This window comes from Streptococcus sp. 2018162, from assembly GCF_019754175.1.
GTDB classification, from domain to species: Bacteria; Bacillota; Bacilli; order Lactobacillales; family Streptococcaceae; genus Streptococcus; species Streptococcus hashimotonensis.
In genome coordinates this window covers 57,672-115,342 of record NZ_JAIJZP010000005.1, presented here as the reverse complement: position 1 = coordinate 115,342, position 57,671 = coordinate 57,672, and the positions used below count along the sequence as shown (strand labels likewise).

Genomic DNA, 57,671 nt, shown 5'->3' with positions numbered 1-57,671 from the left:
AGACAATGAGTCAACAGTATTTGCGAAGCCACAGATACCGAAGCCCATGTTTGCACGAAGGTGAGTTGGCAAGAATGCCATTTGAACTGCTTCATAGTTGTACTTGTCAGTCATGTAGTGGATGATGTTCATAGCATCTACATAAGTGTCAGTCAACCAGTCAAGGGCTTTTTCAAAGTTGGCAATAACTTGATCGTAGTCAAAGATTTCAGAAGTATTTGGTTCAACACCATCGAACACTTTATAATCTTTGTGAACATCGTCGTAGCCGTTGTTCCAGCTTGAAAGAAGAGCTTTAAGAACGTTAACACGAGCACCGAAGTACTGAATGTTGTGGCGTTGGTCTTCGCTTTCTGGATCAAGTGGAGATACACAGCAAGAGATACATGACATTTCACCATAACCATCTTTCGCCATTGTTGTCACACCTTCGTATTGGATAGAAGAGTGTTTGTGGCTCATTGCCATACAGTAGCGACGGAATGAATATGGAAGTTGGTCTGACCAAAGAACTGTCAAGTTTGGTTCTGGAGAGTTACCGATGTTGTCAAGTGTGTTCAAGAAACGGTAGTCCATCTTAGTAACACGGTGACGACCGTCGTTACCCATACCTGCCATAGAGGTTGTCAAGAATGTTGGGTCACCAGAGTAGATTTCGTCGAAGGCTTTTGTACGAGCGAATTTCACTGTACGAAGTTTCAATACGAAGTCGTCAACAAATTCTTGGATTTCAGATTCAGTAAATGTACCACGAGCCAAGTCACGTTCTGCATAGATGTCAAGAACGATCGGTACACGACCAAGAGAAGTTGCTGCACCGTTGATAACACGACATACTGCCATGAAGGCGATATTTGTCCATTGGATAGCTTCTTTGGTGTTCATCGCAGGTTTGCGAACATCAACACCGTATAAGTCACCTAAGCGTACAACTTGTTGCAATGCTTGGTATTGAAGGTTGATTTCTTCACGAAGACGGATTGATTCTTCATCGATTTCAGTAATCGCATTCCAGTCAGCTACTTTTTCTTCCATCAAGTAGTCTGCACCGTAAAGTGCCAAACGAGCGTACATACCGATGATACGACCACGTGAGTATGCATCTGGAAGACCAGAAACGTGGTGTGAGTGACGAGCACGGCGGATGTCAGCTGTGTAGGCACGGAAGATACCGTCGTTTACAGTTGTAGCGTGTTTTGTATAGATTTCATGAAGGAGTGGGTCTGGAGTATAGCCGTTTTCGATAAGAGTTGTTTCAGCCATACGAATACCACCACGTGGCATGAAATTGAGTTTGAAGAGCTCATCGTTTTGGATACCGAAGATGAGTTCGTTTTCTTTATCGATGAAACCTGCTGGAATATCAGCGATAGAAGTAGCACGATCTACGTCCATTGGGAAGCGAGTGTCTTCGTAGCCAGCTTTTGTTTCTTCGATGATTTTTTTGATATGAAGTGAACGCTCAGTTGGGCCTGCGAGGAAGCTTTCATCTCCATCGTATGGAGTGTAGTTGGCTTGAACGAAGCGTGTTACACTTGCCTTATCTTGCCAATCTGTACCTTTAAAGCCTTCCCAGGCTTGGGCGAAAATGTCTTCAGCAACATTTTTTGTTTTAACTTTTGTTGACATGAGGGTTCTCCTTTTATGCTTTTGGGTATCGACTTTGTATCAATACCAACATGTCATCATTATACCATTTGAAAACACTTTCTACAAGACAAAAATACTTGAAAATAAATGAAAAACCTTTCAAGGAATATGAAAAAACTTGAAAGACAGAGTTGGTATTTTCAAAGTGAATTTCTGCTTGTATTTGTAATAAGGTGATAAGCTGTCGTTTATTGTATTGGTAAGATGGCTAGTTCAACGAATCTAAAGGCTGAAACTTCCTAAGAAATGCGGTATAATATAGCGAGTTAAACTTGAAAACAGGAAGAGGCAATCATGTTAATTTTTCCCTTAATCAATGATTTATCTAGAAAAATTATTCATGTAGATATGGATGCTTTTTTTGCTGCCATTGAGGTCAGGGATAATCCTGCTTTGAAGGGCAAACCTGTTATCATTGGGGCTGACCCAAGACTATCTGGCGGTAGAGGAGTGGTGTCTACCTGTAATTATGAGGCGCGTGCCTTTGGTATTCACTCGGCTATGTCCTCAAAAGAAGCTTATGAACGTTGTCCTCAGGCGATTTTCATTTCTGGCAATTATGAAAAATACCAGGAAGTTGGGCGACAGGTTCGAGAAATTTTTCATCGCTATACTGATTTGGTGGAGCCCATGTCTATCGATGAGGCTTACTTGGATGTAACAGAAAATAAGTTGGGCATCAGCTCTGCGGTTAAGATTGCCAAGCTTATCCAATACGATATTTGGAATGAATTGCATCTGACAGCTTCCGCAGGTGTTTCCTATAATAAATTTTTGGCAAAAATTGCCTCTGATATGGAAAAACCGCACGGTTTGACCTTGATTCTACCTGAAGATGCTGTTGGTATTCTCGCCTCCCTGCCTGTTGAAAAATTTCACGGTGTGGGGAAGAAGACGGTGGAACGCCTGCATGAGATGGGGGTCTACACGGGGCAAGATTTGCTAGATGTACCAGAAATGGTTTTGATAGATAGATTTGGGCGTTTTGGCTTCGACCTTTATCGGAAAGCGAGGGGCATTTCTAATTCGCCCGTTAAAGTGGACCGTGTTCGTAAGTCAATTGGAAAGGAAAGAACCTATCGCAAACTTCTTTATCGGGAGGAGGATGTCCTGAAAGAGCTAATCAGTCTCTGCCAACGGGTCGCAGCTAGTTTGAAGCGAAATGGAAAAAAGGGGCGAACAATTGTTTTAAAGGTACGTTATGGTGACTTTTCTACCTTGACGAAACGTCATAGTTTAGAGGTGTATACGGACCAGACGGAAACGATTGAGAAAGAGGTTCGTCAACTAATTGAAGAAATTGGGAAGATTGAAAAAGGGATTCGTTTGCTGGGTGTGACCGTGACCAATTTTCAAACTTGAGTTCTGTTTCAGTCTATGATAGACTGAAAAAAAGGAGAAGAGATGCAAATTTCAAGTAGATTTACCATTGCCAGCCATATCTTGGTTCTCTTGGCTCTGGAAGGAGAAAAAGAAAAACAGACCAGTACTAGCATTGCAGGCAGTGTCGGGGTTAATCCTGTCATTATAAGAAATATTTTGTCCCAACTCAAGGAGGTTGGTCTGGTAGAAGTAGCGCGTGGTGTTGGAGGTGCTCGCTTGGCACAGGTTCCAGACCAGATTACACTTTTGCACGTCTATCAGGCTGTGGAGTTGTTTGGAGAAAAAGGTCAATTATTCGCTTTTCATGAGCAACCCAATCCAAACTGTCAGGTAGGCCGCAATATTCATCCCCTGCTAGATAGTCGTTTGGAAAATGCTCAGTCGGCTTTGGAAAATGAACTTGCACAGACGACTATTGCTGATTTACTGGCGGAACTATAATTACATTTAATGAAAAGATCATCAGTTTGATGATTTTTTTAATTTTTGAATTGTAACGATTGACATTACAACAAAAATGATTTATACTCATGTTGTAAACGTAATCATTACAACAAAAGCAAGTGAGGTATCAATATGAAAATAGCTATTATTGCAGCGAATGGTCAAGCAGGTCAAACCATTGCAAAGGAAGCAGTAGAACGTGGTCATCAGGTGACGGCTATTGTCCGTTCTGAAAACAAGAGCGTAGCCCAAGAAGTGATCCAAAAGGATGCTTTTGCTCTTACCAAGGAAGACTTGGCAGGCTTTGATGTAGTAGTCAATGCTTTTGGTGCTTGGACACCAGAAACCTTGCCGGGTCACGCTCGTCTTGCGGAGCATCTAGCGACCATCCTTGCTGGTAGTCCAACTCGTCTTTTAGTAGTTGGTGGTGCAGGCAGTCTTTATTTAGACGAGAGCCAGACAGCTATGCTGAAAGATACACCAGATTTCCCTGCGGAATATCTGCCAATCGCTGAGGCTATGGGTGCTGGTCTAGACCTCTATCGTCAGGCGACAGCTATCAACTGGACCTATATCAGCCCTGCAGCCGATTTTGATGCGGAAGGCTCAAAAACAGGTGCCTACACTATTGCTGGCGAGGTTTTCCAAGTCAATACCCAAGGTGAAAGCTATATTAGTTATGCTGACTATGCTGTGGCTTTGGTTGACATTGCTGAAAAAGGTGGTTACCAGCAGGAACGAATTTCCGTATTTGCATAAAAAAAAATTAAATGGTCTAAAAGATAGTTTCCGTCGAGGAATTATCTTTTTATTTTTTTGTTTGTATATAGTATAATAATATAAAAATAAAAAGGAGACCGATATGATTCACTTGATTTGTCCCAATCCAGCTCTGGACCGTACGCTACTTGTTGAAAAAATTGAAAAGAATATTCCCCTGAGACCGACGGAAGTGAGGGATTATCCTGGTGGAAAAAGCTTCAACGTGGCCTATGCCCTCCGTGAAAACGGTGTGACAGACTACATCATTCATACTATTTTGGGTGGTCAGATTGGTCGCTATATTCAGGAGCTTAATGCTGATGGTGGAAGTACCCTGCGCGTGGTTGAAAATAGCCAGAATACTCGGACGTGTAATATCTATGTTGAAACCAGTACAGGCGATGTAGTACTATTTTATGAAAAAGGTTTTGAACTAACAGAGGATTTGCTCAACCAATTCACTCAGCAGATTGAAAATAGCCTGCAAGCTGGCGACATCCTAGTCTTTTCAGGCAGTCTGATGAAGGGGATGCCGGATGACTATATTCAGCAGTTTATTGAAAAATACCCAGAGGTGCTGACCATAGTGGACACCAGTGGACCAGCTCTACGTGCGGCTTATCAAGCTAGACCAGCCCTTATCAAAATCAATAATGAAGAGCTGAAAGATATTTATCCAGAGCTGGATGAAGAAAGCCCTGAAGCTATTTTAGGCATCCTGAAAGATGTAACCCCTCATGAGAACATCATCATTACCATGGGAGGTAAGGGTAGTCTGGCAAAAATAGGTCAGCGGTTCTTCCGAATTCAGTCACCTAAGAAAGAAACACGCAATCCTATTGCGGCAGGGGATTTCTACCTGGGCTTGCTAGTCAAGGGAATCAGTCAAGGTCAAGCCCCAGAAATCTTTTTGAAAGAAGCGGCAGCCTTTGCGACAGCGAATTGCCTCAACTATTTCCCAGAAGTCCAATCCGAGCAGTTTGCAGAAATTTTGGTGAAGGTAGTTTTCGAAGAGGTGTAATTATATTCTATTGGATTTTGGCTAATACTTTTTGAAATTCAAAAGCTACGCTCACTGTCTCGATTTGATGAGTGGGATGGGAAGGAATCTAGTTAAGTAAAAAAGCGAACAGAATCCCTGTTGGGCACAGAATTCTGTTCGCTTTTAATAATGTTACTTGAACTCTACTATTCTACCTTATCCAAGGTTACATATACATGAGGTTCTGATACCAGGTCGTAAACAGCTTCTACAGATGGGTCGAGGGGATTTCCCCACATAATGACTTTGTATTGTCCATCCTCTAGGATAAATCCAGGTGCAATTCTTCCACCTAGTCCAGTCACTCCTGGGAGGAGGGCAGAACCTTTGCCTTCAGCTCCACGGATAAGGTAGTGGTTTGGGCTATACTCTACTAGGTCGGTCACTCGAGCTGTGTAGGTGTGAATGAGATAGTCGCCTTCCTCATCTTCACTTTGACGAAAATCTTCGTAAGTCGTAAAGGTACCGTCTGCGCTGATAGTGACCTCAACATAACGGGCTTGTTGGCTGCTTCCTTGCCATTTTCCAACTAGACCATCTGGAATAGTGGTAGCAGGTAGGGTAAGGAGCTGAGTGTGTGTTGTTTCGGTACTTAGGATGCTCTCTTCGGCTTGAGAGCTCTGAGTTTCCTGGGTTTGCTGTTCTTGTTGTACTTCTTGACTAGCCTCTACTGATGAACTGGTTTCGGTTGTCGTTTCTTGGGAACTAGCAGGCTGGGAGGAGCTAGTTTGCTTGGTACTTGATTGACTAGTTTTGCTTGTAGCTGTCTCTGATTTACTTTCTTGCGTTTTTGATGTGCAAGCTGTTAAGAGACAGGTTACAGAAAGCAACAATACTGAGTAGTTGAATATCTTTTTCATTTGACTGACCTCCGTTTATACATTCCATTTATAAATAGAGTATAGCAAATAAAACCAAGTCTGTCAACATAGTTTTGTAATATTTGTAATATTTTTGTAACAAAAGAAATCTTTTTGTTACTTAATCTTGAAAAATTCCTCTATGTCTGCCTGCTCAATACCAATCATGGGGTCGATGGTTAGCAGGTTGTCCACTGTCAAAATGTATTCTGTGGGTTGTCCACTTGTTTTTTCTGGTTGGTCTTGGTCAAGAAGGGAGAGTTGTTGGCAGTTTCCTGTGATTGGCTCTGTTTGTTCTAGCCTATCTGACTGGGCAGGTGGCTGGGTTTGTTTGGCTGTGGCTGTTTTGCTTTCGTTGTTTTCAGTCAGGCTTTCCTTGCTGTCCTGCTCTGCCATTTCCCCTTGGAAACGTGGGACCAGATAGGTTTTGCGGAGGGTTCCGGCGTTTTTGACGGCGTAGTCGAAGGCGGAGATTTCGCCTAGGAGGATGAGCTTGCTCTTGGAGCGGGTGATGGCGGTGTAGACCAGATTGCGCTGGAGCATGCGGTGGCTTGTGCGGGTGATGGGGAGGATGACGACCTGAAACTCACTACCTTGGGACTTGTGGATGGACATGGCGTAGGCCAGGGTAATCTTGTACCATTCATTGCGGGGATAGGTAACCTCGCTACCGTCGAAGTTGATGGTAATCTCGTCCTGCTTTGAGTCGGTGTACTTGGCAGGCAGGAGGTCGGTGATGTAGCCCAAATCACCATTGAAGACATTGGCCTCGGCATCGTTGACCAGATGGATAACCCGGTCACCTTGGCGGAAGGCTTGCTCGTTGTGGAGAAATTCCAGCTCTCCATCTTCTAGGGGATTGAGCAGGGCCTGGGTCATGGTGTTGAGCTGGTCAATGCCTGCGGCACCGCGGTACATGGGTGCGAGGATTTGGACCTCGTTTGCAGGGATGCCTGACTTGATAGCTGCACCGACAATGCGTTTAATCAGGGCTGGAATTTGTTCGTTTTGCGCTTCAAAATAGGAGCGGTCAGCCTTTTTCTCACGGAAATCGCTCGGCAGAGCTCCTTGGCGAATCTGGCTGGCTAGGGTAACAATAGTCGAATCATCGGATTGACGGTAGATGCGTTCCAGAGTGATGCTGGGTAGCTTGTCAATTTTTAAGAGATCTGCTAGAACCTGACCGGGACTGACAGAAGGTAATTGCTCCGCATCGCCGACAATCAGAACTTGGGTCTGGGAGGAGATGTTCTGGAAGAGCTGGTTTGCCAACCAAGTATCTACCATAGAAAACTCATCCACGATGATAAAGTCGGCATCCAAATAATCATCACGGTAGGATTCTTCCTGTCCTTCTACCAGACCGAGATGGCGGTGGATGGTGGCAGAAGGCAGGCCTGTCAACTCATTCATCCGTCTGGCTGCTCGTCCAGTTGGAGCGGCTAGGAGGACAGGGCATTCTTCTCGGTTGCGAGTCAGGTCAATCTTATGCAAGATGGCATAGACCGCGATAATACCGTTGATAACCGTAGTTTTTCCTGTCCCTGGTCCGCCTGTCAGAATGAAAAGCGGATTGGTAATAGCTTGGACGATGGCTTCTTTTTGAATGTCATCGTAGGTCAGGGAAGACATACTTTCCAGCTCTGCTATGGCAGCCTCAACGTCTGCGCGTGGAAAGGGCTTGAAACCATTTTTCCCCATCAGGCGGGTTAGGTTTTTATGTATACCGTGTTCGGCAAAGTAGAGGCTGTTGTCAAAAATCTTTGTGCCTTCTTGCTGTACCTTGTCGTCTGCAATCAATCCCGTCAATTCTTTGGCAACTGCGGCAGGGTCCAGCTCTGTATGGCGGGATTTTTCCAGCAGTTCAAGGGTTGCTTCCAGCAAATCTCTAGCCTCCACATAGGTATCGCCTGTTTCCATGGAGCGATGAATGAGACTAAAGAGCATACCAGCCCGAAAGCGTTGGGGGGAATCGCTGGCAATTCCCAAGTTTTCCGCAATCCTATCGGCAATGGTGAAGCCGAGGCCCTGGACATCTTCGACCAGTTGATAGGGATTTTCTTCAATAATCTGAAGTGTTTTTTCCTTATACTGGTCTTGGATTTGAAAGGCCAATTTATTGGGAATGCCATACTCGGCTAGTTTTGCCAAAATCAGCTCGGTGCCATAATTGAGGCGGAGTTTCTCCACAAATGCCTGCATATTCTTGCTGGATAGGCCTGTGATTTGGGTTAGTTTTTCAGGTTCAGCTAAAATCTTATCAATGGTATCCTCGCCATAGAGCTCAACGATTTTTTCAGCTGTTTTACGTCCAATTCCCTTGAAATGCTCGCTGGAGAAATACTTGACCAGACCAGCTGAGGTAGGCTTGCTGCGTTCGTAACGCGAAATTTGCAGCTGCTGACCATACTTGGGATGGGTGACCAGATTGCCATAGAAACGATAGTCTTCTCCTTCAATGACATCGGCAATCGTTCCGGTCACAATAATTTCGTAGTCATCATAGTCTGCGTCTGTCTCCTCGATTTCAAGGAGAAGGATTTTATAAAAATTACTAGGATTTTCAAAAATAATCCGGTCAATAGTACCGGTAAAATAAACTTCATTCATAGAAAATAGTTCCTAAAATAGTGAAAAAAGAAGTTTGGAACGGATTGCTCCAAACTTGTTTGTATTAATCAACAGTCCCAATACGATTGAAAGGCCACATGCGAAAGACAACTTCTCCTTTGATGTTTTCACGGGAAAATGTTCCTACACTACGACTATCTAGTGAGACAAGGCGGTCATCTCCCATCAGGTAGTATTGTCCTTCTGGGACTGTCACGGTAAAGTCTACGTAACCATTGGCATCTTGTGTGAAAGCTTCAGCAGATTGGGCCACAGCTTGGAATTGTTTGTTGTAAGAATAGACTTCTTGAAGTTTATCTTTCTGGAATGCAGCGAGATATTCATCTAAGTAAGGCTCGTTCACTTTTTGGTCGTTAACATAGAGGACATCGTTTTCATAGCGAATGGTGTCACCTGGCATACCAATCACACGTTTGACAATCAGTTTTTCCTTGCCATCGCTGTCTGTTTCGCTGGCTACAACAATATCAAAGCGGTCGATAGAGGTCGTTTTTAGCATGATGAGTTTTTCTTGGTGTTGAAGCGTTGGGTCCATGGAATGGCCATCGACAGATACAGGATCCCAGATAAAGTAACGACTGGCAAAAAAAGCTGCCATAAACAGTAAAAAGATGCCCCATTCAGCTAAGAAGGCGACTAGTGGTGAGCGTTTTGTTTTTTGGATTGCTCCCATATTTTTTCCTCATTTCAATAATTTTTGTGCTTTTTGCGTATTGGCAAAGTGGAGTTTGGCAGTTTGGTTGAGACCAGCCATGCCATATTGTTTTAAGATGCTTGCTGCGACTTGGTCGGATTTACTGCCCGCACCAGACGGTAGATTCATCCCAACTAGTTGACCAAGCTGGACAAGATTTTCTAAAAACATAGCTCTAGCAATAATAGAAGATACTGCCACAGCCAGATACTTGCCCTCAGCCTTTTCTTCTAGAGTGACGGGGTTGGCAAATTGATTGGCTTCCTTCTTCAAGTACTTTTGATAGTTTTGACTAGAAGTGAAGGCGTCAATGACAATCTTCTCAGGCTGGACACCCTTCTGTAAGAGTAGGAAAATAGCCTGATTGTGTAGGGCGACCTTGACAGACACCGCATTGTAGCCTTGCTCGATGACTTCGTTGTATTTTTTCGGTGACAATAGCAGAGCTTGGTGGGGGATTTTCTCTTTTAAGAGAGGGGCGATTTGGCAGATTTTTTGGTCTGTCATTTTCTTGGAATCATCCACACCAAGCGACTTGAGAAAGGCATGGTCTTCTGGGCGGACAAAACTAGCAACGACTGCCAAACCTCCAAAATAAGACCCGTTTCCAACCTCATCTGTACCAATCATGGGCAGGTTTTGACCAGGTATGGTTGTCTGTCCAGACTTTTCTGGCTCATAGCCCCAGAGCCCTGCTTCCTGCTCTGCCATTTCCCCCTGAAAAACGACTTTTCCAGAAGTGTAGATGGACAGGCTGGCACCGGTCAGTTTGAAAAATGCTTCTATGTAAGGATTTTTGCTGGTCTGCCGATAGCGGTCATAGTGAGCCATCATGGCTTGTTTTTGCTGGGCAGATGCCTTTAGTACAACGGTATTCATGTTCTTATTGTAACACAAATGCTAGTTAGAGTGTGCAGAAAAGGGTGGAATTTACTATAATGGTAGAAGAAAGTGAGGTACACTATGGAAGTGCAAATGAAGTATAAATGGGCGACTCTGGGAACAGGTGTCATTGCCAACGAATTGGTTCAGGCCTTGCAGGCTATGGGTGGAAATCTTTATTCGGTAGCTAACCGTACCTATGACAAGGGTGTGGAATTTGCGCAAAAATATGGCATCGAGAAAGTTTATCGAGAAATCGATGAAGTCTTTGAGGATCCTGAAGTAGACATTATCTACATTTCTACGCCTCACAATACCCATATCAATTATTTGAGAAAGGCTTTGAAGGCTGGAAAGCATGTCCTCTGTGAAAAGTCTATTACGCTTAATTCAGAAGAATTAGCAGAAGCCATTCAACTGGCAGAAGAAAATCAGGTTATCCTGGCAGAAGCCATGACCATTTTCCATATGCCAATCTATCGTCAGTTGAGCCAAGTGGTTGCCAGTGGCAAGCTTGGTGCTTTGAAGATGATTCAGATGAACTTTGGTAGCTACAAGGAATACGATATGACCAACCGCTTTTTCAATAAAAACTTGGCAGGCGGTGCCCTCTTGGATATTGGTGTCTACGCTCTGTCCTTTGTCCGTTGGTTTATGACGGAAAAGCCAAGCCAGGTTTTGTCCCAGGTTAAATTGGCTCCAACTGGTGTGGACGAGCAGGTAGGGATTTTGCTCAGCAATGATGCAGGAGAAATGGCGACCATCGCACTGACCCTCCATGCCAAACAGCCAAAACGTGGAACGATTGCCTACGATAAAGGCTACATCGAGCTTTACGAGTATCCTCGTGGTCAGAAGGCAGTCATTACCTACACAGAAGATGGTAGTCAAGAAGTAATCGAAGCGGGCGAGACAGCCAAGGCCCTTTCTTATGAAGTTGCGGATATGGAAAAAGCTGTCGCAGGCATCGAAAACACCATGCACCTAGCCTACACCCAAGATGTCATGGAGATCATGACCCAACTCCGTAAAGAATGGGGCTTGGTTTATCCTGAAGAAATGTAGGGATTTGACTAATCCGAAAATAGAAATGAGAGTGAGTTAGTAGCCAATTATTGGATTACTGCCTTACTCTTATTTTTTTACTTATACTCTTCGAAAATCCAGACGTTGTTGACTTGATTTGGTAAACGTTCGTTCTATCTGCATCTGCGTCGCCGAATCTGTTTTTGGTTTTCATTGAGTATTATCTAAATAATATGACAGTCAGATGACATTTATATTGATTGTGTGACAGAAAAGTCCTAAGATTACATAGTGGAGACAGTTTATTTAAAAGAGCGGTTGAAGGCTTGTTTTTCAGATTTAATTTAGATAAGATAGAACCATCTCAAAAATAAAGAAGGAATAAGATTATGAAACGTAAGAGAACAAATAAACCACAACATATGCGTCGCAAGAGAAAAACACCCATTATGAAAAACAATAAGAAGATGTTATACACATCTTCATTGGCTCTTTCCCTCTTTAGTACAGGGATGATTTCGACAAATGTTTTAGCCCTCGAATGGGCTCCACGTACTGTTTCTGAAATTAGCCCAGAAATTGTCCAAGAAGAAGGAAAGATGACCTATACTGTTCAGTATGGGGATACCTTATCAGCCATCGCGTCAGCTATGAATATTGATATGGACTTGCTGGCGAAAATGAATCAAATTGCAGATGTCAACTTGATTTTCCCTGATACGGTACTGACGACGACTGTTGACCAAAACAATCAAGTGACTCAGGTTGAGATTGAAGCTCCTGTTCAGGGAAACACAAATGAGACCGTTCAGGCAACTGTTGACCTAACAACCAATCAAGTAACGGTTGAGGATACGGTTATTCCGTTGGATCAAATTTCATCAGTTACTGACTCAGCACCCGTAGAGGAAGTTGTAGAACAGCCTGTAGAAGAAGTTGTAGAGCAGCCTGTAGTAGAAGCGCCTGTAGAGGAAGTTGTAGAGCAGCCTGTAGAGGAAGTTGTAGAGCAACCTGTAGTAGAAGCGCCTGTAGAGGAAGTTGTAGAGCAACCTGTAGTAGAAGCGCCTGTAGAGGAAGTTGTAGAACAGCCTGTAGTAGAAGCACCTGTAGAAGAAGTTGTAGAACAGCCTGTAGTAGAAGCACCTGTAGAGGAAGTTGTAGAGCAGCCTGTAGTAGAAGCACCTGTAGAGGAAGTTGTAGAACAGCCTGTAGTTGAAACTCCACAAGTGACAGCCCTATCAACCACTACAACAAGTACAAGTGCTTATGATGTTGGTTTGCAACCTCAGGTAGCAGCCTTCCGCGCAGAAGTGGCAAATGCCTTTGGTATTACCTCATTCTCTGGTTACCGTGCAGGTGATTCAGGAGACCATGGTAAAGGTCTGGCAATTGACTTTATGGTGCCTGAGAGCTCAGCTCTAGGAGATCAAGTGGCAGCTTATGCAGTTGCAAACTTAGCTTCTAAAAATATCAACTACATCATTTGGAAACAGCGTTTCTATGCGCCGTATGACAGTATCTATGGTCCAGCCTATACATGGAACCTGATGCCAGACCGTGGTAGCGTTACAGAAAACCATTACGATCATGTGCATGTATCTTTTAATTAGACTTACAAAAATAACCGTTTCAGCCTTATCTGAAACGGTTATTTCTTTATATGTAGTAATATAGTCGAATGAATTAACTTTCAAACAAGTCACTTTCGTAGAGTACGGCAAGCCGAAAGTGACGACAAAGTTAATTCAAATGACTATAAAAGAAGAAACAGCCATCTCCCCCCAGATAGCTGTTTCGTGCGCAAATCACAGTATAAAATATATTCCTAAAAGAAACCTTAAACCAAGAACTTGCCTTCACAAGTAACATACTGAGCTGTGAAGGTAGGTTCTAATTTTAGGAAAATTAAAATTGACATGTAGAGTGTTGTTTTCGGATGCTTTATCGTTTATTTAACTTGAATCGCCAATGCTTGGTAAGGTTTGAGAATGATTTTTTTGCCTAACTTGCTGTCAGGATAGTTGCTGATGAGGACTTGACCGTGGGCGTAGTCGTCTGCCAGGTCTAGTTCAACCTCTTCTGCGAAGAAATTGTTGAGGACTAGTAGTTTTTCACCGTTCAGCAAGCGTTCAAAGGCATAGACTTTCTGGCTATCCTTGTAGGCTGCCTTGTAATCCCCTTCTGAGATGAGGGGGAGTTCTTTTCGGAGTCGAATCAACCCTTGATAGAAGGTAAAGATTGGGCCTGTTTTTTCATTTTCAACGTTAATCGTTTGGTAGGATTTGCCAGCCTTTAGCCAAGGAGTTCCTGTTGAGAAGCCTGCATTGTCAGAAGCGTCCCATTGCATCGGGGTGCGGGAATTGTCACGGGACTTGGCCTGGATAATCTTGAAGGCCTGCTCAGGTGTGTGACCTTGGTCCAAGAGCATCTGGTAGGCATTGATAGACTCGACGTCCACGTAGTCGTCCATGCTGTCGTAGTCGGGGTCAATCATGCCGATTTCCTCGCCCATGTAGATGTAAGGGGTGCCGCGTGATAGGTGGATAGAAGCGGCCAACATGGTTGCTCCTTCCTTGCGGAAATTCTCTACATCAACAAAGCGGTTGAGGGCACGAGGCTGGTCGTGGTTGTTGTAAAACAGGGCATTCCAGCCGTTTCCGACTGACATCTCTTCGCCCCAAGTGTGGAAGAGGCGTTTGAGTTCCTCAAAGTCAAAGTCCATAATGGTCCATTTTTGCCCGTCCCTGTAGTCCACTTTCAAGTGATGGAAGTTGAAGGCCATGGACAATTCTTCCCGCTCAGGAGCTGTGTAGAGAATGCAATTTTCAATGGTGGTGGCAGACATTTCCCCAACGGTCATGAAGCCTTTTTCTGCTCCAAAAGTAGCATTGTTCATCATCTTGAGGTAGTCGTGGGTGATTGGCCGGTCGGTGTAGGCTGGCTTGCCGTCGTTGACTGGGCAATCTTCAAGGACTTCATCCTTGCCAATCAGGTTGATAACGTCGAAGCGGAAGCCCTTGACACCCTTGTCTTTCCAGAAGTTGACCACCTTGAAGAGTTCGTCGCGAACATGAGGATTTCGCCAATTGAGGTCGGCTTGGGTCACATCAAAGAGGTGGAGGTAATATTTCCCGGTGTCGCCAAAAGGTGCCCAAGCATTGCCACCAAACTTGGAAACCCAGTCAGTTGGCTGGTCACGCAGGATAAAGAAATCCTGGTAGTACTTGTCGCCAGCGAGGGCTTTTTGGAACCATTCGTGGTCTGTCGAGCAATGGTTAAGAACCATGTCCAACATGAATTCGATGCCCAATTCTTTGCCGACAGCCACCATTTCTTCAAAGTCAGCCATGGTGCCAAAATCATGATTGACGGCTGTATAGTCGGAAATGTCATAGCCGTTGTCCCGTTGAGGACTTGGGTAGAAAGGGTTGAGCCAAATCATATCAATGCCTAGCTCTTTTAGATATGGAAGTTTTTCAATAATCCCACGCAGGTCGCCGACACCATTTCCAGTTGTATCCTTGTAAGATTTTGGGTAGATTTGATAAACAACCTTTCGTTTGTCTATTGTCATTTTGCTCTCTCTTTCTTAATTTTTTCCTTCTTGCATAAGCAATGATAGGGAGTGGGAAAGAACTCGACTAAGTCAAAAAGAGTTCGTCAACAAGTCTTTATTTCTAGTTGTTGAGCTGAAACAGTCTATCCCCAGACTGTTTCACTCCCACCCCCGCATAGCTCCAAAGGTTCGGGGAACCTTTGGAGGTTGGAGATGAAGCGAACTTTGTTCGCAACAGTCGTGATGGTCAGATTTGGAGTGTGAAACACGAACAAATCTGCCAATCAACCACTGCGCTGAGATGTTGACACGAACACTGAGAAGTGGGCCAGGGCTTTTTGCCCAGCCTCCTAGAACATTAATTCTTTGTAACTGTCAGAATAGCTTCGCCTTGCGAGATGGCACGAGGAAGATTTCCGATAACTTGAGTGTCAAAGTCAGTTTGGTTGGTCACGATAACTGGTGTTTCAGCAATAAGACCGGCAGCCTTAATGACATCGATGTCAAAGCTAATCAATTTATCACCAGCTTTTACCTTGTCACCTTGTTTGACATGGGCTGTGAAGCCTTTGCCTTCCAATCCAACAGTATCTATACCAATGTGCATAAGGAGCTCAACTCCGTTTGTAGCAGTGATACCAACAGCATGGTTAGTTGGGAAGAGGACAGATACTTCACCATCGACTGGAGCAACCAAGATACCTTCGCTTGGATCAATAAGGACACCCTGTCCCATGACACCTGAAGCAAATACAGGGTCAGTAGCTTGTGACAATTCTTTGGCTTGACCAGTAAGTGGGCTAATCAATTCGATAGCAGCGCCAGTTTCAACAACTGCTTCAGCTGGGGCTACAACTTCTTCAACAGTTTCTTCTTTTTTTGAAAATGCACCTGTACGTTTGAAAACAGCTGTCAAAATCATTGGGACAACAATCGCAACAATCATTGTCATAAAGAATGCACCCCAGTATTCAGCCTTAATAGACAAGATACCTGGAAGACCACCGATACCGATAGAAGCAGCTTGGATATTGAAGGTTACAGAGAGTAAGCCTGCGATACTTGAACCAATCATAGCAGCTACGAATGGGTAAATGTATTTTACGTTGACACCAAAGAGAGCTGGTTCAGTAACACCTAGGTAGGCAGAAATAGTTGCAGGAAGTGAAATCTGAGCTTCTTTCTCATTGTGACGGTTCATGAGGAAGTAGGCAAATACTGCAGAACCTTGAGCGATGTTAGAAAGAGCAATCATTGGCCAGAGACCAGTTCCACCAGCATCCGCAATCAATTGTGTATCGATGGCGTTTGTCATGTGGTGAAGACCAGTGATGACGAATGGTGCATAGAGGGCACCGAATACCGCACCGAAGAGCCATTTCAATGGGCCAGTCAAACCTGCCAATACGATAGTTGACAACCATTGACCGATTGTCCAACCGATAGGACCAAGGACAGTGTGAGCCAGGATAATAGCTGGAAGAAGTGATAGGAATGGTACGAAGATCATTGAGACCACTTCTGGAACAACCTTACGCCAGAAGATTTCCAGATAAGAAAGTGCCAAACCTGCAAGGAGGGCAGGGATAACTTGCGCTTGATAACCGATACGGGCAATACTAAATGCACCGAAGTTCCAAGACCAGTCGCTGGCAATGGTTGCTGCATCTGTACCAGGTACAGCATAAGCGTTGAGCAACTGAGGAGAAACCAAACAGATACCAAGGACGATACCAAGGATTTGTGAAGTTCCCATTTTACGAGATACAGACCAAGTGATACCTACTGGCAAGAAGTGGAAGATGGCTTCACCTGGCAACCAGAGGAAGTGATTGACACCATTCCAGAAAGGAGAAACCTGAACGATGGTGTTCCATACAGGGTTACCGTCAGCGTCAAAGACCAACTGCCCGTCTTTCATGGCTTGTCCCAACCACTCCATCTGAACGCCTTCCAAGACGTTACGGAAACCAAGAATCAAACCGCCGACGATAAGGGCAGGGATGATTGGAGTGAAGATTTCCGCCAGCATAGTCATAACACGTTGGATGGCATTTTGGTTACTTTTAGCGGCTGACTTAGCAGCTTCTTTTGATACGCCTTCGATACCAGACACAGCTGTAAAGTCATTGTAGAAGATTGGTACATCGTTACCGATGATGACCTGGAACTGACCAGCGTTGGTGAAGGTTCCTTTTACTGCTGGAATGTCTTCGATGACTTTTACGTTTGCTTTTTTCTCATCTGCAAGAACAAAGCGCATGCGTGTTGCACAGTGTGTTACTGCATTGACATTCTCTTTTCCGCCAATAGCTTCTAGGAGCTGTTTGGCTTCTTTTTCAAATTTTCCCATATATTTTTCCTTCTAGACGGCTTATGGAATCCGTCACCCTATATTTTTTAGACATCTCCCAAAAGTATGTCTTTTCTGAAATTTGTACGGACAAATTTCCTTTGTGTAGTTATTGTATCCGATTTCAAAAAATAATGCAAGCGTTTTTGCTTAGTTTTTTTTAATTTTGAAATGAATTTTGTTATAATGTTGATAGTTGTATGCTATTTGACAGATGAATTTGCGAGGAAATGATGAAAAAATACCAAGAAATTTATAATGACTTAAAAGAAAAAATACGGACAAATGTTTATCCGGCAGAAAGCTCCCTACCGACAGAACAGCAGCTTCAGGAAATCTATGGTGTTAGTCGTGATACGGTTCGTAAGGCGTTGGCGATTTTGACTGAGGGAGGTTTGATTCAAAAAGTGCAAGGGCGTGGTTCAATGGTCCTTAAGCAAGAAATTCTCAATTTCCCAGTTTCAGGGTTAACTTCCTATCAGGAATTGACAAATGTTCTCCAGCTTTCTACCAAGACAGATGTTGTCAGCTTAGATATGATTACCGTTAATAGTAGCCTTTCGCATTTGACAGGCTTTGAGCCGTATAGCAAGGTGTGGAAAGTTGTCCGTACACGTTCGATTGACGGTAAGGTCTCTGTTGTGGATACAGATTATCTTGCTGTCGATGTCGTGCCAGAGTTGACAACTGCTATTGCTGAAAAATCCATTTACGAATACCTGGAAAATAAGTTAGGCCTTGATATTGCTTATGCACAAAAAGAGATTACGGTAGAGCCGACCAGTCGAGAAGAGCGCGATCTAATGCAATCGAAGGATGATTATTTGGTCTTGATTAAATCTCGTGTCTATCTCGGTGATACCCAGCAATTCCAATATACAGAAAGCAAGCATAAAATTGATAAATTCCGCTTTGTAGATTTTGCTCGTAGAAAGCATTCTTTATAGGAGAGATTAGCCAAATCAAGTTTTTTACGCTATAATAGATAGAAGAAGAGGTAAGATATGGCAAACTTAAATCGATATAAATTTACATTTGGCGAGAAGCAATTAACCTTGACAACTGAGCATGATAATTTATTCATGGAAGAGATTGAGCGTATTGCACAGGAAAAATACCAAGCTATCAAAGAAAAGATGCCGACGGCGGACTCTGAAACCCTCGCGCTTTTGTTGGCAATCAATGCTCTATCCGTTCAACTAACACGCGAGATGGCATTTGAACAAAAGGAACAAGAACTTGCAAGCGTCAAAGAAAAGGTCTTGAAAAAGAATGTGACCTTGATTGACTTAGATGAGCTTGAGGACAAGGTATGATTTCATTAGCAATTATTCTCATTTTGGCATGGAGTTTCTACATTGGCTACAGTCGTGGTCTAGTTCTACAGGCGTTTTATAGCATGGGAAGTATTATTGCTCTGGTGGTTGCGACGGCTACTTATAAAAAATTGGCATCCTTCCTTTATCTCTGGGTGCCATTTGCCAATGCGACTCAGGGGAGCTCCAACTATTATTTTGATGAGAAATATCTCTTTGACCTAGATATGGTATTTTATGCGGGATTGGCCTTTCTTTTGATATACGTCTTGGTTTACGCCATTGTGCGTTTCATAGGAATATTTGTCCATCTATTAGAGGCTTTTAATCCTGATACAAAAACGACCAATCTCATAAGCGGTACCTTGGCTGTCTTGGTGACTTTTATTTCTCTTCAGATTGTGATGGTCTTGCTATCAACTATTCCGTTAGCGATGATTCAAGATAAATTGCACAGTAGTTTTCTTGCCAACATCATGATTCAGTACACACCATTCACTAGTAGCTTTTTAAAATCTCTCTGGTTGAGTAATATAGCAGGGTAAGGGAGACCTTATCCTTTTTATCGTCATTTATACTCTTCGAAAATCAAAATAGGACGTTGTTGATTTACTGAGAGAAAAGATCCAGTGGATCTTTTCAGCCTGTTCCCTTGAAATATAAAAGGAACAGAGTTCAATCTGCATCAGAGCGAAACGAACTACGTTCGCCTATTTCCAACCTCTAAAGGTTCCCCAAGCCTTTGGAGCAAGTCTGATTCTGATTTTCATTGAGTATTAGTTGACTGTTATACCTTTAATGTAAGAGACTGTGAAAGACTATATTTTTATCTTATTATTGTTTTGACAATGAGATAAAGCTAAGGAAAAGACTAAGTAGGAACATATGAATAATAAAATTATTGAAACCCTTGAATTTCACAAGGTAAGACAAAAAATTGAGCCCTATCTCTTGACGGAACAGGGCTTTGAAGAATTACGACAGTTGGAGCCCATGGTGGAAGTCCACCGTATCCAACAGGCCTTCGACGAGTTGACAGATATAGCGCAGATTTTTGTGGAAAATCCCTATTTCAGTCTGTCAGCTACTAGCGACATCGGTCCAGCCATGCGTCGTTTGGAATTGGATACAGACCTCAATATCGCTGAACTATTAGCTGTTAAAAAGGTCTTGGAAGTTTCTAAATCTCTCTTGGATTTTTATAGTAATCTGGAAAATGTCAGTCTTAGCCAGCTGAATAAACTCTTTGAGAAGATTGAGCTTTTTCCACATTTACAAGGCTCCCTACAGTCCATCAATGATGCTGGTTTTGTAGAGGATTTTGCCTCTGAAAAACTAGCCCGTATTCGAAGAAAAATCCGTGAAGCTGAAGACCAAGTTCGTCAGGTCATGCAGGATATTTTGAAGAACAAGAGTGATATGCTGTCCGATAGCATTTTGGCAAGCCGTAATGGGCGAAATGTCCTTCCTGTCAAGAATACCTATCGCAATAAGATTGCAGGGGTTGTCCATGACATTTCTGCTTCTGGCTCGACTGTGTATATTGAACCGCGGGCAGTGGTGACCCTGAACGAAGAAATCAGTCACCTCCGAGCAGAAGAACGCCACGAGCTCAACCGTATCTTGCAGGAATTGTCGGATATGCTCCGTCCGCATAGTGGCGTGATTCGTAACAATGCCTGGCTTATCGGACATATTGATTTCGTCCGTGCTAAGCATCTCTTTGCGCGTGATCATCAAGCAGTTGTACCCAAACTATCTGAGAAGCAGGATATTGCCCTTCTCAACGTTCGACATCCGCTCATTGCTGAGCCTGTACCAAATGACCTGTATTTCGGTAGTCAGTTGACGGCTATCGTGATAACAGGTCCCAACACAGGTGGTAAGACCATCATGCTTAAGACCTTGGGATTGACCCATCTGATGGCTCAGTCTGGTTTGCCTATCTTGGCAGACAAGGGCAGTCGGGTAGCTATCTTCAAAGAAATTTTTGCGGATATTGGGGATGAACAGTCGATTGAGCAGAGTTTATCAACCTTCTCCAGTCACATGACCCACACGGTACAGATTTTAGCGGAGGCAGATCAAGATTCCCTCATTCTCTTTGACGAGTTGGGAGCGGGGACAGATCCGCAGGAGGGTGCGTCTTTGGCAATGGCTATTTTGGATGACCTTCGTCTGCGGGGGATCAAGACCATGGCAACCACCCACTACCCTGAGCTCAAGGCCTACGGGATAGAAACCTCTGGTATTGAAAATGCCAGCATGGAATTTGATAGCAATAGCCTGCGTCCGACCTATAAGTTTATGCAGGGTGTTCCTGGTCGCTCCAATGCCTTTGAAATTGCCCGCCGTCTTGGTCTATCTGATATTATTATCCAGTCAGCCCAATCTTGGACGGATACAGATAGCGATGTGAACCGCATTATCGAGAAATTGGAAAGCCAGACGGTTGAAAGTCGTCAGCGTCTGGATAAGATTCGTGATGTGGAGCAAGAAAATTACAAGATGAACCGAGCCCTTCGTAAGCTCTATGACGAGCTCAATCGTGAGCGGGAAAATGAGCTCAACAAGGCACGTTTGGAGGCCAAGGAAATTGTCGATATGGCATTGGCAGAAAGCGAGGATATTCTCAAAAATCTTCATGCTGCAGCCAGTCTTAAGCCCCACCAGATTATCGAAGCCAAGGCAGAGCTGAAAAAGTTGGCGCCTGAAGTGGTGGATTTGTCTAAGAACAAAGTCTTGAAAAAAGCCAAAATTCAGCGGGAAGCCAAGGTGGGCGATGACATTATCGTTACAGCTTATGGACAACGCGGCACCCTGACCAATCAGCTTAAAGATGGACGTTGGGAAGCTCAGGTTGGCTTGATTAAGATGACCTTGGCCAAAGATGAGTTTGACTTAGTCAAGGCGGAAAAGACAGAGCAGCCTAAGAAACGCCAGGTTCACACAGTCAAACGTGCCAATGTACGAGGACCAAAAGCCCGCTTAGATCTCCGTGGCAAACGCTACGAAGAGGCTATGATGGAGCTGGATGAATTTATCGACCAGGCCCTGCTCAATAATCTGGCACAAGTCGACATTGTTCACGGTATTGGTACAGGGGTTATCCGAGAAGGGGTGACAAAGTATCTTCGCCGTAACAAGCAGGTCAAGGAGTTCGGCTACGCCCCACAAAATGCAGGTGGCTCAGGCTGTACCATTGTGACGTTTAAATAGTAATCAACCGATGGGAGATTCTTATGATTATCAGAAAATATCAAACCAGTGATGAAAAAGGTTGGGTTTATTGTAAGGCACTCAGCTACCTCTTCTCTCCATTCTTTGATGATAGAGAGACAGAGAAGCCCGAACTAATGACAGACGTTTATGATTATCGTGTGGAATGGGTGGCTGAAATGGACGGGCAAATCGTTGGTCTAATTGACATCGATATTTACACGGAAGAGTGCAGCCAGTCTTATATTTACGCACCAAGTAAGCGAACAGCTTATTTTACTAACCTAGCAGTCCACCCTGATTTTCAAGGGCAGGGCATTGCACAAGCGCTTTTTGAACAGGCAGAGAATGAATTGAGAGAGCAAGGTGTAGAGAAACTAGCTATCTTTACCAGAGAGGACGATGCTGCTAACCATTTGTATCAGAAATGGGGTGGTGAGGTTGTCTGTTCGGATTATCTAGTGGTCGGAGCGCCACAAGATGTTCCAACCTTCCGCTTTGGAATTGATTTAGAGCGAGGTAGATTGTCCTTTTCAGATATGGAAGGTCAGCCAGTTCCCTACTATTTGAGAGAAGGTGTTTATGTAGTCAGTGAAGAAGCTGGCTTGGATCTCTTTGACATAGAAGATGTCTACCAAGAATTAACCTATGTGGTAGATTTAACAGAAAAAAGTTGAAACATTTTCAACTTTTTTCTTTTTTTTTGTAAATAAATCAGGTACGTGAGTTCCCCCTCGTTTCCCTGCGGTCTAGTTTGGCTTGACCAATACGTTTTTCCAAGTCACTATTTTCTCGACACATCTATCTCCCTCCTTTTTCCCGTAGCACCTACTCCGTCACCTTGTCTCATTGTTACAATTGGATTTGATAAGCAAAACAATTTTTCATTTCTCGCTTGTATCGTTGCGGACAAGTTTGGCTTTACCCATTTGTTTTTACAACTGAAATTTTTATAGATAGGTTTAACTCATTTCTCTTCCGTAGCACCACATCGACAACCATGTCCCATTGCTACAACTGGATTTGACAGGAAAAACAGTCACCCAGTTCCCCCTCGTCTCCCTGCGGTCTAGTTTAGAATGACCAACATATTTTCAAATCACAATTGTCTAAGCATGTCTATCTCATATCTCATCCCGTAGCAAAAATTCGCTTTCTGTTTTTTTTTGGTGTAGAATGATAGTAGAAAAACAGAAACGGAGAAAATTATGGTTCAAGTTATTACAGATGCAAACTTTGAAGTTGAAACACAAGAAGGCGTAGTCCTTGTTGACTTTTGGGCACCATGGTGTGGTCCTTGTCGTATGCAAGCACCAATTTTGGAGCAATTGGCAGATGAAGTGGACGAAGATGAATTGCGTATTTACAAGATGGATGTTGATGAAAATCCAAACACAGCTCGTCAGTTTGGAATCATGTCTATCCCAACACTTTTGTTCAAAAAAGATGGACAGGTTGTGAAACAAGTTGCTGGTGTCCACACGAAAGATCAAATCAAAGCTATCTTGGCAGAGATTGGTTAATTGAAAATGTAAACAAGTAGTGAGTTCAGATTCGCTACTTGTTTTTTTCACAACTGAAAGTATGTTCAAAAATCAGATTGTGAAGGTTGGCACAAGATGTTATAATAACCTTATCATTGTCATTTTAGAAAGGTTAGATATGTCAACTATTAGTTACAAACCATTAAATCTTTATCGTCAGTTTAAAACAGCAGCTCAAGAGTTTCCAAATGTTGCCATTTATTTTGACCAACCCTACGCATCCTTCCCTGAATTAGGATTGGAAAATACCTATCAAACAGTTTTTGAGGCCATTCAAAGAAGAGCTGCCCAATTTGCAGCAGCAGGTATTGGCTATGGGGACAAGGTGGTTCTGTATAAGAGCCCAGCTTTTGACACCTATTTGTTAGCAGTAGCGGTAACGGCATTGGGTGCTGTTCCTATTATGATTTCCTACCATTTGCCATCTTCGAATTTAGATGTGTTTGCGGAGCGATTGGAAAAGTCTTTCATTGTCTACGACCAGGAAACGGAAGAACGCGTAGCAGGAATGACTCGAACTGACCTGGTTACAAAGGTATTCTTACCCCAAGTCCTAGTGCAAGAAGCAGTTGCTTTTGAAGAAAATCTCCTGCCAGAAGATGTCATTCAATACATGACCCATACTTCAGGAACGACAGGTGTTCCAAAACTAATCTGCCACACAGCACAGACCATGGGCTGGCGAGTAGCATGGCAACAGACTATTTTTGACAAGATGACGGAGAGAGGCTTGCTGGCCTTCCATATCTCCCCTGTTCATTCACGCTATAATATCGGCGTGTCGTCGGCGATTGGGCTAGGATTCCCCCTCTACCCGCTTTCTTCTGCAAGAAAAGATGATGTTGAACGGGCGCTTGCTCGTCATCGTCCAAGTGCTCTGGAAACCCATCCTAACAACTTTGTCCAATGGGCAAGATTGACCAAGGAAAAACCAGAGGTCTTTAGTAGCATTCGTTATTACCATTCAACCTTTGATGCTATCAATATTGGTACGCTTCGCGCCTTCTTGGAGGCTTCTAAAGAGCAACATCCAGTCTTTATGCAGGTTTATGGTCAAAGTGAATGTGGTCCAATGATTTTACGTTACCATCATTTGGAAAATCTAGGAACAGTTAGCGGACGAGATATGGGGATTGGTCTGGAAGGTTACACAGAAGCACGCATCACAGATGCCAAAGGGAATCCTCTCCCAGCTGGAGAAAACGGACATATCCAGTTCCTGTCAAAAGGACGTGCTGTGACCTACTATAAAGAAGATGCCCGCTTCCAAGAAAATGTGTACGGTGCTTGGTGGGATAGTGGTGACTACGGCTGCATGACTCCAGAGGGTACACTTCTTCTAAAAGACCGTCAGGTTGACCTCATTGAGCACATCGACAGCAATCTAGCCTTGGAAGATTTATTGCTGGATAAATTGGACTTTTTATCAGAAGTCGTGATTATCCGCGATGTCAATGGTGCACCGCAGCCGATTATTGCTCTGGCAGAAGATGCTGAGATGAACTGGGAAGCTTGGTGGGCAATGGTTGCAGACCTACCACTATTGAAAGAGCCTATCTTGATGGCTTATGACGACATTCCACGAACTGCGACCATGAAGGTTCAACGCCTCAAAATGGAAGCAGAAATGAAAGAAAAAAATCTGTAAGGGTGACGAAACCACGCTTGCAGATAAGAAGGAGTTCACATGAAAGAAATTTATCTAGCAGGCGGTTGTTTCTGGGGAATGGAAGGCTACTTTTCCCAGATCGATGGTATTCTCGACACCAGCGTTGGCTATGCCAATGGACAGGTGGAGACGACCAATTATCAACTCCTCAAACAAACAGACCACGCAGAAACACTCTATCTAGCCTATGATGAGACTCGTATCCATTTGCGGGAAATTCTCCTCTACTATTTCCGCGTCATTGATCCCTTCTCTGTCAATCAGCAGGGGCCTGACAAGGGGCGCCAGTATCGGACGGGTATCTATTACACAGATGAGGCTGATTTGCCGACCATCGAGCAGGTCATGACGGAGCAGTCCCAGCTCTTTGGCGGACGCCCCCTAGCCGTTGAAGTGGAGCCACTCGCGCATTACATCCCCGCCGAAGACTACCATCAGGATTATCTCAAGAAAAATCCCCAAGGGTACTGCCATATCGATCTTGGGCAGGCAAAAATCCCTCTGATTGATATTGCAGACTACCAAAAGCCAGACCAGCAAGTCTTAAAAGACAGCTTGACCGACCTCCAGTATCAAGTCACTCAAGAAGCTGCGACGGAAAGACCTTTTGAAAATGAGTTTTGGAATAGTGACCAAGCTGGCATCTACGTCGATATTACGACTGGTGAGCCCCTCTTTCTCTCGACAGACAAATTCGATTCAGGCTGCGGCTGGCCCTCCTTTACCAAACCAATCAGCAAGGAAGTTGCGACTTATTTCCAAGATCTTTCCCACGGCATGAACCGCATCGAAGTCCGCAGTCGGGCTGGTCATGCTCATTTAGGCCATGTCTTTGACGATGGTCCGAGAGACAAAGGCGGTCTCCGTTACTGTATCAACTCAGCAGCCCTTCGCTTCATACCGAGAGAGGAAATGGAAGAAGCAGGATATGGCCTGTTTTTGGAGTTGCTTAAATAAATTTATGAGCGCAGAAAGTCTATTCGCAAAGAATAGGCTTTTTGTGTATTAAAATTGTATGTTCAGAAAGATGATTTTGATATAATAATCTGTATAGAGATTTTTCTTAAGGGACATATATGGAAAGGTTATGAAAATGATTCTTAGTAAACGTTTTAAAAATAGAAGAAAGGAACTTGGCTTTACTCAAAAGGAACTTGCAGAGGGAATTTGTGAGCAGAGTTTGATTAGTCGAGTTGAAAAATTAGGAGTTGCTCCTACATCGGATATATTATTTGCCTTATCACAACGCTTACAGGTGTCTATGGACTATTTTTTTGATGAAAGTGTATCAGATAAAGCGCCTGATATTACGGTATTTAAACGATTGGTGGACAAAGCTTTGTTCACTCGTTCCTATGATCAACTGGCTTATCTTGTAGAGGCAGAGAAGCAGAAAGAAGCTGTTCATTCGCAGGAAAGCAGTGAATATTTAACTTATCTGGCTTGTATAGTGGACTTCCATCATTATCATAAGGAAGATACTGCAATTGTACGTATGGAAGAACTTAGTCATCGAATCAGTAAGACATCTAGTTTTTATCTTGAGGTATACAATAGCTTGGTTAATTTTTATGCCTTGACTTCTCGAGACGAGGCTTTAGACAGTTTGTATGAGGGGATTTCAGAAAAGCTTAGCCACTTGGATATATCAAACACAGAGAGTTTTCATAAGTATATCAAGATTCGCTACAATCACGCTCACTATCTTTTTAAAAGGAAGAGGCAGTCACAGGCAATTGATGAATTGACAGACCTAATTGAAATATTGCGAGCTAAGAAGAGTTGTTATCTTTTGGCAGATACGCTTTGTTTAATCGCAAATGTCGGAGAGGGATTTCTATCAAAAGATGAAATTCTCTCCTACTATCGAGAAGCAGAACACCTTTTCAAATTTTTTGGTCCACAAAATAGTTATCTTAGTTTGAAAGAATATCTATCGAAAGATATTTAATAATCAAGTATAGATTCTTTTGTAAAAATAATTAAAATAGGTTGAAAACTAACTGTTAATATGTTAAAATAAAATAAAAAGCTATATCAACGAATGTTTGAGAACATGTTGATTTTGGCTAAGGGTTCTAATGATAGGGAGGTGGTGGAGTCCACCTCCTTTTTGTGCAAATGGGGTTCGTTATGAAAAAAGTATTTACTTATTTATCCACTTTTAGCATCTGTCTCTTCTGTATATGGTTAGTGAGTCTGCAACTCGATTCTTTAATTTATCATTACTATCCATCGGTTTCCATATTAAGTCGAGGGGAAGAAGTGACCTATGAAGAAGTGTCGGATGCCCTGACAAATTTAGCTGAAAAGGAAAATAGTCTAATTGCTAAGACAATAACAGAAACAGATGATAGTGGGCGAACTACTACCAGTTATGATGTTTTTGGGAAGGGGGAGCTTCCACAGGGCTTGGTCAAAGCGGATAGGTTAGTAGCTAGTCAGGCCAACTTAGCTGAAAATTACTATGTTGTAAAAGGGAATCTGGACATCAAAGCGGTAGAAAATGTCTTACAGTCACTAGGATTGGTGGATAGTTATACTTACAGACCGACCCTATTAAACAGTTTAAGTCTATTTCTTGGTAGGGGAGCTCTGAGCTTAGGCCTTATTATTTTTATACTCACAAATCTTGCATTGACAGTAGTTGGGCAGATTGTCTACTTGCGGTCAGCAGGGATAGAGATACTTTCAGGTGTGAGGAGTTGGCAGATTGCTAGTCGTTTTTTAAGAGTGGATGGAAGAGATATAGCATTGGCTACAGGAGGGTCGCTTGTTTTCGGACTGATTGCTATTTTAATTTTGGGTTGGCCAATGGTATATTATCGTTTTGTAGCAATCGGTATTACTTTTTATGCTTGTTTGCTTTTGTTCCTGTCTTTATCGACAAGTGTTGGATTCATGATTGCATTAAACATTACTCAGTTACAAAAGCTAATTAAGGGAGCTTTGCCTCTCAAGGCGATTTTTGCTATTTTACTAATAGGTCAGTGTTTAGCGGTTTGTATCATCTCTATTGGTGTTAGTCGAACATTGACATATGTTGGAGTTCTCCATACACTAACGATAGGAGAAAAGGCTTGGCAAGAAAGACAAGATGTTTTTAGTCTGTCTTTGAATCGTGAAGCATTCATAGCTGATGAAGCGATGGCTCAGCAACAAAGAATAGCTTGGTCTCATGTAATTTTAGAATCATATTCGAAAAATAATGTAATGTTAGTCCAGCACCATTTACGGCATAACACAATAAAAGAACATACCATCATTGAATCCAGCAAGGAAATTCCTCTAGAAAGGGTGCTGTATGTGACGCCGAACTATATACAATCAGAAGGTGGCCTGTACGATTTCAAGCAGCTGGAAGAGATAAAGCAATTAGGCAAGGATGAAATTGCATTATTATTACCAAAGAGTTTGCAAAATGATGCGAGTGTTTACCAAGCGTATTTTGAGGACATGGTAGGGAAATTGCTTGCGGATGGAGAAAGATCCATAAGTTTGCATTCAAATGTTTATTACATTTCAGACGAGAAGCGATGGTTCATTTACAATCATACTCCGATAAATTATGAGCAATTTTTACAGGCTCCGTTGATTGTTGTTCTATCACCTGAAAGTTTTGAAGAAACGTCCTATTTTTGGGAAAATGCCTTACCAGATTTTGTATTTTTCAAAGATAAGGAGATGCTGGAACAGCTGTTGGACAAATACAATTTACGAAATACAATAGGTAGCTTATTATCTAGCAGGCAACAGTACAACACCCTGAGAAAAAATGTTCAACTTGAAATTCTTATGACCCTATCTCCGACAATCCTTGGAATATTCACTTCCATACTATTGTTCAATACGATGAATCTTCTATATTTTGAGACCTTTAAAAGAGAAATAGCCATCAAGCGGATAGCAGGGATGCGTTTTATCGAATTGCATGGTTCTTATCTAGGAGAACAAGTCGGCTCCGCTCTTGTTGGTATGGGTTTGGCAATGTTTATGACAAAGTCAGTTATTGTTTGCCTAGGAGTAGTTGTGGCTCTGTTGATAAATAGTTGGATGTTACTGAACAAACAAGCGAAAAAGGCAGAAAAAATACAGTTGAGTGTATTAAATGGCAGATAGTTAATGAGGTGAAGTTAGAATGAAAGGGAAATTTGTACTTATATCGACAATCATTCTAGCCGTCTTTATGATTTGGTTGGGGGTTAGTCAAAAGGAGACTATGCTAGTTCACTATTATCCTTCTGTGACTACCTTGTCGGTATCTGAGGACGTGACTTACTCAGATGTACGACAGAGATTAGAAGACTATTCTCAACAGACGGATAGTGTGATTGCCAGGCGGGTGATTGAGCCAAGTACATCAGGTGGGCGTACCTTTTCCTATGACAATTTTAGTCAGTCTTCCCTACCAAGAGGACTAGAGGAATTTCGGGCATCAGAAAAGGTGGAGTCTGCACTTCTAGCCAAATATTTTATTTTCCAAGGAAAAGCGACGGTAGAGGAACTTCGGTCTCTTCTTGTTTCGCTTGGATTTGACGAGGTTCAGATTCGGAAGCCTTCGACTATTGCTACTTTACTCGCATTTCTGACACAAGGGGGTCAATTCTTAGCCATACTGGTCTTTCTTATTACCTATATGGCTTTGGTCGTGATTGCCAATGTAAGGCAATTGCGTATGGCAGGTATCCGTTTGATTGCAGGAGATTCACGTTGGCATTTATTTCTACTATCTCTACAGGAAAATGCGAAAGAGATAGCTCTAACTATCCCATTTGCGGTTCTTCCAGCAGTTGGACTGGCCTACCTCATTGGATTAGATAGCTATTCTGTCTACTATCTGGTCGCAGCCTTGGTGGGCTATCATTTCTTACTTGGTTTGATTGTCCTTTTTTTCGCTGCTACATTTACCTTGGCCATTCGGACCTATCACTTTTTACCCTTGTTAAAAGGGAAGATGCCCCTGCAAGGAATCTTGATCATTATGGTTATGGGACAAATGCTGGCTCTACTGGTGGTGTCATTGGGTGTGGCTCAAACCTTCTATTATTCAGGAATTTGGCAAGAATACCAAGCGGGTGCCCAGCAGTGGGAGAAAGAAGAGGACTATTACAGTTTGGCTTGGAACATTTCTGCGGATGGTCGTTCAGGACTAAATTCGCCTGAAAATTGGTATCCTTTACTAAAGCAAGCTTTGGAGAAAGACGGCGCACTCTTTGTCAAAAGTAATTTGAATGCCTATTTAATGGGCTCCCAACTGGAAGATGGGACACGTCTTGACAGCCACCATCCAGCTGGAAACACCCTCTACGTTAGTCCAAATTATTTGCAGATACAGGATGTAGACTTGTCAGACGAAGCATTACCTTCCCTACAAGAAGGAGAATTTCAGCTTCTCTTACCTGAAAAATTGCGTCCAGAAAGCGATACTTATCTCCATCTTTACCAAGATTATATCAATCGTATGGTTAGACCTGCTAATCAAGCAAGCTCAGCTACCATCAAGGGAAAAGTTGCCTATTTAAAAGATGGGCAGAAGCAATTTATCTACAATCATCGTTCTGGTCAACATGTGCAATATTTGAAAGACCCTATTTTAGTTGTGCTGACACCGTCAAGTCTGGGAAAAACATCAGCTGACTTTTGGCTGAATGAAGTAGATAGCAGTATGCTATTTAAAAATAGAGATAAACTTTTACGTGAATTGAAGGCAAGAAATCTGTTTCAGTTTGTCAATGAAGTGAGAAGTAGTTCCTCCCTCTTTACGGAACTTTTAGATCGTATTCGGATAGAGACCATTTTAACATCTATGGGAGCCATTTTAGGGATTGTGACATCAATTGTCCTGTTTAATACCATGAATCTTCTATACTTTGAAGAATTTAAACGTGATATTTTTATCAAAGAAATTGCAGGGATGGATTTCTTGGGAATCCATAAGAAATACCTAACGTTCCAACTGCTTTCCCTCTTGTTGGCTCTTGGAGCAAGCATGGTAGTGACAGGTCACGTTTTCATAAGTAGTATCAGTTTTGCCTTGTTTATGGTCAATGCCCTCTGTTTATTGAGGTGGCAGGCGAGGAAAGAAGGAGCATGGAATATCCGTATTTTGAAAGGAGCCTAGTATGTTTTCTATCCAATCAATTCAAAAGAAATTTGGGAAACGCAGCTTATTTTCTGATGTAACGCTAGACTTGCAGGCTGGAAAGGTCTATGCCTTGATAGGTGCCAGTGGTAGCGGAAAAACGACCTTGCTGAATATTTTAGCCAAGTTGGAGTCCTATGATGCAGGTGACATTCTCTACAAGGGGAAGGATTTGAAAAAGTTGAAGCCCCATCTCTTTTTTAGGGAGGAATTAGGCTATCTCTTTCAGAATTTTGGTCTTTTAGAAAGTCAGACAATCAGAGAAAATCTGGATTTGGGACTGATTGGTCAAAAATTGTCCAAAGACGAAAGGAAATCGAGGCAGGAAGCGGCACTTGATGCAGTTGGTCTGTCTTATCTGGACTTGTCCCAGCCTATCTATGAACTATCAGGAGGGGAAGCTCAGCGGGTAGCACTTGCTAAAGTCATCCTGAAAAATCCTCCATTGATTTTAGCAGATGAGCCGACGGCTGCCTTAGATCCTAAGAGCTCCCAAGAAATTATGGATATTTTGTTATCCTTGAAGAGCCCAGATCGGCTAATTGTGATTGCGACCCATAATCCTTTGATTTGGGAGCGAGCAGACCTTATCATAAAAATGGAAGACTTGTAAAAATTCATACTCTTCGAAAATCAAAATTATCTGTTGTCAAGAGCCTTGATGAGTGAAAAGCTCCGGTGGAGCTTTTCAGCCTGTTACCTTGAAACAAGACAGTAACAGAGTTCTATCTTCGGCTTCGTTTCCTAGGCCACTTTGGGTTTTCATTGAGTATCAGAAAATATTCTTGATTTTTTCGTGAAATTAGATTAAAATAAAACTAGATAAAACTGAATAACCGGTTGATATTGGGTAGAAGGGAAACTGACTGTTCAATGGACGGAACTCTGGAGAGACCATTTTGGCACCGAAGGGGCAAGGTAGTTCTGCTTGGAAAAGTAGAGCTACTGAAACTCTCAGGTAAAAGGACAGAGCGTTGAAAAATAGGCTTTTTCTGTATTTTTCACGTTGATTCTAGAGGTTGAAGAGTTCAGCCTCTTTTTGTTTTTCCGGCAGCTTTATCGGATTAAGAATTATGCTTAGGAGGAACTATGTTAGAACTATTTAAGGCTATCAACAATCTTGTTTGGGGACCGCCTCTCTTAATACTTTTGGTCGGTACGGGTGTTTACTTTACACTCCGTTTAGGGATGTTTCAAGTTAGCAAGTTACCAACCGCCTTTCGTCTGATTTTCTCTAGTGACCAGTCTGGTCAGGGAGATGTGTCTAGCTTTGCAGCTCTTTGTACAGCTTTGGCAGCGACAGTTGGTACGGGAAATATCGTCGGTGTGGCAACGGCTATTACGACAGGTGGACCAGGGGCTCTTTTCTGGATGTGGGTAGCAGCCTTTTTCGGGATGGCAACTAAGTATGCGGAAGGATTTTTAGCCATTAAATACCGTACCAAGGATGCCAACGGTCAAGCAGCAGGTGGACCTATGCATTATATCACCTTGGGGATGGGACAGAAGTGGAAACCCTTGGCTGTTTTCTTTGCTATCTCAGGTGTCCTCGTAGCGCTTTTGGGGATGGGGACATTTTCACAGGTTAATTCGATTGCATCTTCCATGTCTTCGAGTTTTGGATTAGCTCCCCAGTTGGTCAGCATGGTAACAGCCATTTCAATTGCTTTCTTTATCTTTGGGGGAATTGAAAAAATCTCGGATGTTTCGACCAAAATCGTTCCTTTCATGGCGATTTTATATATTTTGGCAAGTTTGATAGTCTTGTTAGTTCACTGGAATGAACTGCTTCCGACACTTGGTTTGGTTCTGAAATCTGCCTTCTCACCTGCAGCAGCAGTAGGTGGCTTTGTAGGGGCAACTGTAAAAGAAGCAATCCAACGTGGTATTGCGCGTGGAGTGTTTTCAAATGAATCTGGTCTAGGTTCGGCGCCTATAGCAGCTGCAGCAGCCAAATCTGATAATGCTGTTGAGCAAGGCTTGATTTCTATGACGGGTACCTTTATCGATACGATTATTATCTGTACCTTAACAGGTTTGACAATCTTGGTGACAGGTCAGTGGTCTGTCGAAGGATTGGAAGGAGCTCCTCTGACACAGGCAGCTTTTGCAACAGTTTTTGGCAATGCAGGATCTATTGCCTTGACGATTAGTTTGGTACTTTTTGCTTTTACAACTATTCTCGGATGGTCTTACTATGGTGAACGCTGTATCGAGTTTCTATTCGGTACCAAATCCATCTTGCCTTATCGTCTGTTATTTGTGGCAATGGTAGCCCTTGGTGGTTTCCTCAAACTAGACTTGATTTGGACCATTGCCGATATTGTAAATGGTCTCATGGCCCTACCAAACTTGATTGCCTTACTAGCTCTCTCTCCTGTTATCATCAAGGAGACACGCCAGTATTTTGCAAAGAAGAAATAAGATAAAAGACAGTCGTTTGGCTGTCTCAGATTGAAGAAAAAGTCCATTTTGGACCAATTTTCTTCAATCTTTTTCTTTATGTTAAAAATAAAAAACTCTCAGAAACGTGAAATATCAATGTTTCTAGGAGTTTAATGACTTGCTATCTTTCGCAAACTTCTTCAATTTTTAATATTTTTAGGAGTTTGTCTACGTTCTAAGTCAACCACTTGGCTGTCTTTTTGTTCTTTTAGGATGTTTTCTGCTATAATGTCCACCCCTCAACGAGCAGTCCATTAGTTATTATTCTACGAGCGAGTTTTAGTTCGCTCGTTTTGTCTTATAGTTCTCCAATAAATCGGTAATGTAGTTCGATAGTGACTTGTCGTTTTTTGCCACGTCCAGTTGGTTGGTGAATGATAATTTTGTCAATTAACTCATTCACTAACTGCGTTGTTAAAGTTTCGAGTTTTGTGTATTGGCGGATAGTTCGCATAAACTTATCAATACCTTTACAACGGTTGGTTTGAAGTTGCTTGATATTTTAGGTATTGAAACCGATGATAATTTCTTTGAAGAATTATCCAAGCTTTTTGTCGAGCAACACACTAACCTACCGATTGATTTTTACCTTGCGCCAGTTGAGAAGGTGGAGGAGGCAGGAAGTGTGGAAGAATTAGAGGGGTATCGATTATCGTAAAAATACCCCAGCTTATTCAGCTGAGGCATTTCTAATCATCCCATTCTTTTACAAAATAAACTTCTATCCGCAAAACTTCAAGCAGGTTTCTACAAAATTCTTTTTCAGTTTGACTATCTATAACCGCTTGAAGTTTTACCATAAATTCCCAAAGTGTGGCGTTAATTTCGTAGATTTCGGTATGTTTGGTAAATTGCTCGAAACTTGTTACGGCGTAGCTCATAACGCCGTTTTTTACGGTCAAATTATAAATAAACGCAGGCAAGCTTACGACTGGCAAATACGCTCCAAGTTCGGTACAATCCAATTCGGGCATTTCTGGTATCAAACCCCAAAGCGTATGTTGGCGAATTTCTTCACCAAGTGCTATTAATTTTTGTTTGGCTTTGTAGTCGTTCATAAATTCCTTATCTGTTAAATTGTTATTACTGGACAATGATAACTCTCTTTACTAAGGAAGTCCAGTCTTTTTCGATGTAGTTTTTACAATCTTGAAATGGGCTTCAAAAGAAGAAACCAAAGAACTAAATCAGAAGTTATATGGGCAGGAAATAGCGATACAGAGGATTAATTATCAAGGGTAGTTATTAGATAGTGATAGATATATTTTTTGATACAGTATGGGAAATTCATATTGAGCTTGCTTGATTTTGAGGATAGCGATGGCTGGCTTGTCCTCGTATTTTAGATTCATCTCGCCCGTCCATCCATTATTGAAGGTTACAGGGACTTTATATAGTAGTAATAAAATACCTTGACCGCCCTCAAAAATAACCTTAAATGATAATAAGTCGCCTGACAAAATACCCCAGAAATGGCGACACCCCGCCAACAAAATCTCACTCGAAGCGAATAGCGATGGGAATAAGAAAACTAGAAAAATTTCCAGGCAAGTGGGTATGATACTAGGTTTATAAACTTTGTGCAGAAGTTAAAGTAACTATCTCGGAGAAGCAAAAAAGTCCCATATACGGGACCAATTAGTTATTTATTCCTTTTGCTGTAAAATGCTATAAAAGAAATAGTAGATAGTACAATTAAGATTCCAACAACCACTACTATTCCATTGACAGAATTTGATTTGGTTTCGGTTGGCTCTTCTTCAATATATTGAGTATCTTCAGATTCCTCAGCAGAAGTTGATTCCTCTGTCTCAGAAGCAATTTTATCGGCTTCTATTTCGTCTAATTTTTCTTGGACACCTGGAACTTTGTTAAAATCTAAAGCTTCCCAAGATTGCCCGTTAGTTGATAAATCAAAGTTTGATGAACCTTCAGAGTAAAACATAAATAGTATAGCGTCATCATATTGATTGTGAATATCGCTATATACAATGTTATTTGTGTATACGTCCGTAACTGCATATGCAGATCTACTACGCACAAAAGCGATACCAGTAAGCGTTTGTCCATATAAACTCTCTGGTAGAGGTAAGACCTCGCCCTCTAGTACATACATCTTGAATGGAACGCTTAGAGGACCACCAGCATACCCCCAGCTGAAACTGTCAAATACTCTTAATGCGAAATCTGTATTAAATTTTGAGCCATCATAGTCTAATACATAGTAACCGTCTAAATGAATAAATGGGTCTTCGAAACGAGGATCATATTCTCCTCTGAGAAAGTATCGATCCTTGTAGGATACTATTTGCTCGTCATTATTAAAAGGACCTCTCTCAACCAGATCATCATAAGAGATAGTAAGCGGGAGGGGAATTTTATTATCTACTGTGACAAACTGGTTTCCGCGAACTGAGTCGTGCATAACGGAATCTATAGTTCTTCCAGGTATGGTGGGAGAGTCGATTGTGAAAGACTCCCCAGGTTTCAGATAAATTACGAGGTCTTTGACGTTAGAACCCACAACCCCTTTAAGCAAGAATGCGCGAACGTCATCATCATACTTGCGGTCTCGGTTTCCGATTATGCCGTAGAGATTGTCTGGATTCTCTGCACCTGTGGCTAGTGGCGCAAATCGTATATTGTTATCTTCGTAAAGTGATAGTGGCGTAGGTTCTGCGAAAACAGTATTACTATTCAGGGTGAGAAGTAATATACAGTAAGCAATGATGCTTGCAAGTATTTTTTGAATCTTTTTCATAATTACCTTTCTAACTAACATTATGTTATTTAAATTGAAGAACTTCAATATATAATTTTCCAAAGAAATTATAATTTCTCACGTTTATCACTGTTTGTCGAATTTTGTTTAGTTTGGTTGCGTTTATTTTTATATGAGTCCTCTAAATGATATACACCTCTCATCAAAATGCGGTACAAAATATTTCCACCTATAATGATTCCGATAACGAGGATTACATAAAGTGTTTCTGCATTCATTTTTAATCTCCTAAATCATTCTATTTTGTTGTATGGTATTGGATGACGCGACGTTCAACCGTTGCATTGTTATCAAGTTTTTTGATAGCTCGCTCGACTTGAGTCAATAAGACATTGTAAGGATTTTCTATAATACTCTTCTCACAATTATATGTGTTGGTGATAACAAGCATATATGCTTTTTCTTCATTTCTAATTTCAGACGCTAAAAGAGCGAGAACATAGCTTTCCTTGATAATGATATTATTCGTTATTTTGAAAACAGCATCACCGTCATCTGTTACGTTTAACAGTTGGATATGGTTATCTTTGAAACTCCCCATATCCAATACGGATAATATCTCTTGAACAGAACTAATTTTGCTTGAAAAGAAGCAATGCTCTTGAGATAAAAATAATTTATCTCGCGATTCGATGGCTCCTTGATTGAGTAGCTCATCTCGGCGTTGCCCTATGAAAAAATTGCGGATACAATAGATAAAAATACCTATTATACAAGCAATTATTATCTTTTCCATAAAATCCCTCCATTTTTTTCTTCAAAATCCCTGCTACAATAGGGTTTGAGTGTGTTTTAGTGAACGGTCGTTAACTAAAACAATGAAAAATCAAAAAATGCCGACTTGGCAAGGCTTCAAAAACCCCGTCAAATCAGCATTTCTAATATTTTTTATTGATAACTTTGATTGTTTTAACAAACGACTGTCTGCTAAAACATTTTTACGAGTTTAATTTACTATTTTTTCTAGCTTTTGTCAACGATTTTTGGGTTAATTTTTCTGTTTATTTGGATATTGTTACGCTTCAGGACGCTGTAAATAGTAGCCGTGGAAATCTGGAACTGGCTGGCGATGTCTCGAACGGTCATTTCTTCTTCCAGATAACTTATAATAACTTGTTTTTCTTTGGATTTTGATATGCCTTTATTGCCTAATTTCACACCGCGTTCTTTGGCTTTACGCAGTCCATCTTTGGTGCGTGTTGAAATGGCTTGAAGCTCCCACTCTGCCACATAGCCCAGCATCAGGCAGAAGAATTTGCCGGTTAGTGAGTCTGTTTCGATTTGTTCATGTATGGATTGAAGACGGATGTTATATCTAGTTAGCTCCGAGATGATAGCAGATAGGTGGAGCATTTTTCTGGTCAGGCGGTCTAGCTTATACACCACAAAGCTGGTTTCTATGCCACTTTCAGCACAATCCTTGGCGAGCTTGAGAGCTTTTTGAAGTTGCGGGCGGTCTTGTTTGCCACCCGATTCTTTTTCGATGTAAAGCTTGTCACAGAAACTCAGGGCTTCTTTTTGAACTTCTAGCCCCAGTTCTTGGCGGTTGTCTGTTGAACTAACACGGGCGTATCCAATGATGATAGAGCCTTTTTCTTGATATCGCTTGATGATTTTCTTCACATTTCCCTCCTTGCTTTACTATTGTAGCAGGGATATCATGGTAGTGTTCCACTCTTGACAACTCTCAAAATTTAATGTATGATAATATCGAAGAAGTTGGGGAGACCCATAAACTAATTTAGACTGGACGGAAAAACACCTTCAAAATAATTCAACGATAAAACAAAAACAAATCGTTCAGATAAGGTGACAGAACCATAGATATTCCAGTTTTCTGGAAGCCATCTATCTTTTCTATTAACGCTATCATAAAGAACGGTTTAGTGTTTGTGGTTGGGTTGTTTTGTGGGTGTTTTATAATTTAAGAAGGCTTGCTGCGTTACTTATTTCTTTTAGTTTATTATCCTAAAAGAAAGGAGGGTGTTGCCTATGCCAAGATTAGAGAAAACAAGATTGATTCAAGTATCTGAAGATGTTGTTCAACCGATGCTTGACTCAACACTTGAAAATCTGATGTATAGTTCAGCTACAATGTTCATCAACCCAAATCTTTTTACGATTGTTGTGTTTATGGTCAATGTGCTGTTGGTCGCTATCCTTGTTTACTTGAAATATCGAATGGTGTTTCTAGTAGAACAAAGCAACAATGAAGCCCTTAAGGCTTCATCCACCTCTTGCAAGAGCAAGAAAAAACCGCGACGATTCCATCGTCACGGTAGATAAAATAATTTCAAAACACCCACGGTTTTCCAGTATGAGGAATTCTAGTATGAGTTTTGAAATGAGCAATCAGTCTGACTAGTACCAGTAGTCAGTTGCCTTCTTAAATGTAAAGAACTATTCCTCTTTTGGAATGGTTTTTTATTGTTGATAAAATGAATGTTTTCAGAAAATTTTCAAGATTCTGAAAGGTTCATTTTTTAAGTAACAACTATGCTATTCTATCACATCTCAACCGATAATGCAAGCTTGGGGACTCTCGAAATTTCAAAAAATAAAAACTAAAAGTTAGCCATCTACTACCTATTTTACCATAATATATCATAAAATGTGCTGATTTTACTGCATTTTTACAATATTTTTTCGTTACTATGTTGTTAACTTGTGAAATCCGAACATTCCCTCATAAATCTATTTATTACTAGGATTATTACTTATCTTTAATTTCTAAAACATTCACAATGCTTTGTAATATCTTTTGCCCCCAAACTTCACCTCGATTTATTTTCTTATTTCTTCAGAATACCGACGAACAAAATCTTATATAGACCATTTGGTGTTAACTACTAAAAATTCAAAGGCTTAAATCTCCCTTTCCAACAGGACTTTAACATTCGATTCAGTTTTACAGAATATAACATAGAATATTAAGGTGTGTTACAATAGTGTTATAGAAAAAATACGAAAGATGTACTGCAATGAAAATTAAAGAAATTAGAATTAAAGGTTTTAAAAAATTTAAAGAATTGAATGTGGAATTTAATGATGATGTTTCAGTGATAGTAGGAGAAAATGAAAGCGGGAAATCCAGTCTTTTGGTAGCTTTAGATATAGTCTTGAATCAATCTATTTTTAATCGTTCAGATTCATCATTTGATAGATATCTAAACAAAGAAGAAGTTCAGGACTTTTTCGATAACCCTAGCAAAGATACACTTCCAAGAATTGATATTGAAGTATTTTTAGATTTTGGAAACTCTTTGAAGGCATCAGAATTTTCTGGATTGCACTACGATAACCCTAAAAACAATGAATGTCGTTGTGGTATTAAGTTCGAATATAGTCTCGATATGGACTTTTTGAACGATGTTAATTTTTCTGAGTTTGCTCAGAATAATGTAGTTCCGATCGAATATTATCGCTCTTCATGGACCACGTTTCAAGGGAAAAGTTATAAGCGTCAACTACTTTCAGGTGATATCATTTTTTTAGATAATTCTACTCAAAAATATGACTTATTTGGTGGGTATGCACGGAGTCTTTATAATGCTAAAGTAGATTCGGTAACACATCGACAGATAGCCTCTAAATTTAAGCAAAGTCTTCAAAGTTTTATTACTAACCAGAAAACAGAATTGGAAATTGATAGCGAGAAACACATTGGATTTGATTCCAGCAAGACGGATATTCTTAAATTAATTGATATTTATGAAAATAATGTTTCGATTCAAGATATGGGAAAAGGTAAGGAAAACCTAATAAAAACAGAAGTATCTCTATCGAATGGAATATTTGATGTTATTTTTATCGATGAACCTGAGAACCACTTAAGCTTTACCAATACGAGAAAATTAATTAATTTACTAAAACAGAGAACTACCGAGCAAGTGATTATTGTATCTCACAGCTCTCTGGTGGTAAGTAGACTTGATTTAAAAAATGTAATATGGTTGTCAGATAAAGAAATAAAAAAGTTAGAAAAATTAGATAGTGATACATCAATGTATTTTTCAAAAATTGACAACTTGGATGTTTTAAGGTTTATATTGGCTGAAAAAGTAATTTTAGTTGAGGGGGCTGCAGAATATATCATCCTCCCAGCTATCTACGAGAAAGTTGTAGGTAGTAGACTTGAAGCGGATGGTATTGAAATAATTTCGATGGGTAGCATTTCCTATGAAAGATATCGCAAAATTGCAGAGTCATTAAATAAGAAAGTTGCAGTAATTACCGATAATGACGGTAAAGATGAACAATATAACAATACGGATTTATTTAGTATTTTTTCTGACAGTAATTGTGATAATTGGACACTCGAAGTCGCTTTTTATAATAAAAACACGGAGTTTTTTGATGAAAAATATAAGAATAAACAGACGAAGGCAGAATATGATGGTAAAACAATGGCCAAAGCGTGTGCGCATATGTTGAAAAATAAAACAGAAAATGCTCTACTTATTGAAAGTGAGATTAGCTCACTCTCTCTTCCGGAATATTTAATTGAGGCGGTTCAATGGATAAAAGAGTAGTATTGGCGTCCGCAGGTGCTGGAAAAACGTATTTTATTGCAAATGATTTTTCTGATAAAGAACGAGTATACCTTATTACATTCACTCATCGAAATGTTGAGAATATTCGTAAGGAATTATTGAAGCGTTTTGATGGGATGATGCCAGAAAATATTCGAATTTCGACATTTGATTCATTTGTTTATAATCAATTAGTTCGACCTTTTGAACCTGTGGCTAATTTTCCAGGTATAAAAAGTAGAGGGGTTGAGGTAAATATTAAACCTTCAACAGACTCTCGTGATTATGGTAACTATTTTAAGCTAGATAATCCTAATCACTTTTTATTAAATGATAAATTCTATGTAACAAGGTTAAGTAAGTTTTTTATGAAACAGAATCGTGATTTTAAAAAGAATGCACTTAATAGATTGAAATATTTTTGTGATACGATTTACATAGATGAGTTTCAAGATTATAACGGCTGGGATTTTAAGCTTATAGAATATCTTATGAAGTCACCTGAAACCAATGTTGTTGCTGTAGGTGATATATTTCAAAGCTTGGTTGCTAATATACGAAGAGACGGTAACGGCTCAGACCTTCCATTTTCTATAATATCTTCTGTTGATGATTTGTCCCAAAAATTACCTAAAAAAGTCATAATTGACACAACTACTCTAGTAAAAAGTCGTAGGGTAGCTCCGAAAGTTTGTAGCTTTATCAATAATCATTTAGGTATTCCAATCGAATCTTCATCTGATAGTAACGGAGAAATTAAGTGGCTAGATAATATTTCTGATGCTACACCTATATTAATGAACTCTAATATTCCCAAATTGGTTTGGGATAATAGGTTTAAGTGCCCAGGTGTTAGTAATTTTATTAATTGGTCTTACTCAAAAGGTGATACCTATCCTAAAACTTGCATAATACTAACCAAACCAACCAGCACTCTATCAAATTGGGATACTCTATCCAATGAAGTACGAAATAAGCTATATGTTGCGTTAACTCGTTCATTGGGGGATGTTTATTTGATTTCCAGTACTATTTTTGCGGAATATAAGAACAGCATATAAATTGTGGGTATAGGTTAATCTTAATCTTGGACTGCTGTCTGGGCTGTGGTATAATTATCTCATGAATGATTTTATTACCAAGTATTTGTCTCAATTTAATATTGAGGCCATTGTGACAGCAGGTCTAAATAAGGTTTTATCGCTTGTTTTACTCTTTGTTGCATTTTACATTATCAAGAAGATAGCCAAAGCTTCTGTGAAAAAGGTTTTGGTTCCCTCTCTAAAGGTATCTACACAAGACATTGGTCGTCAGAAGACCATCAGTCGTCTGGTGGAAAGCATCCTAAATTACCTACTCTACTTTATCCTTATCTACTGTATTTTGAGTATCCTCGGTTTACCGGTATCCAGTCTTCTTGCAGGAGCCGGGATTGCTGGGGTAGCTGTTGGGCTGGGCGCACAAGGTTTTCTCTCAGACTTGGTCAATGGATTCTTTATCTTAATTGAACGACAGTTTGACGTCGGAGATGTGGTTAAGTTAACCAACGGACCCATTACCATTTCAGGAACCATCGTTAGTATGGGAATCCGAACAACACAAGTACGTGATGCAGATGGGACATTGCATTTTATTCCCAATCGCAACATTCTAGTGGTGTCCAATCAGTCAAGAGGGGACATGCGGGCTCAAATCGATATTCCGCTCAAATTTAATACCGATTTGGAACAAGTCTATCGCGTAATAGAAGAGGTCAATTTGAGAGAAATCAGCAATTTTGACCAGATTACAGGTGTGACTGTATTAGGTCCCCAAAACGCTATTTCGGGACAGTTTGTATTTCGTGTTAATCTTTTCGTAGCCAACGGTCAACAGAACAAGATCTATCATCAATTCTTTGGTTTTTATCAAGATGCTCTGCGTCAAGCGGGAATAGATTTACCTTCAAGTGGGCCAACTGTTTTAAAATAAGGAGTTTATTATGCAAACAAAAGATTTTGTCGTTGAAAATGGGCAGATGTACTATAAGAAGAAACCCTTGTACAAACAGCCTCTCTTTTGGACAACCATTGCTGGTGCCGTTCTCTCCTTTATCCTAGGAGTAACCTGTTTTATTTTTATGATTGGCCTAAGCGCAGCAAATTTTGATAATTGGGATACAGGTAGTGACGGATACATTGACGAGACTGTGGAATACACGGAGTACCAAGTTGGTGACTCAGTTGATTTTTCTGATGGTCTTCATGTGACAGTAACGTCTATGGGCAAAGACGATAGCGTAGAACTAGTAGATAGCTATTACAGCACAGCTTATGTTGTTGAAATGGAAGTTGAAAATTCGACCGCAGAAGAACTCTATTTTGATGAATACTATTTCAGTCTCATTGATCCGGTTAGTCAGATTCCGTTTTCTCTGGATTTACGGACCTACGATGTGAATCTAGTTGAAAAGTTGAAGCCAGGAGAGAAAGTACAAGTAAAACTTATCTACGGTATAGATGATGAAACAAACTTTGGTTTTACCTACGAAGATGCCATGTGGACAGAATTAGTCGCAGAAGGTATCTAATCGCTGTAGAAAAAGTTTTAAATACTGCACAATTTTGCGGGTTTATAACGCTCCTTGGTTCAGATTGTTCGGCTTGATAATCGACCTATCTGTTATTTTTACATTTAAAAAAGGAGAACATATTTATTCACTGTTCTCCTCTTTTTTTTAACGAAAAATACCCCCAAAATTAGCACGTCAATTTTGGGGGCGTTTTTATTATAGTTTAGTAAACTAAAAGTAAGCTTATACCAAACCTTGGGCAATCATGCTATCCGCAATTTGTTCAAAGGCTGCGATGTTAGCACCTGCAAGGTAGTCTGTACCAAGGTCGTATTTTTCAGCAGTTTCTTTGGCTGTGTTGAAGATGTTTGCCATGATGTCTTTGAGACGGCCGTCTACTTCTTCACGTGTCCATGACAAGCGAAGGCTGTTTTGGCTCATTTCAAGGGCAGATACGGCTACACCACCAGCATTGGCTGCTTTTGCAAGGCCGTAAAGAACGCCATTTTCTTTGTAAACTTTGATAGCATCAAGGTCAGATGGCATGTTGGCACCTTCAGCCACACAGTAAACGCCATTTTTCACAAGGGCAGCAGCTTGCTCGCCGTTGATTTCGTTTTGAGTCGCACATGGAAGGGCAATGTCAGCCTTGCCATCGTAGTTCCATACAGAACCTTCGAAGTACTTAGCAGTTGCTTTTTCTGCAGCGTATTCTGTCAAACGAGCGCGGCGTTTTTCTTTGATGTCCACCAAGAGGTCGAAGTCGATACCAGTTTCGTCAATGATGTAACCATTTGAGTCTGAAACAGAGATGACTTTTGCACCGAGTTCAGTCGCTTTTTGAACAGCATATTGGGCAACGTTACCAGAACCTGAGATAAGGACTGTTTGGTCTTTGAAGGATTTACCGTTTGCTGCCAACATGTTATCAGTGAAGTAAACCAAACCGTAACCAGTTGCTTCTGGGCGGATTAATGAACCACCGAAGCCAAGAGGTTTACCAGTCAAGACACCTGCATCAAACTGGCGAAGGCGTTTGTATTGACCGTACATGTAACCAATCTCACGACCACCGACACCGATGTCACCAGCAGGGACGTCAAGTGAAGGTCCGATGTGTTTTTGCAATTCAGTCATGAAGCTTTGGCAGAAGCGCATGATTTCAGCGTCTGTCTTGCCTTTAGGATCAAAGTCTGAACCACCTTTACCACCGCCGATTGGAAGACCAGTCAAGACGTTTTTGAAGATTTGCTCAAAACCGAGGAACTTCAAGATGGATTGGTTTACAGTTGGGTGGAAGCGAAGACCGCCTTTGTAAGGACCTACAGCTGAGTTGAACTGAACACGGTAGCCACGGTTGACTTGAACATTTCCATCTTTATCTGTCCATGGAACACGGAAGCTGATGATACGCTCAGGCTCAACGATACGGGCCAAGATGTTTTCTTCGATGTATTCTGGGTGTGCTTCAAAAACAGGCTCAAGTGTAGAGAAGAGCTCTTCTACAGCTTGGAGGAATTCTGTTTCATGTGGGTTGCGGGCTTTGACTGCTTCAAAAGAAGCTTGGATGTAAGCTTTGGCATTTGACATGGGATCACCTGATTTCTTTTTTATTCATTAAATTGTCTGACAATTTAATTTATCTGATAATTATTATAGCACCATGATTTTTAAATGTAAAGAAAAAAATGATAATTTTTCTAAACTTTCTGAGCAAGTTGCGAGTAGACAAAAAGTAGACTTTCTTTACATACGAACATTGACAAATGAGGAATGATAGTATAATATAAAAGTTGTAAGTAAAATATAGGGGTAATATATATGAAAAAGAAATCTGTTGCTATTCCAGTAACGCTTGCTACAGGTGTTTTAGCTGTTGGGACAGTTGGTTTTCAAGCAAACCAAGTCAGTGCCGATACTATTGTTCCTACTGTCTCAGAAGAACAAACTGCACCAGTAAAAGTTGTTAGTGAGCAAGAGCTTGCAAGTGCACAGGCAGCTGTGACAGAAGCTGAGCAAGTTGCCCAAGCTGCTTCAAATACTGCTACGGTTAAGGAACAAGTTGCTGCTAACGCTGTTCAAGGCGTTGTGGAGGCGACTGATAATCTAGCAAAAGCTGAAGAGCTTGTAGCGAAGGCTACTGAGGAAGAAATTGAAAAGACTCAGACTACTATAGAAGAGTTAAAAGAAACAGCTGCCAGTCAAGAAACAGCTCAAACTCTTGCTGAAAAGGAACTGGCTGAGGCTAAGAAGGCTGAAAAGGTTCCAGCTGAGAAGGTGGCTCAAGCACAGACAGCCTATGAAAAAGCTAATTCTACATTATCTGCCGCACAAGCTACGGCTACTGCAGCAACTAACCAAGTTGCCGAAGCCCAAGCCTCTCTTGCAACAGCAGAGGCAAATGTAGCGACAACTACCAACCAAGTTGCAACTGCTGAGCAAGCAGTTCAGGCAGCCCAAGCCGCTTTGCAAACGGCTGAACAAGCTGATAAGGAAACAGCTCAACAATTGGCGGTAGCCAAGGAGAACTTAGCTCAAGCCAAACAAGCACAGGCTGCTGCTGAGGCTGATTTGGCTAAAAAAGTAGCTGCGGTGACTACGGCTGAATCAAGTGTTAAAGAAGCTCAAGCGGCAGTTGCAGCAGCAGAAGCATATCTAGCTAGTTTGGTTTCAGATGGAACAGAATTAACTCCGCTAGAATTCTTCGGAGCAGAGGTTGAAGAGCCGTCTGAAGGAAATGCTATGGTGGGTGTGTCAGGCACCTTCTACGAACCTGATCAAGCAGCTATCTTAGCTAGAATTAATGAAATTCGTAAGGAAGCTTTTGATGAAGGCCTTGTAGATCGTTATGTACCTCTTAAGTGGTCAACTATTTTAGAGTATACAACTCAAATTCGTGCTGCAGAGGCAGAGTATACCTTGGGGCACATTCGTTGGACAGATAAGAGCGTCTTTACTGTAGACACTGATAATCCTGAAATTGTAGCCGTACGTTCTGAGAATTTGGCTTGGAATTTTGGTCGATCAGGTGATGCAATGTTGACGGCTATTGAGCAGTTCTACGCAGAAAAAGAAGATTTTGTGAACCAGACTCCGGATGCGGTAGTAGGTCACTATGTATCACTAATCAATCCGAATTACACCCATACAGCCCTATCAGCTTTCTTGTCAGCTGGCAATGATGGGTGGACAGGTGTGGCACAACACTTTACTGTAGGGGATACCTCAGAAGAAGCGGTTGGTTTATACGGTGATGCCGTACAGATTTTAGAAGCCAAAGAAGATTATTTATTTGATTACGAATTGCTAACGCCTGAAATAATATCAGATGTCAATCAGAATATAGTGCTGAATGTTTCGGCAGTTTTTGCCCCTTACGATGACTATGCCCGTGTCGTATCTGTTTATTCAGGACTAACTTGGGAATCTGCTGACGAGAACATTGCTGTAGTTTCAGAATCAGGCGTGCTTACAGGTATCTCAGAAGGCGAAACAAGCGTGTACGTAACCTTCCCAAATGGCAAGAAAGAAACGGTCAAAGTCAAAATAGTTGATATTCAAAAAGCACGCGATGCAGTTGAGCAAGCTAAAGCGAATTTAGCGAAGCAGGAGGCCGAACTTGCGAAAGCTAAGACAGCACGTCAAGCGGCACAGACAAGTGTAGAGACTGCGAAAGCTACCGTTGCAAATCGTCAAACAACTTATAACCAATTATTATCTGTTGAGTCTAAAGTAACGAAAGCTCAAGCAGAACTTGATAAGGCTCAAGCTACTCTTACGGATGCAAAAGAAAAAGCAGCCACTGCAAAACAAGACTTAACTACTGCTGAGCAGACACTTGCTGATAAAGAACAAGCAGCAAGTGTTGCAAAACAAGATTTATCAGTCGCTCAAGCAGCACAGACGACTGCAAAAAATGCTTTATCAGAAGCACAGGCAAGCCTATCCGCTTTACAGGAAGTAACTGCAACGAAAGAAGTAGCTTTGAAACTTGCAGAGGCTAACCTTGCCAAAACAGTCGCAGATTTGAAAGCAGCAGAAGCTTATCTTGCAAGCTTACTCAATGCACAAGAGAACTATCGTCTAGCTCAGCAGTTGCTTGAGGAAGCGAAAGTGGCGGCAGCAGAAGCTCTTGCACAACGTGATGCAGCCTTGGAAGCCAAACAAGCAGCGCAGACAGATTTTGAAACTGCTCTAGCAAAATATAAGAGCATGAGACTTGCTTATGAAGCACAGTTAGCTTTGCAAAAAGCGGCGGAAGCTAAAGAATTGAAGCAGGCTCCTGTAGCGACTCCTAAACCATTGTCAAAACCAGAAGTTTCTCAAACAAGTAGCAAGGTAACTGCAACCCAAACTAAGACTCTACCTGCAACAGGTTCTGTTGAGTCAATGTTAGGATTGACAGGTTTGGCATTGCTAGGAACATTAGCTCTTGCTAACCAGCGTAGACGTAGAAATTAATAACCTAGAGAGAGTTCCATTTGGACTCTCTTTTTAAAATACGAACATTGACAGTGATTTGCCTTATCTCGAGAGAAGCTATGCTATAATGAAACAAATAAAAAAGACGCTCTTTGTTATGCCAACTGGGAAAGCCGTCAGTTTTTTATGGCTGGTTGACAATGGTTGGCATCTATTGAGCGAAAATAGGAGGAAAGATGGTTTCAACAGCAACGACACTCGGTGGATTTACCTTTGACAACTGCCTGATGAATGCGGCAGGGATTTGGTGCATGACCAAGGAAGAATTGGATGCGGTTAAGAACTCGAAGGCGGGTACTTTTGTAACAAAAACAGCAACCTTGGACTACCGCGCGGGTAATCCAGAACCACGTTATCAGAATGTTCCGCTTGGTTCTATCAATTCGATGGGCTTGCCAAATCAGGGCTTGGCTTATTATTTGGATTATCTACTAGAATTGCAGGAAACGGAGCCAGAACGCACATTTGTTTTATCTGTAGTTGGAATGTCGCCTGATGAGACTCATGAGATTTTGAGAACTGTAGAAGCCAGTGATTTTAAGGGGCTGACAGAGTTAAATCTTTCTTGTCCCAATGTCCCTGGAAAACCGCAGATTGCCTATGATTTTGAAACGACAGAAACCATCTTGCGGGAGGTCTTCACTTACTTTACCAAACCACTCGGTATTAAGTTGCCACCTTATTTCGATATTGTGCATTTTGACCAAGCAGCGGCGATTTTTAACCAATTTCCGCTCAGCTTTGTCAACTGTGTCAATTCGATTGGAAATGGTCTCTACATCAAGGATGAGTCAGTTGTCATCAAGCCTAAAAATGGTTTTGGTGGTATCGGTGGAGAGTATATCAAGCCGACTGCTCTTGCCAATGTCCACGCTTTTTACCAGCGCTTGAAACCGGAGATTCAGATTGTTGGGACTGGTGGTGTCTTGACAGGTAGGGATGCCTTCGAACACATTCTCTGTGGTGCCAGCATGGTTCAAGTTGGAACAACCCTGCAAAAGGAAGGTGTGGCAGCCTTTGAACGCATTACGGCTGAATTGCAGGCCATCATGTCTGAAAAAGGCTACGAGACCATTGAGGATTTTCGTGGCAAGCTACAGCACTTAGATGATTGAGATCATCTGTTGAAGACATAAAAAGAAGCTAACATTGTACTGTTCTCCCAGATAGTCTTTTAGGGAGTTAGGAAGGGATAATGTTAGCTCTTTTTAAATGGTCTGTGAAGATCGACCTGATAATCGTTTGAGGAATGGGATACATAGTCGGAAACATATATTTGTGAGATGGAATTCTGATTTTATTTAGATTTTTTAGTAAAAATGTCGTATACTAATATTAGAACATCTATTTATAAGTGATGTACTTTTATGGAAGAAATAGTTTTTTGAGGGACTACTGACAGTATTTTGAACAAAGGTTCTTAAGTAGGGAGTATGAGGGTAAAGGTATGGAGAAAAGGGCGAACTCTATTCGCAGAAAACGATATGCGTCCTATCGGACAAAGATGCATTTGTTTTTTATTTGTGGCTTAGCGACTATTATCTTGGCGATTATTATTGTAAGCGAGCACCTAGTTCCTAGGCTGAATCAGGTATCAGAATCAATGCACTCAGATAATTCTGTTCGCATCATGGCCCACGGAGATTTACTCTATCACTTGCCTATTCTTCGAGGAGCAGAACAGCCAGATGGAAGTTACGATTTTTCTGAGAATTTTACCTACGTAAAGCCCTGGATAGAACAGGCTGATTTCGCTATCGCAGACTTTGAAGGGACCATTTCCCCAGATGTCGAATTAGCAGGTTACCCACTTTTTAATGCGCCTGCCATTGTCGCCAACAATATCCATGATGCAGGCTACGATTTGGTGGACTTAGCCCACAATCATATTTTGGACTCACATCTTTCTGGATTGGTTTCCACTGTCAATACATTTAGAGATGCAGGTGTGGATACAGTCGGTGTCTACGCTGAAGGCAATCGGGCAACTGCACCACTCTACATTCGGGAAGTCAATGGTATCCGTATAGCTGTTTTAGCCTATGCTTACGGTTTCAATGGGATGGAGGCTTTGCTGAGTCAAGAAGAGTATGATGCCTATTTATCGGATTTTAATATTGAAAAGATGCAGGCTGAGATTGAGCGAGCTGAGAAAGAGGCAGATATTACCATCGTCATGCCTCAGACGGGTGTGGAATACCAGTTGGAGCCTACGGAGGAACAAACCAGTCTCTACCATCAAATGGTTGATTGGGGAGCAGACATCGTTCTTGGTGGGCATCCGCATGTAGTCGAGCCTGCAGAGATTATTGAAAAAGATGGTCAGAGAAAATTGATTATCTATTCGATGGGGAATTTCCTGTCCAATCAGCGTATTGAAAGCATGGATGATACACCAAATTCCCAATGGACCGAGCGGGGTGTCTTGATGGATATAAGGATTCAGAAAGAGAATGGGCAGACAAGTATTCGGACAGCCCAAGCGCATCCAACCTGGGTGAATCGTATCTCTCAGGGAACGTATTCACTAGATGGTTATGAGCGCTTTAGCTATCAGACCTATGTATTGGAAGACTGGGTCGCTGGTGGTCGATACTATGGACAATTGGATCTAGATACACAGGCGCGTGTGGATACAGCCTATCAAGAAATGAAAGACTTTGTCAATTTATCATGGTAAGGAGAAAAAAATGATAGTTCTATTAATTGCAACAGAAGTAAGAGTTCGGTAATTGATACAACAGAATATAGAGAAAGCCTTGGAAGTAGTTGTTTCCAAGGCTTTTTATCTATCCTCAGCAGTAGATGGGTCAAAGGGAGAGGTTGAAGGGAAGGATGACTTCTCATTGAGACACCCTTGATTTGTAAATCGTTAAATTTTAGAGAAATATTCCCCTTGTTTTTTATTTACCAGTTTATCAAAATGGCTAGTATAGTGTAATTTTAACTTGTCTTCTCCTAAAAGATCGAGCACTTGTATGGCTTGTTTCATTTTTTCAATTCCTTTACCTGATCGCTTAAATTCAAAGTAGCCAGTAGCATAAAGAAAAACAGTTTGTTCATAAAAGTTTAGTTCATTGTCTAATAATTTTTTTATCTCACTAATCAAATAGGAACAATTTGAAAATTTTTCCATATCTATGCTAAGAATGAAACAATTTATAGCTAGCTGAGTAACGATTCGCTTATTGGTTTTATTTAATGAAGAATAGATGTAATTATGTAGCATTTCTTTTGTTAATAGGAAGTAGGAGTCGTAATTAATTGTTCGCACACAGTTACCTAATAAAATGATTTCATAGTAACCCCAGTTTTCAATTTTAAAGAGATAGTCTGTTAGTTGAAGCAACTCTTCATCTGATGGAACAATGTTACTGTCTAGTGTATGTAGAATGGACTTTACCATAGTTCTCACATACGGATTTAAATTATATTTTGAAGAGTTTGAAAGTAATGAGGCTATATTATCTATATTTTGCGATGAATATTGTTTACGAATATACTGCATTAATTTAGCAAATGATTCTGTGTTGGTATAATCACTATCATGAAGAATAAGAAATTCATCTAGAGAAATGTTTAATTTGTCTAAAATATTGATAAGTCGAACACAAGATATTTCTGACTCTCCACGTTCAAAACGAGATATTTGTGATTTAGAAAGATGCCCATCTGCTAGAGAACATAGACTGATTTGTTTTCCTTGTCTTACTTTTCTCAAAGTTTTTCCAAGATGTAATTTCATCTGATTTCCCACTTTCCCAACAAAAAATTGAACTAGTTTTATTTATTGTACAATAAATAAAAACGGAAAGGAAGTCCAAGTATGAAGAAAATATCAAAACTTATCCCGATTCTGGTATTGATTATGGACATCATTATCATTGTTGGTGGGTAAATCGATTAGGTGTACACCTAATTCTTTAGGCATATGCCTAAAGAATTGTTGCCTATTAGGTAATAAAGAGACGTGTACTTATCTTATCCAATAAATAGTGAGGAGGTGATACAAATATACAAGTAATAAATGGAGTAGAAAGCTGAAAGAGAATTATAGTAGTAACACTTTAATTTTTCTATATTAAATTAAATAAAGGGCAGTTGTTAGATTATAAATAAAAAATAGTATAATAGGTCCATAGATTATAGGATTTTTTATAGCTCAAGTCTTTATTATTATTGCAGGAATATTGCTAGACAGGGTTTAAATAATCTTTAGTTTTATTGTAGAATCTTTTATAGATAATTTACTAAAAAATATTATTTAACAGAAAAAATAGATTGACAAAATCTATCAAGTATGACGCTATGTATGCGAAAAAATTTAAAGGAGGATTGGCTAATGGTTAAAGTATCGTTGATAAAAAATGACAAATTGTCAAATGTACAAAATATAACAGGTTTTGCACCTGTTATTGGGTATGAGCCATGGGCTTTAAGGACGATAGAGAGTGTTAAGCAATCATTAGTAGATGGACAACCTATTTTAATCCGTATTCATTCTGCACTATCTTATCCTACAGATAGTGATAGAAATACAGCTAAGTTAGATATGGAATCTCATGCGGTATTAATTATTGGATATGATGATTTTAAGCAAGAATTCGATATTCTAGACCCTTGGAGAGTTGATTGGAACGGTTCAAAAGGGGGACTTTCAACCATTAAATACGAAGCACTTCCTATAGTATGTGTTAATGCGACGGCTGAAAAGAGTACTCGTTGTTCACTAATTCAGAAGAAAGTAGCTGTGTATACAGATAAGTTTTATAATACCAGCGTTAGTATTGATTTTGGATTTTATGTCCCCAAAGGATACATAATAGATCAAAAACAATCTAAATTTACTGAGTTTGATGTAACTGCATCTTACACTTTAAACGGATCAGTATTCACTTATCATAATATTATTCGTGGTGAATGGTGGGTAGGGCAGACTGCAAAAATGGAAATTCCGATTGGTAAGGATATTTCTGAGGAAGTAGATGTGCATTTTGCTGTATCATCTAAATTAGTGGGAGAGAGACCATACCACTATGAAGATATTATAAAATTTGAGTTTAATGAAATGGTTGATGTGACTAGTAGCTCTCAGCACAAATATAAGCAGGAATTTGACCTTAATAAGGTTGTAGTTTAAGTAATTAAAGATATCATATTTGTATATGATATCTTTAACTGTATAGAGGTGAAGATATGTTTAGAAAAAAATTAATAGAAGATATTGAAAATACTAATTTGCTATTTTCTAATTTAAAATGGGCTTTACCTATTGATGGATTAGTTAGAACTCCGTTTTTTGATCCTGAAAATCCACAAGATGGATATGTAGTATTTTATTCAGAAGTTAAGCAAGAATATGGTATTATAAAGTTCAATATTTTTACTGGTGAAGTTTTATGGACACAGAGTGTAGTCAACGGAGGATATGGGACACCCTTAGTATATAAAAATTTAGTTATTGTATTGAAGGAATTTGATTCTATTGCAGCATTTTCGAAAGAAGACGGAAAATTTATTTGGGAATATAGAGGGTGTGGGCGAGTACGAAGTTCACTTAATATTATTGATGATAAAATAGTATTTTCTTCAAGCAATATAATTTATTTTATAACCGAAGATGGAAAATTAGATTTTAAAATAGAAAAAGAAAATTCTTTCTTTTTTGGAACAATATCTTTATTTAATGGATATTTATTGACAATGTACACTAAGAATGACGCATTAACGCAAACATCTCATATTGTCATAGGTGGTCTCAATCTTGATGGAGGAGCTCTTTTTGAAGTTGATTTGGGCGAGAGCTATATTATTAGTGCAGACACATCTGGTTTTTTCTTATCGGATGATAGTATATTTGTTTCCTGTGGAGAAATCGTATTCAATATCAATGCTAATTCAGGAAGTATACTTTGGGAACAACGAATATCAGGTATAGCAGGGAGACATTTACCCGTAGTAGATAGTAACAACGTTTATACTACAACTCTGTCAGGGAATATATATTGTATAAATAAAAAATCTGGGGAAATAGATTGGATAATAGAAACAAAAGAAGGTTCAATTGTGGCTCCTCCTAGTATTTTTAGAAAAACTCTTTTGGTTTTAGCTGATTGTTCAATGTACTTTATTGATAAGGTAACAGGTAGAATATATGATCGAAAGGTGATAGGACACTCTCCTTATAGTGCGATTACAATACAAAGTAATTGCATAATTGTGGGCGGTGGCGAACCACCAGCACATGGTTTATTACAAGGATATCAAGTATCTGCAGATTACCCTGATGAATTGCTCATAAATCATTTTGAAATAGGAGATATTGTAGAAAATAATGAGTTACAGGTACTGATAAAGGTAGATAGTGATGATATAGAGAATATCAAGATGTTTCCAGCAGTAATATCTCAGAAAGAAATTCTTATAGGTGATAGGATAGGAGAAAGTAAAATATTTTCATTTTTAGTCCCTCTCAAAAATAATAATGTAAAGGGAATGTATTGTGTACCACTTAAGGTTACTTTTAAATCAGGACTAGAGAAAATAGAGCCTATAATTATTGGGTTAAGTTCTAATAATTTATTACCAAGTTCTTTTAAGTTAAATCATTTATATCGGAATATACAGCAATCGGATTATTATAATAGTGGAGCGGCAATTGCTGAATTTTTATTTAGTATTTATGGAAAAGATATGAAACAAGATGAGTTTAGGAAAATCATTGATTATATAAAAGAAAGAAGTAAGTGGAAAGATGCAGATTTTCAAACTTGGAGATTAGTTTTAAAAAGAGCATTGAGTTCGCCAGCAACAACTTTAGAAGAATTTATTATAAATGAAGAGGGGATAGAATGAATAAAAAGCGAACAATAAGTTTTTTTAGACAATTAATTAAAAGTATAGGAATTACTCAAGTTTGTATCTATGTAGGCATCATAGTCGTTTTATTCTTATTGATAGGAATCCAGCCTTTTTTAATATCTGAACTTTTTTCATTTACTAAATCAACTATAGATTATACTTATCTATTCTTACTTTTATTATCATTTTTATCTGTATCATTTGTAGCATTTCCTAAAAATTATATGTTGCAAAAAGTCAGAAAAGTTTCGAAATCTATTGTTTTTAAGGACATATCAGATAAAAGTTATTCTAAGTTCGTTGATATGAATTTAGGAGAAGTTCAAAATTTAGCATCTGAAATTTCATACTCAGCTAGATCGCTACAGTATGAAAGTATTAGTTTTATTTTAAATGTTATATTGATTATCTCTTTGTACGCATTTTCGCTTATAACCTATGATATTTTTATTGGTGGCGTTTATATATTATTTTGTAGTCTTTATCTATGGCTATCTATTGTATTTTCAAAAGATAATGTTCGCCTGATTCAAGATGCGTTGGATTCAACTAGTGAGACCAATTCCTTTTTTGTTGATTATTTTCAAAATGTAGAGGTAATTATTTCTACATTTAGACAATTTTTTGAAACTAAGAAATACGATACAATTTTAAGCAAAGAGCAAAAAACATATTTTAATCTACAAAAAAGGATAGATAGTCATCAGTTATTGTTACAGTTAATTCTATCAGTTATGACTGTTGTCATGATTGTATTAGTATTAAATAAAAGTAGTGATGGTAGTATGGCTTATATCCTAGTCTTAGTTTACTCATCTATTCATATGAACGGATTTGGCAAACAATTTTTATCTGTTTTAGAATCCCTAGATCGATTAGATTTAGCTTTAGATAAAATTGATTTTGGTAGATTAAATAAGGTATCTATATCACATGAGAATACAGATACAGATAGTTTGATTTCTTTAAAAAATGTTCAATTTTCCCATGGTGATAAGAAAATTTTTGATAATTTAACATTCAGCATTCGAAGAGGAAAATTTATTTTAATTAGAGGAAAAAATGGAACGGGAAAGTCAACTTTATTAAAGTTAGTAAAAGGGATGATTACTCCTGATTCTGGAAGCGTTACGCATTATTTATCTTCAGAACAAATAGGGTATTTATCACAAAAGATGACTTTATTTGATCGTACTTTGAAAGAGAACATGATATACCCTTTGGATAAGGTTGATGATGCCTTGTTAATGAACCTAATCGCAGAATTAAAAATGACAACTCTTATTCAAGATGTACATGGATGGTCTGAAAGAAAACCAGGTGATTTTGGGGATAAGTTGTCAGGTGGGGAAAAGCAAAAGATATTGATTGCCAGAGGTATAATCAATCAATATGAAGTTTTATTATTGGATGAAATAGATTCTGCTTTAGATTTAGAAATGCAGACTCAATTAATGACTATTTTAAAAAAATATTACCAAAATAAAACCGTCGTTATGGTAAGTCATAGGAAAATAGAAGAGTCGTTCTTTGATGATATAATTGATATTGAAACGATTAATTGAAATTAGAATAAACATTAGTTGTTCGAGTCAATTTTTTAGTGACTATAAGATTATTCATAGTGGTAATAAAATTATTCGATTGCATTGGTGAAGTTAATTCTCAATACTCACAGGTATGTCCCAAAAGAATAGTTAGATTTTATTGGGGTAGTGATATAGACCACGGAGTAACTTTGGATGAACTAAAAAATTTATTGATAACTAAAGATATTAAGAAATGTCGAAAAAATACACTTTACATTCTTCGGTAGCATTAAAAAGCCTCTCTTAATTTTTGGGGATTATGTTTCATGCTAACTGTGTGGTATAATAAAAGAAATTATACTAGGATTTAAGATGCACACCCTACATGGTTTTTGCACCCCCTTGAAAGGGAAAAGGTTAGATTGTATGATAAATTTGATTGCGACAGACATGGATGGGACCTTTTTAGATGGCCAGGGGAGTTTTGATAGAGAGCGATTTTCACGGGCCTTGGATCAACTAGATCAGAAAAAGATTCCTTTTGTTATCGCTAGTGGCAATGGAATTGGGCGATTGCTACAATTATGCCAAGGATTTGAGCAACGACTGATTTTTGTGGCTGATAATGGTGCCCATATCTATCATCAGGGAAAAACACTCATTCGTCGGACTATTCAGCAAGAGGAAGTCGAAGCAATACTGCGTTTTTTCAAAGGACGTTGGGCGGATATATGTTTGATGTTGTCGAATGAAGAAAACATTTATATGCAGGCTGGGGCAGGTATGCCATTTGCAGGGACGGATTTGCCAATAGAACCAGCTCAAATGGCGGCCTTCCAAAATCGTGTGACCTATTTAGACGACCTCAGTGCCTATCCTAATTTAGAACCTATTTATAAGGTTGGTCTCTGGGTTCCTGAAGCACGTGTAGAATCGATAACGGAAGAGTTTAACCAGGCTTTTCAAGGTCAGCTGGTTGCAGTGACTAGTGGCTATGGCTCCATTGATATATTGCCAGAAGGGATTCATAAGGCGTGGGGCTTGGAACAGGTTTTGACCAGTTTGGATATCGAACCTGAACAGGTGATGGCCTTCGGTGATTCAGACAATGATATTGAGTTATTGTCCTATGTTGGGTATCCCTATGCCATGGAAAATGCGACAGACAAGGTCAAGGCGGTAGCCAAATACCTGGCTCCAAGCCATTTGGAAGCAGGTGTGCTTCAGGTCATTGAAGAATATATAGTTATTTAGTTTATCTTTGATTACTTCGACGAGCGCGGAAACGTCGTTTCCTTATTTCCAACTTCAAACAC

Annotated in this window: 48 protein-coding genes and 1 riboswitch (1 of these 49 only partly in view); of the genes, 33 read left to right on the top strand and 15 right to left on the bottom strand. The window is 40.3% G+C overall.

The window, feature by feature from the left end; all coding sequences use genetic code 11:
* Positions 1-1,629, bottom strand: the 5' portion of a protein-coding gene (gene pflB / locus K5Q22_RS06035) for a formate C-acetyltransferase (protein ID WP_023369171.1). It extends 717 nt beyond the left edge of the window; the window shows 1,629 of its 2,346 coding nt (coding positions 1-1,629); the start codon lies at positions 1,627-1,629; its stop codon lies off the left edge, out of view.
* A gap of 315 nt (positions 1,630-1,944) precedes the next feature.
* On the opposite strand from pflB, the gene dinB reads away from it, so the two are divergent.
* From dinB to K5Q22_RS06015, 4 genes are all read left to right on the top strand, one after another.
* Entirely contained in the window at positions 1,945-3,012 is a 1,068-nt protein-coding gene (dinB, locus tag K5Q22_RS06030; protein WP_014637367.1) for a DNA polymerase IV, read from the top strand.
* Between the two features lie 42 nt (positions 3,013-3,054).
* A complete protein-coding gene (locus tag K5Q22_RS06025; protein ID WP_205013825.1) occupies positions 3,055-3,474 on the top strand; it encodes an Rrf2 family transcriptional regulator in 420 nt (139 codons plus the stop codon).
* Between the two features lie 135 nt (positions 3,475-3,609).
* Positions 3,610-4,236, top strand: coding sequence for an NAD(P)-dependent oxidoreductase (locus K5Q22_RS06020; protein ID WP_205013827.1), 627 nt, complete (start codon positions 3,610-3,612; stop codon positions 4,234-4,236).
* 103 nt (positions 4,237-4,339) lie between these two features.
* Positions 4,340-5,260 carry a 1-phosphofructokinase family hexose kinase gene (locus tag K5Q22_RS06015; protein WP_205013830.1) on the top strand — a complete coding sequence of 307 codons (921 nt, stop codon included), beginning with the start codon at positions 4,340-4,342 and terminating at the stop codon, positions 5,258-5,260.
* A 167-nt stretch (positions 5,261-5,427) separates the two neighbouring features.
* Here the strand turns inward: K5Q22_RS06015 and K5Q22_RS06010 are convergent, their stop codons facing one another.
* The 4 genes from K5Q22_RS06010 to rnhC all read right to left on the bottom strand — a co-directional run bounded on the left by K5Q22_RS06010 (position 5,428) and on the right by rnhC (position 10,345).
* Positions 5,428-6,141 (bottom strand): hypothetical protein, encoded by a 714-nt coding sequence (locus tag K5Q22_RS06010; protein WP_205013832.1) that lies wholly within the window; start codon positions 6,139-6,141, stop codon positions 5,428-5,430.
* Positions 6,142-6,258: 117 nt separating this feature from the next.
* Positions 6,259-8,751: an ATP-dependent RecD-like DNA helicase gene (locus K5Q22_RS06005; RefSeq protein WP_205013834.1), complete on the bottom strand. Its 2,493-nt coding sequence runs from the start codon at positions 8,749-8,751 to the stop codon at positions 6,259-6,261.
* Between the two features lie 64 nt (positions 8,752-8,815).
* Complete coding sequence (lepB, locus tag K5Q22_RS06000) at positions 8,816-9,445, bottom strand: signal peptidase I (protein ID WP_205013836.1); 630 nt, start codon at positions 9,443-9,445, stop codon at positions 8,816-8,818.
* A gap of 9 nt (positions 9,446-9,454) precedes the next feature.
* Positions 9,455-10,345: a ribonuclease HIII gene (rnhC, locus tag K5Q22_RS05995; protein WP_024400395.1), complete on the bottom strand. Its 891-nt coding sequence runs from the start codon at positions 10,343-10,345 to the stop codon at positions 9,455-9,457.
* Between the two features lie 84 nt (positions 10,346-10,429).
* On the opposite strand from rnhC, the gene K5Q22_RS05990 reads away from it, so the two are divergent.
* Positions 10,430-11,413: a Gfo/Idh/MocA family protein gene (locus K5Q22_RS05990; protein ID WP_205013838.1), complete on the top strand. Its 984-nt coding sequence runs from the start codon at positions 10,430-10,432 to the stop codon at positions 11,411-11,413.
* 350 nt (positions 11,414-11,763) lie between these two features.
* On the top strand, positions 11,764-12,984 hold the full coding sequence (locus K5Q22_RS05985) for a LysM domain-containing protein (RefSeq protein ID WP_205013840.1): 1,221 nt from the start codon (positions 11,764-11,766) through the stop codon (positions 12,982-12,984).
* Positions 12,985-13,322: 338 nt separating this feature from the next.
* Here the strand turns inward: K5Q22_RS05985 and treC are convergent, their stop codons facing one another.
* Positions 13,323-14,948: an alpha,alpha-phosphotrehalase gene (gene treC / locus K5Q22_RS05980; protein ID WP_205013842.1), complete on the bottom strand. Its 1,626-nt coding sequence runs from the start codon at positions 14,946-14,948 to the stop codon at positions 13,323-13,325.
* Between the two features lie 340 nt (positions 14,949-15,288).
* Positions 15,289-17,283, bottom strand: coding sequence for a PTS system trehalose-specific EIIBC component (gene treP, locus K5Q22_RS05975; protein ID WP_205013849.1), 1,995 nt, complete (start codon positions 17,281-17,283; stop codon positions 15,289-15,291).
* Positions 17,284-17,516: 233 nt separating this feature from the next.
* On the opposite strand from treP, the gene treR reads away from it, so the two are divergent.
* The 13 genes from treR to K5Q22_RS05910 all read left to right on the top strand — a co-directional run bounded on the left by treR (position 17,517) and on the right by K5Q22_RS05910 (position 33,597).
* On the top strand, positions 17,517-18,230 hold the full coding sequence (treR, locus tag K5Q22_RS05970; RefSeq protein WP_044683691.1) for a trehalose operon repressor: 714 nt from the start codon (positions 17,517-17,519) through the stop codon (positions 18,228-18,230).
* A gap of 57 nt (positions 18,231-18,287) precedes the next feature.
* A complete protein-coding gene (locus K5Q22_RS05965; protein ID WP_024380212.1) occupies positions 18,288-18,599 on the top strand; it encodes a hypothetical protein in 312 nt (103 codons plus the stop codon).
* Positions 18,596-19,144, top strand: coding sequence for a CvpA family protein (locus tag K5Q22_RS05960; protein WP_015646357.1), 549 nt, complete (start codon positions 18,596-18,598; stop codon positions 19,142-19,144). The genes K5Q22_RS05965 and K5Q22_RS05960 overlap by 4 nt, the downstream gene beginning before the upstream one ends.
* Before the next feature lie 340 nt (positions 19,145-19,484).
* Entirely contained in the window at positions 19,485-21,818 is a 2,334-nt protein-coding gene (locus tag K5Q22_RS05955; RefSeq protein WP_205013850.1) for an endonuclease MutS2, read from the top strand.
* Positions 21,819-21,841: 23 nt separating this feature from the next.
* Positions 21,842-22,495 (top strand): GNAT family N-acetyltransferase, encoded by a 654-nt coding sequence (locus K5Q22_RS05950; RefSeq protein WP_205013851.1) that lies wholly within the window; start codon positions 21,842-21,844, stop codon positions 22,493-22,495.
* A gap of 531 nt (positions 22,496-23,026) precedes the next feature.
* Complete coding sequence (trxA, locus tag K5Q22_RS05945; RefSeq protein WP_012775426.1) at positions 23,027-23,341, top strand: thioredoxin; 315 nt, start codon at positions 23,027-23,029, stop codon at positions 23,339-23,341.
* A gap of 139 nt (positions 23,342-23,480) precedes the next feature.
* Positions 23,481-25,010: an AMP-binding protein gene (locus tag K5Q22_RS05940; protein WP_205013852.1), complete on the top strand. Its 1,530-nt coding sequence runs from the start codon at positions 23,481-23,483 to the stop codon at positions 25,008-25,010.
* A gap of 39 nt (positions 25,011-25,049) precedes the next feature.
* The gene (gene msrB / locus K5Q22_RS05935) at positions 25,050-25,988 is read left to right on the top strand and encodes a peptide-methionine (R)-S-oxide reductase MsrB (protein WP_205013854.1); all 939 of its coding nucleotides are present in this window, start codon (positions 25,050-25,052) and stop codon (positions 25,986-25,988) included.
* 136 nt (positions 25,989-26,124) lie between these two features.
* Complete coding sequence (locus K5Q22_RS05930; RefSeq protein WP_205013949.1) at positions 26,125-26,982, top strand: helix-turn-helix domain-containing protein; 858 nt, start codon at positions 26,125-26,127, stop codon at positions 26,980-26,982.
* Between the two features lie 182 nt (positions 26,983-27,164).
* Complete coding sequence (locus K5Q22_RS05925) at positions 27,165-29,150, top strand: DUF1430 domain-containing protein (RefSeq protein WP_205013856.1); 1,986 nt, start codon at positions 27,165-27,167, stop codon at positions 29,148-29,150.
* A 19-nt stretch (positions 29,151-29,169) separates the two neighbouring features.
* Positions 29,170-31,152, top strand: a complete 1,983-nt coding sequence (locus tag K5Q22_RS05920) for a DUF1430 domain-containing protein (RefSeq protein ID WP_205013859.1) — start codon at positions 29,170-29,172, stop codon at positions 31,150-31,152.
* Position 31,153: 1 nt separating this feature from the next.
* On the top strand, positions 31,154-31,786 hold the full coding sequence (locus K5Q22_RS05915) for an ABC transporter ATP-binding protein (RefSeq protein WP_015646367.1): 633 nt from the start codon (positions 31,154-31,156) through the stop codon (positions 31,784-31,786).
* 262 nt (positions 31,787-32,048) lie between these two features.
* Positions 32,049-32,153, top strand: a riboswitch (glycine riboswitch).
* Between the two features lie 109 nt (positions 32,154-32,262).
* Positions 32,263-33,597: a sodium:alanine symporter family protein gene (locus K5Q22_RS05910; protein ID WP_205013861.1), complete on the top strand. Its 1,335-nt coding sequence runs from the start codon at positions 32,263-32,265 to the stop codon at positions 33,595-33,597.
* A gap of 319 nt (positions 33,598-33,916) precedes the next feature.
* On the opposite strand, the gene K5Q22_RS05905 is transcribed toward K5Q22_RS05910, so the two are convergent.
* On the bottom strand, positions 33,917-34,072 hold the full coding sequence (locus K5Q22_RS05905; protein WP_239514854.1) for a DUF4368 domain-containing protein: 156 nt from the start codon (positions 34,070-34,072) through the stop codon (positions 33,917-33,919).
* Between K5Q22_RS05905 and K5Q22_RS05900 the strand changes: the two genes are divergently transcribed.
* Positions 34,055-34,276, top strand: a complete 222-nt coding sequence (locus K5Q22_RS05900) for a hypothetical protein (RefSeq protein ID WP_205013864.1) — start codon at positions 34,055-34,057, stop codon at positions 34,274-34,276. The two genes, K5Q22_RS05905 and K5Q22_RS05900, sit on opposite strands and share 18 nt — an antisense overlap.
* 31 nt (positions 34,277-34,307) lie before the next feature.
* On the opposite strand, the gene K5Q22_RS05895 is transcribed toward K5Q22_RS05900, so the two are convergent.
* From K5Q22_RS05895 to K5Q22_RS05875, 5 genes are all read right to left on the bottom strand, one after another.
* Positions 34,308-34,676, bottom strand: coding sequence for a hypothetical protein (locus K5Q22_RS05895; protein ID WP_205013865.1), 369 nt, complete (start codon positions 34,674-34,676; stop codon positions 34,308-34,310).
* Between the two features lie 584 nt (positions 34,677-35,260).
* The gene (locus K5Q22_RS05890) at positions 35,261-36,379 is read right to left on the bottom strand and encodes a hypothetical protein (RefSeq protein ID WP_205013866.1); all 1,119 of its coding nucleotides are present in this window, start codon (positions 36,377-36,379) and stop codon (positions 35,261-35,263) included.
* A gap of 68 nt (positions 36,380-36,447) precedes the next feature.
* Positions 36,448-36,618 carry a hypothetical protein gene (locus tag K5Q22_RS05885; protein WP_153603742.1) on the bottom strand — a complete coding sequence of 57 codons (171 nt, stop codon included), beginning with the start codon at positions 36,616-36,618 and terminating at the stop codon, positions 36,448-36,450.
* Positions 36,619-36,638: 20 nt separating this feature from the next.
* Positions 36,639-37,136 carry a hypothetical protein gene (locus K5Q22_RS05880; RefSeq protein WP_044985509.1) on the bottom strand — a complete coding sequence of 166 codons (498 nt, stop codon included), beginning with the start codon at positions 37,134-37,136 and terminating at the stop codon, positions 36,639-36,641.
* Positions 37,137-37,363: 227 nt separating this feature from the next.
* Complete coding sequence (locus K5Q22_RS05875) at positions 37,364-38,023, bottom strand: recombinase family protein (protein WP_205013867.1); 660 nt, start codon at positions 38,021-38,023, stop codon at positions 37,364-37,366.
* A 369-nt stretch (positions 38,024-38,392) separates the two neighbouring features.
* Here K5Q22_RS05875 and K5Q22_RS05870 point away from each other — a divergent pair, with 369 nt between their 5' ends.
* The 5 genes from K5Q22_RS05870 to K5Q22_RS05850 all read left to right on the top strand — a co-directional run bounded on the left by K5Q22_RS05870 (position 38,393) and on the right by K5Q22_RS05850 (position 43,501).
* Positions 38,393-38,686, top strand: coding sequence for a hypothetical protein (locus K5Q22_RS05870; protein ID WP_205013868.1), 294 nt, complete (start codon positions 38,393-38,395; stop codon positions 38,684-38,686).
* A gap of 695 nt (positions 38,687-39,381) precedes the next feature.
* The gene (locus tag K5Q22_RS05865; protein ID WP_205013870.1) at positions 39,382-40,932 is read left to right on the top strand and encodes an ATP-dependent endonuclease; all 1,551 of its coding nucleotides are present in this window, start codon (positions 39,382-39,384) and stop codon (positions 40,930-40,932) included.
* Positions 40,917-41,993 (top strand): UvrD-helicase domain-containing protein, encoded by a 1,077-nt coding sequence (locus tag K5Q22_RS05860; RefSeq protein WP_205013873.1) that lies wholly within the window; start codon positions 40,917-40,919, stop codon positions 41,991-41,993. The genes K5Q22_RS05865 and K5Q22_RS05860 overlap by 16 nt, the downstream gene beginning before the upstream one ends.
* 61 nt (positions 41,994-42,054) lie before the next feature.
* Positions 42,055-42,903 carry a mechanosensitive ion channel family protein gene (locus K5Q22_RS05855; protein ID WP_002937530.1) on the top strand — a complete coding sequence of 283 codons (849 nt, stop codon included), beginning with the start codon at positions 42,055-42,057 and terminating at the stop codon, positions 42,901-42,903.
* A 10-nt stretch (positions 42,904-42,913) separates the two neighbouring features.
* Positions 42,914-43,501: a DUF4352 domain-containing protein gene (locus K5Q22_RS05850; protein WP_205013875.1), complete on the top strand. Its 588-nt coding sequence runs from the start codon at positions 42,914-42,916 to the stop codon at positions 43,499-43,501.
* Between the two features lie 225 nt (positions 43,502-43,726).
* On the opposite strand, the gene gdhA is transcribed toward K5Q22_RS05850, so the two are convergent.
* Positions 43,727-45,073: an NADP-specific glutamate dehydrogenase gene (gdhA, locus tag K5Q22_RS05845; protein WP_014636785.1), complete on the bottom strand. Its 1,347-nt coding sequence runs from the start codon at positions 45,071-45,073 to the stop codon at positions 43,727-43,729.
* 231 nt (positions 45,074-45,304) lie between these two features.
* Here gdhA and K5Q22_RS05840 point away from each other — a divergent pair, with 231 nt between their 5' ends.
* The 3 genes from K5Q22_RS05840 to K5Q22_RS05830 all read left to right on the top strand — a co-directional run bounded on the left by K5Q22_RS05840 (position 45,305) and on the right by K5Q22_RS05830 (position 50,645).
* Entirely contained in the window at positions 45,305-47,944 is a 2,640-nt protein-coding gene (locus K5Q22_RS05840) for an LPXTG cell wall anchor domain-containing protein (protein WP_205013876.1), read from the top strand.
* 197 nt (positions 47,945-48,141) lie between these two features.
* Entirely contained in the window at positions 48,142-49,080 is a 939-nt protein-coding gene (locus tag K5Q22_RS05835; RefSeq protein ID WP_205013879.1) for a dihydroorotate oxidase, read from the top strand.
* Positions 49,081-49,412: 332 nt separating this feature from the next.
* Positions 49,413-50,645, top strand: a complete 1,233-nt coding sequence (locus K5Q22_RS05830; RefSeq protein ID WP_205013881.1) for a CapA family protein — start codon at positions 49,413-49,415, stop codon at positions 50,643-50,645.
* A gap of 192 nt (positions 50,646-50,837) precedes the next feature.
* Here K5Q22_RS05830 and K5Q22_RS05825 read toward each other — a convergent pair whose 3' ends face one another.
* Entirely contained in the window at positions 50,838-51,710 is an 873-nt protein-coding gene (locus K5Q22_RS05825) for a helix-turn-helix domain-containing protein (RefSeq protein WP_205013883.1), read from the bottom strand.
* Positions 51,711-51,791: 81 nt separating this feature from the next.
* Between K5Q22_RS05825 and K5Q22_RS09910 the strand changes: the two genes are divergently transcribed.
* The 5 genes from K5Q22_RS09910 to K5Q22_RS05800 all read left to right on the top strand — a co-directional run bounded on the left by K5Q22_RS09910 (position 51,792) and on the right by K5Q22_RS05800 (position 57,609).
* Positions 51,792-51,863 (top strand): SHP2/SHP3 family peptide pheromone, encoded by a 72-nt coding sequence (locus K5Q22_RS09910; RefSeq protein ID WP_133057281.1) that lies wholly within the window; start codon positions 51,792-51,794, stop codon positions 51,861-51,863.
* A gap of 444 nt (positions 51,864-52,307) precedes the next feature.
* On the top strand, positions 52,308-53,105 hold the full coding sequence (locus K5Q22_RS05815) for a C39 family peptidase (RefSeq protein ID WP_029175000.1): 798 nt from the start codon (positions 52,308-52,310) through the stop codon (positions 53,103-53,105).
* 56 nt (positions 53,106-53,161) lie between these two features.
* Positions 53,162-54,820: a PQQ-binding-like beta-propeller repeat protein gene (locus K5Q22_RS05810; protein ID WP_024394724.1), complete on the top strand. Its 1,659-nt coding sequence runs from the start codon at positions 53,162-53,164 to the stop codon at positions 54,818-54,820.
* Complete coding sequence (locus tag K5Q22_RS05805) at positions 54,817-56,391, top strand: ABC transporter ATP-binding protein (protein ID WP_044775198.1); 1,575 nt, start codon at positions 54,817-54,819, stop codon at positions 56,389-56,391. The genes K5Q22_RS05810 and K5Q22_RS05805 overlap by 4 nt, the downstream gene beginning before the upstream one ends.
* Before the next feature lie 390 nt (positions 56,392-56,781).
* Positions 56,782-57,609 (top strand): Cof-type HAD-IIB family hydrolase, encoded by an 828-nt coding sequence (locus tag K5Q22_RS05800; protein ID WP_205013885.1) that lies wholly within the window; start codon positions 56,782-56,784, stop codon positions 57,607-57,609.
* Positions 57,610-57,671: the final 62 nt, after the last annotated feature.

What these genes read in the sequence shown, in the direction of transcription:
- dinB (WP_014637367.1), top strand. Translation starts at nt 1,945, where the DNA reads ATGTTAATTTTTCCCTTAATCAATGATTTATCTAGAAAAATTATTCAT.
- K5Q22_RS06025 (WP_205013825.1), top strand. Translation starts at nt 3,055, where the DNA reads ATGCAAATTTCAAGTAGATTTACCATTGCCAGCCATATCTTGGTTCTC.
- K5Q22_RS06020 (WP_205013827.1), top strand. Translation starts at nt 3,610, where the DNA reads ATGAAAATAGCTATTATTGCAGCGAATGGTCAAGCAGGTCAAACCATT.
- K5Q22_RS06015 (WP_205013830.1), top strand. Translation starts at nt 4,340, where the DNA reads ATGATTCACTTGATTTGTCCCAATCCAGCTCTGGACCGTACGCTACTT.
- K5Q22_RS06010 (WP_205013832.1), bottom strand. Translation starts at nt 6,141, where the DNA reads ATGAAAAAGATATTCAACTACTCAGTATTGTTGCTTTCTGTAACCTGT.
- K5Q22_RS06005 (WP_205013834.1), bottom strand. Translation starts at nt 8,751, where the DNA reads ATGAATGAAGTTTATTTTACCGGTACTATTGACCGGATTATTTTTGAA.
- lepB (WP_205013836.1), bottom strand. Translation starts at nt 9,445, where the DNA reads ATGGGAGCAATCCAAAAAACAAAACGCTCACCACTAGTCGCCTTCTTA.
- rnhC (WP_024400395.1), bottom strand. Translation starts at nt 10,345, where the DNA reads ATGAATACCGTTGTACTAAAGGCATCTGCCCAGCAAAAACAAGCCATG.
- K5Q22_RS05990 (WP_205013838.1), top strand. Translation starts at nt 10,430, where the DNA reads ATGGAAGTGCAAATGAAGTATAAATGGGCGACTCTGGGAACAGGTGTC.
- K5Q22_RS05985 (WP_205013840.1), top strand. Translation starts at nt 11,764, where the DNA reads ATGAAACGTAAGAGAACAAATAAACCACAACATATGCGTCGCAAGAGA.
- treC (WP_205013842.1), bottom strand. Translation starts at nt 14,948, where the DNA reads ATGACAATAGACAAACGAAAGGTTGTTTATCAAATCTACCCAAAATCT.
- treP (WP_205013849.1), bottom strand. Translation starts at nt 17,283, where the DNA reads ATGGGAAAATTTGAAAAAGAAGCCAAACAGCTCCTAGAAGCTATTGGC.
- treR (WP_044683691.1), top strand. Translation starts at nt 17,517, where the DNA reads ATGAAAAAATACCAAGAAATTTATAATGACTTAAAAGAAAAAATACGG.
- K5Q22_RS05965 (WP_024380212.1), top strand. Translation starts at nt 18,288, where the DNA reads ATGGCAAACTTAAATCGATATAAATTTACATTTGGCGAGAAGCAATTA.
- K5Q22_RS05960 (WP_015646357.1), top strand. Translation starts at nt 18,596, where the DNA reads ATGATTTCATTAGCAATTATTCTCATTTTGGCATGGAGTTTCTACATT.
- K5Q22_RS05955 (WP_205013850.1), top strand. Translation starts at nt 19,485, where the DNA reads ATGAATAATAAAATTATTGAAACCCTTGAATTTCACAAGGTAAGACAA.
- K5Q22_RS05950 (WP_205013851.1), top strand. Translation starts at nt 21,842, where the DNA reads ATGATTATCAGAAAATATCAAACCAGTGATGAAAAAGGTTGGGTTTAT.
- trxA (WP_012775426.1), top strand. Translation starts at nt 23,027, where the DNA reads ATGGTTCAAGTTATTACAGATGCAAACTTTGAAGTTGAAACACAAGAA.
- K5Q22_RS05940 (WP_205013852.1), top strand. Translation starts at nt 23,481, where the DNA reads ATGTCAACTATTAGTTACAAACCATTAAATCTTTATCGTCAGTTTAAA.
- msrB (WP_205013854.1), top strand. Translation starts at nt 25,050, where the DNA reads ATGAAAGAAATTTATCTAGCAGGCGGTTGTTTCTGGGGAATGGAAGGC.
- K5Q22_RS05930 (WP_205013949.1), top strand. Translation starts at nt 26,125, where the DNA reads ATGATTCTTAGTAAACGTTTTAAAAATAGAAGAAAGGAACTTGGCTTT.
- K5Q22_RS05925 (WP_205013856.1), top strand. Translation starts at nt 27,165, where the DNA reads ATGAAAAAAGTATTTACTTATTTATCCACTTTTAGCATCTGTCTCTTC.
- K5Q22_RS05920 (WP_205013859.1), top strand. Translation starts at nt 29,170, where the DNA reads ATGAAAGGGAAATTTGTACTTATATCGACAATCATTCTAGCCGTCTTT.
- K5Q22_RS05915 (WP_015646367.1), top strand. Translation starts at nt 31,154, where the DNA reads ATGTTTTCTATCCAATCAATTCAAAAGAAATTTGGGAAACGCAGCTTA.
- K5Q22_RS05910 (WP_205013861.1), top strand. Translation starts at nt 32,263, where the DNA reads ATGTTAGAACTATTTAAGGCTATCAACAATCTTGTTTGGGGACCGCCT.
- K5Q22_RS05905 (WP_239514854.1), bottom strand. Translation starts at nt 34,072, where the DNA reads ATGCGAACTATCCGCCAATACACAAAACTCGAAACTTTAACAACGCAG.
- K5Q22_RS05895 (WP_205013865.1), bottom strand. Translation starts at nt 34,676, where the DNA reads ATGAACGACTACAAAGCCAAACAAAAATTAATAGCACTTGGTGAAGAA.
- K5Q22_RS05890 (WP_205013866.1), bottom strand. Translation starts at nt 36,379, where the DNA reads ATGAAAAAGATTCAAAAAATACTTGCAAGCATCATTGCTTACTGTATA.
- K5Q22_RS05885 (WP_153603742.1), bottom strand. Translation starts at nt 36,618, where the DNA reads ATGAATGCAGAAACACTTTATGTAATCCTCGTTATCGGAATCATTATA.
- K5Q22_RS05880 (WP_044985509.1), bottom strand. Translation starts at nt 37,136, where the DNA reads ATGGAAAAGATAATAATTGCTTGTATAATAGGTATTTTTATCTATTGT.
- K5Q22_RS05870 (WP_205013868.1), top strand. Translation starts at nt 38,393, where the DNA reads ATGCCAAGATTAGAGAAAACAAGATTGATTCAAGTATCTGAAGATGTT.
- K5Q22_RS05865 (WP_205013870.1), top strand. Translation starts at nt 39,382, where the DNA reads ATGAAAATTAAAGAAATTAGAATTAAAGGTTTTAAAAAATTTAAAGAA.
- K5Q22_RS05860 (WP_205013873.1), top strand. Translation starts at nt 40,917, where the DNA reads ATGGATAAAAGAGTAGTATTGGCGTCCGCAGGTGCTGGAAAAACGTAT.
- K5Q22_RS05855 (WP_002937530.1), top strand. Translation starts at nt 42,055, where the DNA reads ATGAATGATTTTATTACCAAGTATTTGTCTCAATTTAATATTGAGGCC.
- K5Q22_RS05850 (WP_205013875.1), top strand. Translation starts at nt 42,914, where the DNA reads ATGCAAACAAAAGATTTTGTCGTTGAAAATGGGCAGATGTACTATAAG.
- gdhA (WP_014636785.1), bottom strand. Translation starts at nt 45,073, where the DNA reads ATGTCAAATGCCAAAGCTTACATCCAAGCTTCTTTTGAAGCAGTCAAA.
- K5Q22_RS05840 (WP_205013876.1), top strand. Translation starts at nt 45,305, where the DNA reads ATGAAAAAGAAATCTGTTGCTATTCCAGTAACGCTTGCTACAGGTGTT.
- K5Q22_RS05835 (WP_205013879.1), top strand. Translation starts at nt 48,142, where the DNA reads ATGGTTTCAACAGCAACGACACTCGGTGGATTTACCTTTGACAACTGC.
- K5Q22_RS05830 (WP_205013881.1), top strand. Translation starts at nt 49,413, where the DNA reads ATGGAGAAAAGGGCGAACTCTATTCGCAGAAAACGATATGCGTCCTAT.
- K5Q22_RS05825 (WP_205013883.1), bottom strand. Translation starts at nt 51,710, where the DNA reads ATGAAATTACATCTTGGAAAAACTTTGAGAAAAGTAAGACAAGGAAAA.
- K5Q22_RS05815 (WP_029175000.1), top strand. Translation starts at nt 52,308, where the DNA reads ATGGTTAAAGTATCGTTGATAAAAAATGACAAATTGTCAAATGTACAA.
- K5Q22_RS05810 (WP_024394724.1), top strand. Translation starts at nt 53,162, where the DNA reads ATGTTTAGAAAAAAATTAATAGAAGATATTGAAAATACTAATTTGCTA.
- K5Q22_RS05805 (WP_044775198.1), top strand. Translation starts at nt 54,817, where the DNA reads ATGAATAAAAAGCGAACAATAAGTTTTTTTAGACAATTAATTAAAAGT.
- K5Q22_RS05800 (WP_205013885.1), top strand. Translation starts at nt 56,782, where the DNA reads ATGATAAATTTGATTGCGACAGACATGGATGGGACCTTTTTAGATGGC.